Origin of the sequence: Marinobacter fuscus (assembly GCF_003007675.1) — a bacterium.
Taxonomy (GTDB): domain Bacteria; phylum Pseudomonadota; class Gammaproteobacteria; order Pseudomonadales; family Oleiphilaceae; genus Marinobacter; species Marinobacter fuscus.
The window spans coordinates 1-57671 of the sequence record NZ_PXNP01000004.1 but is presented as its reverse complement, the minus strand read 5'-3'; the positions used below and the strand labels follow the sequence as shown (position 1 = coordinate 57671).

Annotated in this window: 46 protein-coding genes (1 of these 46 running past the window's edge); 10 read left to right on the top strand and 36 right to left on the bottom strand. The window is 55.3% G+C overall.

The features are described from left to right. The 11 genes from C7H09_RS00275 to C7H09_RS00225 all read right to left on the bottom strand — a co-directional run. Positions 1-676: the 5' portion of an argininosuccinate synthase gene (locus C7H09_RS00275; RefSeq protein WP_106760689.1), read on the bottom strand. The gene continues 536 nt to the left of window position 1, outside the view; 676 of the gene's 1212 nt are visible here — the first part of the coding sequence; its start codon is at positions 674-676; its stop codon lies beyond the left edge, outside the window. Between the two features lie 318 nt (positions 677-994). Beyond that, positions 995-1396, bottom strand: a complete 402-nt coding sequence (gene fliS / locus C7H09_RS00270) for a flagellar export chaperone FliS (protein ID WP_106760688.1) — start codon at positions 1394-1396, stop codon at positions 995-997. 34 nt (positions 1397-1430) lie between these two features. Continuing rightward, positions 1431-3404, bottom strand: a complete 1974-nt coding sequence (gene fliD, locus C7H09_RS00265) for a flagellar filament capping protein FliD (RefSeq protein ID WP_106760687.1) — start codon at positions 3402-3404, stop codon at positions 1431-1433. 325 nt (positions 3405-3729) lie between these two features. Continuing rightward, a complete protein-coding gene (locus C7H09_RS00260) occupies positions 3730-4164 on the bottom strand; it encodes a flagellar protein FlaG (RefSeq protein ID WP_106760686.1) in 435 nt (144 codons plus the stop codon). Between the two features lie 71 nt (positions 4165-4235). After that, on the bottom strand, positions 4236-5717 hold the full coding sequence (locus tag C7H09_RS00255; RefSeq protein ID WP_106760685.1) for a flagellin N-terminal helical domain-containing protein: 1482 nt from the start codon (positions 5715-5717) through the stop codon (positions 4236-4238). A 151-nt stretch (positions 5718-5868) separates the two neighbouring features. Further along, positions 5869-9417, bottom strand: a complete 3549-nt coding sequence (locus C7H09_RS00250; RefSeq protein ID WP_240616460.1) for a glycosyltransferase — start codon at positions 9415-9417, stop codon at positions 5869-5871. Positions 9418-9462: 45 nt separating this feature from the next. Further along, entirely contained in the window at positions 9463-10104 is a 642-nt protein-coding gene (locus tag C7H09_RS00245) for a DegT/DnrJ/EryC1/StrS family aminotransferase (RefSeq protein WP_106760683.1), read from the bottom strand. Further along, positions 10097-11239: a DegT/DnrJ/EryC1/StrS family aminotransferase gene (locus C7H09_RS00240; protein WP_106760682.1), complete on the bottom strand. Its 1143-nt coding sequence runs from the start codon at positions 11237-11239 to the stop codon at positions 10097-10099. Before C7H09_RS00240 ends, C7H09_RS00245 begins: the two co-directional genes overlap by 8 nt. Beyond that, positions 11239-11931, bottom strand: coding sequence for a class I SAM-dependent methyltransferase (locus tag C7H09_RS00235; RefSeq protein ID WP_106760681.1), 693 nt, complete (start codon positions 11929-11931; stop codon positions 11239-11241). The genes C7H09_RS00240 and C7H09_RS00235 overlap by 1 nt, the downstream gene beginning before the upstream one ends. A 9-nt stretch (positions 11932-11940) precedes the next feature. Continuing rightward, positions 11941-12660, bottom strand: coding sequence for a WbqC family protein (locus C7H09_RS00230; protein WP_106760680.1), 720 nt, complete (start codon positions 12658-12660; stop codon positions 11941-11943). Next, complete coding sequence (locus C7H09_RS00225) at positions 12657-13823, bottom strand: DegT/DnrJ/EryC1/StrS family aminotransferase (protein ID WP_165794757.1); 1167 nt, start codon at positions 13821-13823, stop codon at positions 12657-12659. The genes C7H09_RS00230 and C7H09_RS00225 overlap by 4 nt, the downstream gene beginning before the upstream one ends. 292 nt (positions 13824-14115) lie before the next feature. On the opposite strand from C7H09_RS00225, the gene C7H09_RS00220 reads away from it, so the two are divergent. Beyond that, positions 14116-15606, top strand: a complete 1491-nt coding sequence (locus tag C7H09_RS00220) for a flagellin N-terminal helical domain-containing protein (protein ID WP_106760679.1) — start codon at positions 14116-14118, stop codon at positions 15604-15606. 42 nt (positions 15607-15648) lie between these two features. On the opposite strand, the gene rfbC is transcribed toward C7H09_RS00220, so the two are convergent. From rfbC to C7H09_RS00180, 8 genes are all read right to left on the bottom strand, one after another. Then, complete coding sequence (gene rfbC, locus C7H09_RS00215; protein ID WP_106760678.1) at positions 15649-16203, bottom strand: dTDP-4-dehydrorhamnose 3,5-epimerase; 555 nt, start codon at positions 16201-16203, stop codon at positions 15649-15651. A 13-nt stretch (positions 16204-16216) separates the two neighbouring features. Then, complete coding sequence (gene rfbA, locus C7H09_RS00210) at positions 16217-17086, bottom strand: glucose-1-phosphate thymidylyltransferase RfbA (protein WP_106760677.1); 870 nt, start codon at positions 17084-17086, stop codon at positions 16217-16219. Then, the gene (gene rfbD / locus C7H09_RS00205) at positions 17083-17994 is read right to left on the bottom strand and encodes a dTDP-4-dehydrorhamnose reductase (protein WP_106760676.1); all 912 of its coding nucleotides are present in this window, start codon (positions 17992-17994) and stop codon (positions 17083-17085) included. Before rfbD ends, rfbA begins: the two co-directional genes overlap by 4 nt. Next, positions 17994-19073, bottom strand: coding sequence for a dTDP-glucose 4,6-dehydratase (gene rfbB, locus C7H09_RS00200; protein WP_106760675.1), 1080 nt, complete (start codon positions 19071-19073; stop codon positions 17994-17996). The genes rfbD and rfbB overlap by 1 nt, the downstream gene beginning before the upstream one ends. 224 nt (positions 19074-19297) lie before the next feature. After that, positions 19298-19777 (bottom strand): hypothetical protein, encoded by a 480-nt coding sequence (locus tag C7H09_RS00195; RefSeq protein WP_106760674.1) that lies wholly within the window; start codon positions 19775-19777, stop codon positions 19298-19300. 2 nt (positions 19778-19779) lie between these two features. Beyond that, positions 19780-20718, bottom strand: a complete 939-nt coding sequence (locus tag C7H09_RS00190; protein WP_106760673.1) for an Ssp4 family T6SS effector — start codon at positions 20716-20718, stop codon at positions 19780-19782. A 292-nt stretch (positions 20719-21010) separates the two neighbouring features. Then, positions 21011-22300, bottom strand: a complete 1290-nt coding sequence (locus tag C7H09_RS00185) for an IS1380 family transposase (RefSeq protein ID WP_106760672.1) — start codon at positions 22298-22300, stop codon at positions 21011-21013. A 238-nt stretch (positions 22301-22538) separates the two neighbouring features. Then, complete coding sequence (locus tag C7H09_RS00180; RefSeq protein WP_106760671.1) at positions 22539-23936, bottom strand: plasmid pRiA4b ORF-3 family protein; 1398 nt, start codon at positions 23934-23936, stop codon at positions 22539-22541. 183 nt (positions 23937-24119) lie between these two features. Between C7H09_RS00180 and C7H09_RS00175 the strand changes: the two genes are divergently transcribed. After that, positions 24120-26123 carry a tetratricopeptide repeat protein gene (locus C7H09_RS00175; RefSeq protein ID WP_106760670.1) on the top strand — a complete coding sequence of 668 codons (2004 nt, stop codon included), beginning with the start codon at positions 24120-24122 and terminating at the stop codon, positions 26121-26123. A gap of 375 nt (positions 26124-26498) precedes the next feature. Here C7H09_RS00175 and C7H09_RS00170 read toward each other — a convergent pair whose 3' ends face one another. The 3 genes from C7H09_RS00170 to C7H09_RS00160 form a co-directional block, all read right to left on the bottom strand. Continuing rightward, the gene (locus C7H09_RS00170) at positions 26499-26837 is read right to left on the bottom strand and encodes an endonuclease domain-containing protein (protein ID WP_106760669.1); all 339 of its coding nucleotides are present in this window, start codon (positions 26835-26837) and stop codon (positions 26499-26501) included. Between the two features lie 320 nt (positions 26838-27157). Then, positions 27158-28606 carry an exodeoxyribonuclease I gene (sbcB, locus tag C7H09_RS00165; protein ID WP_106760668.1) on the bottom strand — a complete coding sequence of 483 codons (1449 nt, stop codon included), beginning with the start codon at positions 28604-28606 and terminating at the stop codon, positions 27158-27160. 48 nt (positions 28607-28654) lie between these two features. Beyond that, complete coding sequence (locus C7H09_RS00160; protein WP_106760667.1) at positions 28655-29530, bottom strand: hypothetical protein; 876 nt, start codon at positions 29528-29530, stop codon at positions 28655-28657. A 346-nt stretch (positions 29531-29876) separates the two neighbouring features. On the opposite strand from C7H09_RS00160, the gene C7H09_RS00155 reads away from it, so the two are divergent. After that, positions 29877-30905 (top strand): response regulator, encoded by a 1029-nt coding sequence (locus C7H09_RS00155; RefSeq protein ID WP_106760666.1) that lies wholly within the window; start codon positions 29877-29879, stop codon positions 30903-30905. A 2-nt stretch (positions 30906-30907) separates the two neighbouring features. Next, positions 30908-31858 (top strand): GGDEF domain-containing protein, encoded by a 951-nt coding sequence (locus tag C7H09_RS00150; RefSeq protein WP_106760665.1) that lies wholly within the window; start codon positions 30908-30910, stop codon positions 31856-31858. Between the two features lie 33 nt (positions 31859-31891). On the opposite strand, the gene C7H09_RS00145 is transcribed toward C7H09_RS00150, so the two are convergent. The 5 genes from C7H09_RS00145 to C7H09_RS00125 form a co-directional block, all read right to left on the bottom strand. Then, on the bottom strand, positions 31892-32260 hold the full coding sequence (locus C7H09_RS00145; RefSeq protein WP_106760664.1) for a histone-like nucleoid-structuring protein, MvaT/MvaU family: 369 nt from the start codon (positions 32258-32260) through the stop codon (positions 31892-31894). Between the two features lie 161 nt (positions 32261-32421). Beyond that, positions 32422-33684 carry a Vi polysaccharide biosynthesis UDP-N-acetylglucosamine C-6 dehydrogenase TviB gene (tviB, locus tag C7H09_RS00140; protein WP_106760663.1) on the bottom strand — a complete coding sequence of 421 codons (1263 nt, stop codon included), beginning with the start codon at positions 33682-33684 and terminating at the stop codon, positions 32422-32424. A gap of 42 nt (positions 33685-33726) precedes the next feature. After that, on the bottom strand, positions 33727-34845 hold the full coding sequence (locus C7H09_RS00135; protein ID WP_106760662.1) for a glycosyltransferase: 1119 nt from the start codon (positions 34843-34845) through the stop codon (positions 33727-33729). 37 nt (positions 34846-34882) lie between these two features. Then, a complete protein-coding gene (gmd, locus tag C7H09_RS00130) occupies positions 34883-35923 on the bottom strand; it encodes a GDP-mannose 4,6-dehydratase (protein ID WP_106760661.1) in 1041 nt (346 codons plus the stop codon). 173 nt (positions 35924-36096) lie between these two features. Continuing rightward, complete coding sequence (locus tag C7H09_RS00125; protein ID WP_106760660.1) at positions 36097-37230, bottom strand: glycosyltransferase family 4 protein; 1134 nt, start codon at positions 37228-37230, stop codon at positions 36097-36099. 176 nt (positions 37231-37406) lie between these two features. Between C7H09_RS00125 and C7H09_RS00120 the strand changes: the two genes are divergently transcribed. From C7H09_RS00120 to C7H09_RS00105, 4 genes are read left to right on the top strand one after another with little or no spacing between them, the layout of a single operon-like run. Next, entirely contained in the window at positions 37407-40955 is a 3549-nt protein-coding gene (locus tag C7H09_RS00120) for a glycosyltransferase (protein ID WP_106760659.1), read from the top strand. Beyond that, complete coding sequence (locus C7H09_RS00115) at positions 40952-41758, top strand: ABC transporter permease (RefSeq protein WP_106760658.1); 807 nt, start codon at positions 40952-40954, stop codon at positions 41756-41758. The genes C7H09_RS00120 and C7H09_RS00115 overlap by 4 nt, the downstream gene beginning before the upstream one ends. After that, positions 41755-43011, top strand: coding sequence for an ABC transporter ATP-binding protein (locus C7H09_RS00110; protein ID WP_106760657.1), 1257 nt, complete (start codon positions 41755-41757; stop codon positions 43009-43011). The genes C7H09_RS00115 and C7H09_RS00110 overlap by 4 nt, the downstream gene beginning before the upstream one ends. Then, positions 43008-43916: an NAD-dependent epimerase/dehydratase family protein gene (locus C7H09_RS00105; RefSeq protein WP_106760656.1), complete on the top strand. Its 909-nt coding sequence runs from the start codon at positions 43008-43010 to the stop codon at positions 43914-43916. Before C7H09_RS00110 ends, C7H09_RS00105 begins: the two co-directional genes overlap by 4 nt. Positions 43917-43965: 49 nt before the next feature. Here C7H09_RS00105 and C7H09_RS00100 read toward each other — a convergent pair whose 3' ends face one another. From C7H09_RS00100 to C7H09_RS00080, 5 genes are all read right to left on the bottom strand, one after another. Continuing rightward, complete coding sequence (locus tag C7H09_RS00100) at positions 43966-44400, bottom strand: GtrA family protein (RefSeq protein ID WP_106760655.1); 435 nt, start codon at positions 44398-44400, stop codon at positions 43966-43968. Then, complete coding sequence (locus C7H09_RS00095; protein ID WP_206074239.1) at positions 44397-45374, bottom strand: glycosyltransferase family 2 protein; 978 nt, start codon at positions 45372-45374, stop codon at positions 44397-44399. The genes C7H09_RS00100 and C7H09_RS00095 overlap by 4 nt, the downstream gene beginning before the upstream one ends. Then, positions 45367-47331: a hypothetical protein gene (locus C7H09_RS00090; RefSeq protein WP_133166191.1), complete on the bottom strand. Its 1965-nt coding sequence runs from the start codon at positions 47329-47331 to the stop codon at positions 45367-45369. The genes C7H09_RS00095 and C7H09_RS00090 overlap by 8 nt, the downstream gene beginning before the upstream one ends. A gap of 77 nt (positions 47332-47408) precedes the next feature. Beyond that, entirely contained in the window at positions 47409-48209 is an 801-nt protein-coding gene (locus tag C7H09_RS00085; protein ID WP_106760652.1) for a SapC family protein, read from the bottom strand. A 101-nt stretch (positions 48210-48310) separates the two neighbouring features. Further along, complete coding sequence (locus C7H09_RS00080; protein ID WP_106760651.1) at positions 48311-48991, bottom strand: Lcl C-terminal domain-containing protein; 681 nt, start codon at positions 48989-48991, stop codon at positions 48311-48313. A 203-nt stretch (positions 48992-49194) separates the two neighbouring features. Here C7H09_RS00080 and C7H09_RS00075 point away from each other — a divergent pair, with 203 nt between their 5' ends. Next, positions 49195-49755 (top strand): sugar transferase, encoded by a 561-nt coding sequence (locus C7H09_RS00075; RefSeq protein ID WP_106760763.1) that lies wholly within the window; start codon positions 49195-49197, stop codon positions 49753-49755. A gap of 33 nt (positions 49756-49788) precedes the next feature. Here C7H09_RS00075 and C7H09_RS00070 read toward each other — a convergent pair whose 3' ends face one another. Continuing rightward, complete coding sequence (locus C7H09_RS00070) at positions 49789-50874, bottom strand: hypothetical protein (RefSeq protein WP_240616459.1); 1086 nt, start codon at positions 50872-50874, stop codon at positions 49789-49791. A gap of 120 nt (positions 50875-50994) precedes the next feature. Then, on the bottom strand, positions 50995-51987 hold the full coding sequence (locus C7H09_RS00065) for a DctP family TRAP transporter solute-binding subunit (protein WP_106760649.1): 993 nt from the start codon (positions 51985-51987) through the stop codon (positions 50995-50997). Positions 51988-52485: 498 nt separating this feature from the next. On the opposite strand from C7H09_RS00065, the gene C7H09_RS00060 reads away from it, so the two are divergent. Continuing rightward, positions 52486-56148 carry a DUF4214 domain-containing protein gene (locus C7H09_RS00060; protein ID WP_106760648.1) on the top strand — a complete coding sequence of 1221 codons (3663 nt, stop codon included), beginning with the start codon at positions 52486-52488 and terminating at the stop codon, positions 56146-56148. Positions 56149-56342: 194 nt separating this feature from the next. On the opposite strand, the gene C7H09_RS00055 is transcribed toward C7H09_RS00060, so the two are convergent. Continuing rightward, positions 56343-56951, bottom strand: a complete 609-nt coding sequence (locus tag C7H09_RS00055; protein WP_133166190.1) for a hypothetical protein — start codon at positions 56949-56951, stop codon at positions 56343-56345. A 9-nt stretch (positions 56952-56960) separates the two neighbouring features. Further along, positions 56961-57479, bottom strand: a complete 519-nt coding sequence (locus C7H09_RS00050; protein ID WP_106760646.1) for a hypothetical protein — start codon at positions 57477-57479, stop codon at positions 56961-56963. Between the last annotated feature and the right edge of the window lie 192 nt (positions 57480-57671).

Here is a 57671-nt window from a genome sequence, read left to right as displayed (position 1 = left end):
TGTAGGTCAGCTCCACATAGGTGGGCGTATCCGGTGCTGCTTCCGGCGACACGCTCCAGCGCCACATATCCTCTTCAGCCTCCGCCCAGGGATCTTCCAGGTTCATACCTTCGTAAGAGATGTGTAGCAGGTTAGCGTCCATGGAATAGGGGCTCTTGCCCTTCTTCATTTCCACCGGGATGTTGCGGTCTTCACAGTACTTCAGCAGCTTCTCGCGGGAGTTCAGATCCCACTCACGCCAGGGGGCAATCACTTTTACACCCGGCTTCAACGCGTAGGCGCCCAGCTCGAAACGAACCTGGTCGTTGCCTTTACCCGTGGCACCATGGGAAATGGCATCGGCACCGGTTTCGTTAGCGATTTCCACCAGGCGCTTGGCAATCAGCGGGCGCGCAATGGATGTACCCAGCAGATACTCGCCTTCGTAGATGGTGTTGGCGCGGAACATCGGGAACACGTAATCGCGCACAAACTCCTCGCGCAGATCCTCAATGTAGATTTCCTTAACGCCCAGGGCCTCCGCCTTGGCACGCGCCGGCTCCACTTCCTCGCCCTGGCCAATGTCGGCGGTGAATGTAACCACTTCGCAGTTGTAGGTATCCTGCAACCACCGAACAATAACGGAAGTATCCAGGCCGCCGGAGTAGGCCAGCACCACCTTTTTGATATCAGACATCTGTGTGCTCCAGACTGAACAGAATGGATGTATTGAAAAGAAGGGCAATATTGTACGGGATGGCGGGGGGAATGGCTATGTGTGGGCGCACTACTGCCCCCCCCCTCTCCCCAACCCCTCTCCCTCCAGGGGAGAGGGGCTTTTAGGGCACCAGTCTCGAAGGGCTGCCTTTATACTCCCCTCTCCCCTTGAGGGAGAAGGGCCAGGGGAGAGGGGCTTTCAGGGCACCAGTCTCGAAGGGCTGCCTTTATACTCCCCTCTCCCCTGGAGGGAGAGGGGCCGGGGGAGAGGGGGGAGAAGTTAATAACGCCCCTGCAATCACCCCACCTGCGCAGACTGGCCTACGACTTCCTCCCGAATGCCGTCCCAGCCTTCTTTTACCGAGCGCAATAAATCCGCAACTTCATCCAGTTTGTCCGGATCGTTTTTCACGTTCGCTTCAAATAGCGTTCGTTCCATATACTCATAAAGCCCTTCAAGACGCTCAGCAAGCTCTCCTCCCTTTTCAAAATCAAGAAAGCTGCGAAGACCACCGATTATCTCAATGGCCTTGCCAATAAGGCGCCCTTTACCTTCAATATCATTGGCCTGCATTCTGGCCTTGGCCATATTGATTCGCTCCAGCGCACCATTGAACAACAGCTGGATCAGCTTATGAGGATCAGCGTCTGTAATACTGGTTTGGGTATTTACCCGCTGGTAAGCCTGTAATCCGTTCATAATTAACCTCTTCGTTGCCGGGCTGGCAGCCCTGCTATCGATTACTGTTGTTCTGTGGCGCCAACGCGGCCAGCTGCTGAGTCAGGTAGTCGCCGGTGTTGTTCAGCTGCGCAATCAGAGAGTCCGCAGCGGTAAACTGCTTTACCAGGCGCTCCCGATAGGCGGCAATCCGGTCATCAAGCCGGATGCGCTCGTCCTGAATCCGCTCAAGGTCCCGGGTCAGGCTCTCGGCCTTGGTATCAAGCACGCCACCTGCACCAACGATATCCGTTACCAGATTCACGGCCTGCTCGCCGATACCTTCAATGTAGTTAACTCGACCAAGATCACCGGAGGTGTAACCCGCTATTTGCAGCTGCATTCCCTTGGCACCGCCAGCGCCAGTCACCGTTAATACACGGCCATCGCCTGTCGCCTCCTGACCGTTCACGGTGCCAGCCACATCCTTACCCAGGGTACCGGTTTTGGCAGAAAGCCCCAGAGCAGATCCGTCTTCAACAGACAAAATACTAACGTTGGATTTACTGCCAAAAGCACCGGATGTGAACTGCAGAGCGCCACTACTGTCCAGCGCCACGCGAACCGACTGGCCCGCGGCATTCAACGCAGAATTGCTATCGATCTGGTTCTGAATCTCGGCAACAAGCTCATCCGCCGTGGCATACGTTTGCTGGGATAACTGAATCGTGAAGTTGGTAGAACCATCAACCGTAAACTCAATCTCATCATTGGTGTCGTTAATAACCACGCCAGCGGCCAGTGCAGAATCACCAACAACTCCACCCTGAGTAGCCTCCTGGGTAATATCGATGGCGTAATTACCACGGCTGGTCGCGCTTCCCGAAGACAGAAACTCCACATCTGCACTGGTGGTTCTGCCCTGCTCGGCAAACAGCGCGGTTACGTCATCCGGGTTATTCTTGAGCTGTTCTTCAAACTTGGCGCGATCAAACGCCAGGCCACCGGTCTCATAATCCGTAGTAATGCCCACATCGGCCAATGTACGGATGCTGGCGTTCTCAAGCCCGGGTACAACACGCCCAAGCACATTGCGCATTTGTGCCTGAATAGAGCGAATGGCAGTATCACCAGATAGAATGCCCCCCTGCCCGGTATCCGCGTTAAAACCTGAGAGCCCTTTTATGGTGTTCTGCAGCGCATTGAACTTCTCAACAAACGCCCCCACGCGATCTGCAACCGCACCGAAGTCCTGCTCTACCTTGATGGTAGATGTAACCCCCTCTGCCTTGGCTTCAAAGCTCAACCCGTCGATAACGTCGCTGAATGAGTTGGTGGGGCGGGATATCTCGATTCCGTTAACTTCCACCCTCGCATTCTTGGCAGCCACGGTTTCCTGAAGGTTCTGGGTTGTGTCGTTGAACACAAACTGGGACAAGCCAACCCCATCATCGTTATTGCTATCGTCATCGGTAACCGAAACCGAGATCGCGTTGGCTTCGCCGGTTTGTTCCGACGACAGAACCAGCCGAAAGCCGCTACCCGTGTCGATCACGCCTGCAGTCACACCAATTCCGGCGTCATTAATCTCGTTTGCCAGCCCTTGCAGGGTATTATTGGTTCCGTCAATCGTCAGGCTGGCCGACTTATCCCCGGCTGAAATGGTAAAGGTGCCGGTACCAACAGAGGTTGTATCCCGGTCAGCAAAAGTTCCTGAAGCCAGAGATTGGGCCTGAGCGAGTGCAAGCACGTTAACATTGTAGGTACCACGGCTCGCCTTGCCGCTATCAACCGTAACCGATACATCCTCACTGGACGATGTGGCTGAAAACGCTTTCAGGTTATCCGGCGCACTCAACTGCCGCATTGGTAAACGCAGCTCGGTGATTGCGCCCTTCAAAGTGCCGTAAGCAGAAATCAGCAGCTCGGCCCTCTGGGCCCGCGTATCCAGGCGATTTTCCGTGGGCGCGCGTTCTGCAGCCACCAACTGATCTACAAGATCCGAGTTCAGAATCCCGGAACCGATGCCTAATGAAGAAATACTAGCCATAACCATGCCTCCTTAAGGGGGCGAATCACTCACTGAAACCTTTATCGGCCGCAAGCGGCAAAACTTTGCCTTAATTGTAGCGCTGATTTGTAACGGGCGGTAAACGGGTGACTCCTACCCCCTCTCCCCAACCCCTCTCCCTCCAGGGGAGAGGGGCTCCTACTACTCCCCCTCACCAGGGTTTTCTCCCCTCTCCCCTTGCGGGAGAGGGGTCGGGGGAGAGGGGAAAACCACCGCCCATAACCACAAACACCGCCGAACCCGATGTGGGCGCGGCGGTGCTGAAATACCGTTGAGTGACATCCGCTTTAAAAGCGGCAAGTATTTACACTTTAATGTTAAACAACGTCAGCGGTTCATCCTGCTGCAATTTTTCTGCCAACCTCATTGCCACTTCATCAGGAATCTGGCGAATAACTTCCTGGGTTCTCTGATCAACCACCTTTACAATGGTTTGCCCCATCTCGTTATCTACCTCAAACTGAAGATCGCGCTGCACATTCTGCACGAAATCGTTCAACTGGCTTACCGCACCATTCAACTCTTCCCGCTGGGTATCCGAGCGCGCCTGGAGCTTATCAGCTCTGGACGCCTCAACGGCTGCCTGCGGACTCTGAACGGCTGAAGCATTCGAACCTGAAGCAGCAAGGTCAGGGGCTTTTCCGCCCTCGGCCTGAGATGACGACAGTGCCCTAGCCGGAGCCTGGGCACCAGGGCGCACAAGCTTGAGATCCGGGTTATTCAGGTTAACGTCATTCATAGCTTTACCTCGCTATTCTTCTAACGGCGTAAAGCCGGAACCCGAAGGTTCCGGCCATTACCGCCAAGCCCTTACTGCAGCAGAGACAGAACCTGCTGAGGACGGGCGTTCGCCTGAGCCAGGACGGAGATACCGGCCTGCTGCAGCACCTGGGCCTTGGACAGCTTGGCTGTCTCAGACGCGAAATCCGCGTCCAGAATCCGGCTCTGAGCGGCGCTCAGGTTAGTGCTGGTGGACTCCAGGTTGGAGATGGTGCTTTCGAAGCGGCTCTGGATTGCACCGAACTTGGCGCGCTGGGAGTTCAGGTTGTTAAGAGACGCATCAATCGTTTGCAAAGCCTGTGTCGCACTCTCAAACGAGGTGATATCAATTTCAGACAGCTTTCTCATCTCGGAAGCAGTGGCCGTAACCGCCGATGAAGCAGATTCGACTGAGAACGATTTATCAGAATCAAGCTGCAAGTAACCGCTGACACTCACACCTTCGGTATTTCCCGCACTCGTTGCCAAAGTCCGCTGGGTCCCAGTTGTTTGTAGCTCACCCGCATCGTCACGGTAATTCTTATCGATTGTCACATCGCCGTCACTCACAGTGTTGGTGTTACCAACACGGATATCGACACCCGTAGAGTTTGCCAAAACGACGCTTTTACCATCATCAGACACTTCAGCCGTAATACCCGTTTTTGCAGACTGATCATTGATCGCCGCAACGGCGCTGGATAGGGCGTCTTTACCTTCTGTCGCGCTCAGCGTAAATGAAATCTCTTGGGCCGTATCATTCTCACCCTTCAAAGAGAGTGAATAACTTCCAGCTGCGCTAAAGCCCAGAGATAGCTCGGTCTTGGCCGTTGCAGAAACGCCCGTTTCGCCAGCCACATCATTAATCTGACCCGCTATATCCTGAGCCGTGCCTGAAGCTGCTACGGTAATATCTTTCGACCCAACCGAACCATTAACTGTCAGCGTACCGCCAGTAACATTATTATTATCCGCGGCGCCCTGAACTACGATATCCGCACCTTGCGCAATGACCTGGTTATTACCGTAACTGTTCGTTCTCAGATTTGATGTTGAGGCACTAATGGTTTCATTCGCGTTCGCACCAACCTGGAACTGGGCGTTACCAAATGTTCCGTCGAACAACTTCTGTCCGTTAAAGTTAGTGGTGGTTGCAATTCGATCAAGCTCAGATACCAGCTGGTTTACTTCGTCTTGCAGCGCCTGCCGGTCAGATGAGGAGTTCGAGGCGTTTGCAGACTGGACGGCCAGTTCACGAACCCGCTGCAATATATTACTTGATTCGCCAAGAGCACCCTCAGCCGTCTGCGCCAGAGAGATGCCGTCGTTGGCATTGCGGGTTGCCTGGTTCAAACCACGGATCTGAGCTTCGAAGCGGTTGGAAATCGCCAGACCAGCCGCGTCATCTTTGGCAGAGTTGATGCGCAGACCTGAGGACAAACGCTCCAGAGCCTGGTTAGATTGGTTCTGAGACTTGTTCAGCTGGTTCTGAGCGGACAATGAGGCAACGTTGGTGTTAATACCGAGAGCCATAATGCTTCTCCTTCGACGGATGTCGTTTTCTCTTGAAACGGTCAGGCGCCCGATTCAAGTTTGGAGCGCCGCCCTGTTACTCCACTTAACGGCACTCATCCGGCTCTCTTTAGGAAAAATTCTGCCCCTTTTGTAAAAAAATGTAAGAGCTTTAAAATTTTGTCCAAACATCTAACCATTGCTGCAGATTTTCCCCTTCCAGCATCCAATCTCTGCATACCACCTTTTTAAGATCATCACCTTGCCGGACTGAAGCTCTCGGATCACTCAAATGCATTCTGATCGCATCCACCCAGTCTTTGTAACGGTTCTTGACTCTGGTAACAGGGAGATCATGCTCGCGGTAAGGCTCCACGTCACTACAAACGACCGGGAAGCCGCACGCGCCATATTCCAACAACCTGAGATTACTTTTACATCTATTGAAAAGGTTGTCTTCGAGCGGGGCAATCGCAAGATCAAGATTCATTGAGGCTAGCTTCTGCGAATAGAGAGTGATATCAACTCCTTCATGCACTTCTTTAACGTAGGGGCGAAGTACGTCTGGGCACATTCCAAAGAAAATCCAATCGATCTCGTCAGCCAAATCGCGAACAACCGCCTCCACCAACTCAAGATCGCCGGTATGCCCAATACCACCAGCCCAACCTACTCGCGGTTTCTCTGACTGGCACCTCTTAGACGTCAAGCCCTCCCACCATTCAACCGGCAAGCGGTTTTCTACAACGCGGATATCTGAATGAATCCCTTTAAAGGCTTCAGCTAACGGATGAGTAGACACTACAAATCGATCTACGTGTTTTAGAGACCGTCTCAGGGACTTGAGAATATCCCTCGGCATATTCTTACGATAGGCGCTTTTCAGAGGCAGGTTGGGCAAATAGTCATCCAGCTCATAAACTACCGGTTTTTTCAGAATATGACGGGCTCGCTTCATATTAGCTACGGCTTCATCCGTAATCTGCCGCTGGAAAACACAAGCATCAGGCTCCAACCTTGCCATCTCGGGGACGGTCAGCCATTGCCAGGCAATCATACCTCCGGCTACCCCTTGGGTCTTCATCGCCTCTATGGGCTGCATCATCCTGTAGTGTCCGCACCCCCACTGGTCCGCCGGATAAACTAAGATTGTCTTTTGATCCAACAATTTCTGAGGCTGCCAACTCAGATCGATTCGCTGTTCAACCTCAAAACCCGCTCCTGACAAAGAGAGGTTACGATTATAAGACGGATCATGAGCCATTTGAGGAAGCCAGCGGTCATAGACAATCTCTGTGGCTCGGGAATACTGAACACCTCCGGCAGAGGACTCCTCAGACTGCACCTCTTCCCCCGAGGAAACTGAAAGCCTCATCACCAAAGCTCGTGGGCTCCAGATGTTCAACCGCCCGGCTTGTGAAACACGCAAACAAAAATCGGCCTCAGCCAAGCTATCTGGCAATGAGCCATCAAAACCGCCGAGCCCCACAAACAATTCCTTTTCGAGCACCATACAATCCGCAGAAACGAGGCAGCAGCTTTGATCAATCTGCAAGCGATTCATGTAGCCTGCATCGTTCGCATTACTTTCGGCAAAGGTGGTACCTGAAACGTCAGTGAGACCAGCTACCAGCGCACCTGACTCAGTTCGACCTTCTTTCGTTAACAACTTCGCTCCAACAATGCCAACCTCCGGCCGCAGAGCATGGTTGAGAAGAAGATTCAGCCAATCTTTTTGAACGATTCCGATATCCGCACTCAAGAACAGTAGGTACTCTCCGCGCGCATCTCCGACGACCTGGTTGACGGCTACGTGCCTATCCAATGTCTTGACACTTCTAAACACTCGAATATTGGACACTCCAAGACCTTCGAGACCATTAAGCCAAGCGTTTGCCTCCGGAGTTTGACTACCGTTATCAAATATCAATAGCTCATAATTGGCGTAATCGGTTTTATCAAAAATAGACTCAACGCAAGCCTGGAGAAGAGACAACTGGTCTTTCATAACTACAATAATTGAGACAGAAGGCGAACCGACGTGACCATAGTCGATGTTATAAGTAGCCGGCGCACGACCCTGAGATATTGCTGCGGAGTGATACCCCCTACGCTTTAAATGATTGAGAACAACCTCACGCCCCTCCTCTGCGATAAACCAGCTCTCTTCAGTTTTAACGAACAACACAGGCTCTGCCACGTGGCCAAAAGCGCCAAAGCCAGACTGCTCAAGAATTCGTAAAATAAGATCGAACTCAAATGCTGTATTCAGAGATTCGTCAAAACCACCAAAAAGTGAAAACACCTCCTTTCGGAAAAACCAATGCCTTGTCATCACAGATGGGTGACTTAAGAGCATGTCAAGATTGAAGTCAGGGCGCAGTATGGCACCCCTAACGCCGTTCTCGCCGGTTATAAGCTCGTCGCCATACACTGAAAAGCAAGTATCCGGGGCAGATTGCAGCTCCAAAGCAAAGGTTAATAACCCGTGAGGGACTATAGCAATTCCTGAATCAATGATGGTAAACCAGCTCGCATCAGACTCTTCCAAGACCAATTTGACTGAGCCAGCGCTCCCTACCTCATCAAGTGAACGTATCTTGAGATCAGGGAAGTCGTAACTTTGATAAGTATTGGTTCTATCCGTAAGAACAAAACACGAAAGATTCGGCAACAAATTCTTCGTAGCAAGATAAGACTCAACAAAAGCACTTAATGATTTGCTTTCAGACTGAGTATCCATAACTATGATACAAATAGCAGAATGGCTGGCAAGCCTGGAGGTGAGCATTTGGCGCTGCACCTGTGACGGGATGCGTCCCTCTATCCAATGTTCTAGGGGACTAGTTTGCTCATGCGCCTTTTCCTCAGCGGCTCTTTGCGTAACTTCAACAAATCGTTTGAGTTGAAGATCAGACTCCTCGTCTTGCCTTAGACGATTCTCACGAAATTGGACTAGACCACGCCTTGCTTTATCAAGGCTCTCCGAGTCATCAGAAAAAGCAAACCCAAGTCCCTCGTATGCAAAGAGGCTTTGTTCGGTGAAACCATACCTATTTCCCGACTCATAACCTTTTACAACCAATGGACAACCACAAAGCATTGCCATAGTGCAGGTAGTGGAGTATTCGTACGAGTATATCACTAGAGCTTCTTGGAATTTCTTTGCCAGCTCCGGATGACTTAAGGGCTGGCTCATCGACAAAACTTCAATATCACTAGGCAGACTTTCAAATTCGACCTTATCTACAGGAAACCTATTCAGATATAGAAGCTTCCGGAATCGATTGTCATCTTCAGGCGGACAAAAAATGCTCGTATCAATTACAGGAATCTTTAGCTTCTCTCCCGAATCAGATTGTCCCTCCATAAACTGCTCACTATAGAAGAAGAATAAATCAGATTCTGAGGCAGCCATTTTTGAGCCACTTATAACACCCTCTTTATTCAACATATAACGAACACAAACATTCTCGTTCAGGGGATTACCAGAAACTATTTCCGGATAGACTGCAATCGGAAACTTCCCTTCTTTTCTATGCTTCAGAATTACATCATCTGAAATGATTGGTGCTATTTGCTGATCTATTGTGACCTTCGAACCAACTATATATGCATCTAAACCAATCTCGTTAAGACGTATACAGAGCTCGTACAAAACCTGAACTCCTGCGGAAGTAGCCGTGAAATCAGGCGCCAGAATATAATAGGGGTGATTCATAAGTCTCTCGATTATTTTTGATGCTTAAAACCAATCAACGAGCAATTATAGGCGGCGCAAAAATCCCAACACCGCTCCAGCCTGAGCCTCCGAATACCGACCGTTGCAAGTGACAAACACCGGTACCTGTTTACGAACACCGTAACTGCTACGAACGTTGCGGGCTCTCGCCGCGAGCTCGTCAGAATTAAACAGTAATACCGCGCCACCGTGCCTTGTTGGTAACTTCAGCAGGACTGGCTCAGGAAAGCCATCGGAAACCCCCTGCTCCGGGCGGGCGCTTGACCAGTCCGGATAATGGACGACAAGCTGCTGCTGGCCCTGACCAACCGCTGCACAGTTCAAGTCGCGTTCCTCCCTGAGTGTCCGAAACAGGACATCGGTGTCCTGAACAACACTGTCGGGAGTATCCAGAGGATGAACCGAAAGACCACTGAATGCCCCTACGTGTACCAGGCACGGATCGTCATCCCCGGGGTAATAGACCAGGCGTGAATGCTGCCTTGTTCGCAACGCAATCAGGGCCACCAGAAGCCCCAGCTCCAGGCTTCCGACCAACACCGCGTGCCGGGCCCCCATGTGTTCTTCCAGTGTCTGCTCCAGTGCACGGACAAGAGGCCCATGGTTCGTAAAATAGCGGTTGGCCAGAATATCGGAAACCACTTTACGGGCATTGTATTCAGCCATCACAACTCCCGGGGACATACGATAGTAGAGACTTGATCATGGCGACGACAAGCGTCACATCCGCTTCAGAGACTCTGAAGCCACAGGGTAGATTGAGCAATGCCCGGGCAGCATGTTCGGTTGCGGGAAGAGACTCCGGGCACAAAACCGGGTACTCATGGCTTTTGATATGAAGCGGCGGTGAATAGTGGGCCCGGGCCAGAACGTCAGCCTGATTCAGATTCCGCACAATGCGGTCTCTCCCTTCCCCGCTCACGCCTGGAACCTCAACAACAATATTTTTGAATGACGTTTGCTGAGCCTCATCAAACGCGAGAAGCCGGATACCAGCAACCCCTTTGAGCTCTCTTTGATACGCCCGGTAAATCTTGCGGTTGTGGCGGACGTTTTCTTCTATTTCGTCCAGTCCGGCAAGGGCAAAAGCAGCATGGATATCCGGCATGTCCGAAGCGAGCCAGTGCCCGGGTTTCAGACGTCGGGCGTTACTTTTGTCGCGGGATCTGAAATCACGAAGCCTGCCTGCATAGGCACTGTCGTTCACACACACGTAGCCGCCCTCCAATCCATTGATCAGCTTGCTCGCGTGTAACGAGAACACTTCGGGCACATCAAAAGACCCTACGCGTTTTCCCTGCCAGGTTTCGTGAACGGACTCCACGGCATCGATGACCATTGGCACGGCATATTTCGCTGCAATCTCTGTCAGTCGCGAAACATCGCAACAATTCACGATAGGATGAACCGCAAGGATGGCTGCGGTGTTTGATCCAATAGCCCGCTCAACTGACTCGGGAGAGATTGCCAGCGTGGACTCATCAATGTCCACGAAACGGGGAACCTTACCGGCCCAGAACACAACATCTGCCAGCCGGCGGTAGGTAAACGACGGGATAATAACCTCTGGAGCATCAAGGGCACTTAACCGCAAGCTCGCCACCAATGACCAGAATCCCGTGGACATGGCCACGCAGTGTTCAGCCTGATGGTACTCACAGAGACGTTTCTCAAGTAACGACACTAACCAACCCGGACTCCTTTCCCCACCGTTTTCGAGCCACTGATCTATATACCTCAGAATGCGCTCTTTCTCAGGCTCGTAAAGGTTGGATGTTGAGAGGAAGCCTGTCGAAGACATCAGACTGGCCTCGTCATAAGCACATCGAATCGGTAGCCGGCGCCGTAAAAATCATTCGGCATCGTCATGATGTCCACGTTAAAACCGCATGCTTCGCCCAGGACAACGAACTCGTCCGCGCGCCACCAGACCCCAATTGGTGACTGCGGGTCGTCCAACCGGTAATCCACAACATTGCGCCGCTGGAAGAAATCAGCAGCCTTCTTTTTATCCGGCACATTGCCGATAAAGATTCGCTCACAGGCGCCGTACTGACTCCCGATGGTCTTCAACAGCGTGCTCACTGAGTCAGCGGAAAGATAAGAGATCACGCCGTAGACGAGCACCTGCGTAATTCGGGAAGCCTCAGGAAACTCAAGGGTCGCCTCTACCGCATCCCCACAATAGAAATGCGTTTTGCCCGGTATCGAAAAGAACTCCCGGGCCACACCAACCAGGTACTCCGAAAAATCTACGCCATGATATTCTGATATCGAATCAAACAGGTAGCTGGCCAGTGCAGCGTTTCCACATCCCAGGTCGAGGAGAACGTCGCCAGGCCGAAACCGCAGCGCCCCCGATATCTGATCCACGATCATCTGAATATCCTGCTCACTGACAGGCTTGCCATTCACCGTCCGCTTGATCTGTTGCCAGAACGCGTCGCGATCAAACTGTTTCGGGTATTCCTTGTGCAGATAATCGTCACTCATCACTGACACTCAGGCTGGGTGTAGGGTGAAGTCGTTCAGCAATATGTCTCGCAGCGTCTCCTCATCACACCACATCAAGGCGTCGAGGATGGACAGGTTCGGAACATAATCGTAGCCATTCTGGCCGTACGGGCGAATAATCGATTCCATAAAGGAGAGACCAATGCCCGCCTCACGGAACTGCGCAGGCTCAAACAGAGCCTGCCCCCCCATTGGGTTAATGTAGTGCTCCGCCCCCATGGCCTTGGCGATCTTGAGCGCCCACTCCCCGGAATGGGCGACCTGATCGATCCCCAGGTCCAGCTCAGAATACACCACGATCTTTGTATTGATGCCAAGATGATCAGCCAGCACCCGGAGACTGTGGGTCAGAAATCTGGACAGGACAGCGTTGGGCGTCCCGATGGCTGATTCAAAAACCGACATGGTTTTCCGAAAGTTCGGCGCACGACGATAGTGAACCAGCTTACCTGTGAGGCTTTTACGCCAGTCACTGCTGTCGTCAATCTCAATGTCATCAATGAAATCGAAACGCCCCCTTTTGCTCAGGGGTACGGTGATGTACTGCCACCCTTTCTCCGGATTGGGGTGCAAAACACGATTGCGATTGACCCACCCCTTGTTCACAAACTGGCAATGATCAAACACAACCCAGGTGTCCGCGTGAGCCATCAGCTGAAAATAGCCCGGATACGGAAAGAAATAGGGCTGCATAACCGCCAGTTTCATTGCCCGCTTCCTGAGGCCCCATGATGGCCATTGGCGGCTTCACGAAGACAGCTCATGATTCGGCCAAAATCCTCATCATTGAGGTCGCTATAGATTGGCAGACAAAGAATTCGCTGGGCGGTATCTGCGGCATTTTCGAACACCGCCGAAGGGTCAAAGTACATTGGAAAATCGGAGACCAGTGGATAGAAATAGCGGCGTACCAGAATCCCCTGCTTTCGGAATTCGGAATAAAGGTCATCCCTGGACAGTGGGAATCTCTCATTTACCAGAACCGGACAATAGGAGTAATTCCACTCAGTGTCGACCGGCTCTTCCATCAGTTGCAGGCCTTCAATACCCATGAGTTCCTCACGATATTTCCGGTACACACTCTGCCGGGCCCGAATGTCGGAATCAATTTTCTCAAGCTGTAACAAGCCCAACGCTGCCTGGAACTCGTTCATCTTGCCGTTGATACCCGGGGCGACCACCGTGGTCTCGTTGGCAAAACCGAAGTTCTTCAGGTAATCGACCCGCTGCTTCGTTTTCTTGTCCTTGAGTATCAGCGCCCCACCCTCGAAGGTGTTAAACACCTTGGTGGCGTGAAAGCTGAGCACGGAAATATCACCTGCCTCCAGGAGGCTCCGGCCCCGGTATCTGACTGCAAACGCATGGGCCGCATCATATATAACGTGCAACCCGTACAGATCGGCGATTCGCTGGATTTCATCAATATTTGCAGGAGTCCCATAGCAATGTACAGGGAGTATGGCTGTGGTCTCCGGGGTGATCGCGGCTTCAATTTTTGAGGCGTCGAGGTTAAAGCTATCCGGCTCGATATCCACGAAAACAGGCTTGAGCTTGTTCCATAACAAAGCATGGGGCGTCGCCGCGAAGGTATAGGGCGTGGTAATCACCTCCCCGGTAACGCGCATGGCTTGCAAAGCGGTTACCAAGGCAATCGTACCATTGGTAAAAAGAGAAAGGTGCTCAACCCCGAGGTATTCGCACAAGCCAGCCTCCAGCGTCTCATGAAGCGGCCCGCCATTGGTCAACCGCCCACTCTTCCAGATGCCCTCAAGCAGAGGCTGCAGCTTTTCCAAATCAGGAAGGCTGGGCCGGGTAACAGTGATCAGGTCATCAGACACAGCGGGAACCCTCAAAAAGTCGTTATTGTTCATCTACTTCAATCCTAGCAATAAACCAAAGCTGCGCTCCACTGAGTTTCCAGAGTTCGTTAGCGGCAATTCTGTTCCCCTCGACAGGCCATTTTATTGACAGAGTGGAGTGCATGTTTGTATCGAGCAACGAATCTGATTTTCAACAAACTGTTTCATATGTATTTTTCACGCTCTGGCATGCGCCTCGCTTATATCGCGAAAACGGCAAATAAACGAATTGTGGCCGGCAAGGGTTCACCGTCAACGCATCAAATGAACCATTCACCGGCGAAGCTGAGCAGGGAGAATAGACATGCCTCAGATCATCAACACCAATATCGCTTCATTGAATGCGCAGCGGAACCTGAACGCGTCACAACGGGATGCCGACACCACCCTTCAGCGCCTTTCTTCCGGCCTCCGAATCAACTCGGCCAAAGATGACGCTGCAGGCCTGGCGATCGCTGAGCGCTTTACCTCTCAGGTTCGCGGGCTCAATCAAGCCGTTCGAAATGCCAACGACGGAGTCTCGCTGGCTCAGGTTGCTGAAGGTGCGCTGGGCGAATCGGGAAACATCGTTCAACGCATGCGGGAACTGGCGGTGCAGGCAGCGAACGCCACCAACTCGGCGTCCGACCGAAAAGCCCTGCAAGCCGAGGTAAACCAGTTAAAACAAGAGCTTGAGCGAATTGCAACAACAACCGAGTTTAACGGCCTGAGGCTGCTGGACGGCACCTTCCAGGCTCAGAAATTCCAGGCTGGGGCAAACGAAAACCAGACCATCTCTGTTTCAATCACGGGAACAAGAATTGACTCCCTTGCCAACAATACACTTGGAACAACCGCCAGCGGTACAGGAACAGGCTCAATAGCGGTATCAACAGCATCAGGCACTGCTCCTGCCGAGAACAATCTCGACCCTCAGAATCTGACAATATCGAGCTCACTGGATGAGCAAACGGTTGCGATTACCGCCTCTGGGGCAACAGCCGAATCCATCGCCGCTGAAGTCAACAAAAAAGCAGAAACCACAGGAGTGTCAGCCTCTGCCAGAACCTCTGTAGACTTTGGACCACTTTTGGCGAGCGGCACCGTTACCATGAAGCTTTCTACTGGCGATGGTAACGAAGCAACGGTATCCGCACAGATCTCCGACACAACAGACATCGAAGCTCTTGCCCGCGAAATTAACGCCAGCAGCGGCAAAACCGGCATAACGGCCGAAGTCGATGGCGGTAAAATGAAGCTCATTCAGGAGAGCGGTAAAGACATTGTTATTGAAGAGTTCACAAACAATGGCGGAGGAACCGTTGTACTAGAGAGCTCTTCCGGAGATACGGCAACGCTCACTAGTGGTGCCACTACTGACAGTGCCCGAATTGCCGGCGAAGTCACATTTGATTCGGCCTCAAGCTTCGCTGTTTCCAGTGACGTAGCCGGACCCACAGGTTTGTTCGCGGCGACAACGGCGTACGGCTCCAGCGCCGAAAAACTGGCGGACATCGATATAAGCGATTTCGAAGGCGCAAGCAGCGCCATGCGAGTGCTCGACTCCGCACTGGAAACAATCAACAGCATCAGGGCAGATCTGGGTGCCGTGCAAAACAGGTTGGAATCAACTATCGCCAACCTGAGCACCACAGCGGAAAACCTGTCTGCTGCCCGTTCACGCATACAGGATGCCGATTTTGCCGCGGAGTCTGCCAACCTGGCCAGAACCCAGGTATTACAGCAGGCTGGCCTCTCGGTACTGGCCCAGGCTAACGCCCGGCCGCAGCAGGTACTGCAGCTCTTGCAAGGCTAATTAGTCGCGCAGCGCAGTAGATCACGAGGTGAACTTCGTGATCTACTGCGACACGTCTAAAAAAAGGTCCGAAAACGACAACCCTTTTAAATCTTTCTCTGAAATGATCATGTCCCGAGGCCGCTCGACACCCCAGTCTATGGCCAGAGTCTCATCATTCCATCGTATGCAGCGTTCGTACTCCGGCGCATAAAAATCCGTACACTTGTACTGAAAGTCCGCGTGGTCACTTCGAACCAGAAAACCATGGGCGAACCCCGGGGGAATCCACATCATCTTGTGATTTGCCTCCGAGAGAACCTCGCCTACCCAGCATCCGAAGGTTGATGAACCGGGCCTGATATCAACGGCAACATCGAACACCTCACCGCGGCTCACCCACACCAGCTTCCCTTGAGGACGCTCGCATTGATAATGCAGTCCTCGCAGTGTGTTTCTGCAGGATCGACTAAAGTTGTCCTGCACAAAGGAAAGGCGCAAACCCCAGTCTTCCAGCGTTTTCTGGTTCCAGGTTTCTTTAAAGTAGCCCCGGCTGTCTCCAAACACCTGCGGGATCAAAACTTTCACATCGGGTATAGCGGTTTCAATAATATCCATGATTTCCCGGGTTTCATGTTTGCATGGCCAGTTTTCTCAGGTAAGCACCGTAACTGTTTTTGTCTAATTTCTCAGCCTGGGCCAGCAACTGCTGCCGATCGATATATCCCATCCGGAACGCCACTTCCTCAAGACAGGCAATTTTCAAACCCTGACGCTTCTCGAGAGTTTCAATAAACCCCGAAGCCTCATACAAAGAGTCAAAAGTACCTGTATCCAGCCAGGCAAAGCCCCTCCCCAGCAGCTCAACATTCAGCTTGCCAGCCTGAAGATACGCCTGATTCACAGTCGTAATTTCCAGCTCGCCCCTGGCCGAGGGTGAAATTGTCTTCGCGATCGACATGACATCGTTGTCGTAAAAATACAAGCCTGTCACCGCATAATCAGATTTCGGAACTTCCGGTTTCTCTTCGATAGACACTGCACGACCACCCTCGTCGAACTCGACCACCCCAAACCTCTCCGGATCCTTCACCTGGTACCCGAAAATCGTAGCCCCGCTTTGTTGAGATGCGGCGTGCTGGAGCTTCTGGCTTAGCCCCTGGCCGTAATAGATGTTATCGCCCAACACCAGACAAACGCTGTCGGCCCCGACAAACGGCGCACCAATAATAAACGCCTGAGCTATCCCTTCGGGCTTTGGCTGAACCGCATAATCAATTTCAATACCAAACTGACTACCGTCACCAAGCAATCTGCGGAAGGTCGGACAATCCTCAGGTGTCGTGATAACAAGAACTTCCCTGATACCGGCCAGCATCAGAACCGAAAGTGGATAGTAAATCATCGGCTTGTCGTAAACGGGAAGGAGCTGCTTGGAAACACCTTGGGTTATTGGATAAAGGCGTGTACCCGAACCACCTGCCAGAATGATGCCCTTCATTTTCGGCTCCGTATCTCACAGTCCATCCATTCATCCACAACCCTGGAAACACCTGCCTCCCACTCCGGCATGCTTAGCCCAAACGCTTGCTCCAGCCGGGACGTCTTCAGGCATGAATTCCGGGGGCGGACAACACCAGCATCATACTCCTCTGCCGTAACCGGGATGATGCTGGCAGTTTCGACAACGGTGTCCTTTTGCCTGGCCCTTAACACGTCTGCGATGAATACAGCATAGTCATACCAGGATGTACTCCCTTTAGCTGTCAGGTGGTACAACCCTAGCAGGTTTCGATTTTTCAATGCTTGTGTCAGGGCATTTGCCGTCACATCCGCGATCAGCTCAGCAGAGGTAGGCGCACCGAACTGGTCTGCGACAACGTTCAACTGATCCCGCTGGTATAAAAGCTTTACCATGGTTGTCAGGAAGTTGTTTCTGCGGGCGGAATACACCCAGCTGGTGCGGAAGATCAGGTAATCACAGCCGCTCTCGATAACAAAGCGATCACCAGCAAGCTTACTCTCGCCGTACACGTTTAAAGGCGACGGAGTCACATCCTCTGTATAGGGAGACAGAGACTTACCGTTGTACACATAGTCTGATGAGAAGTGGACCAACAACGCTCCACATCGTGCCGCCTCCCGAGCCATGACCTCTGGCGCAAGCGCGTTCACCATGAAGGCAGCATCCCGCTCATGTTCTGCGCCAGCCACATTGGTGTAGGCTGCTGCATTTACAATCACATCCGGACACAGATCCCGGACAGCCTTCCTGAGGCCGTCCAGGTTCTGCAAATCACCCGTCTTACCGGGTTTCCGCGCAAGCGCAACAACATCGCCAAGAATGGACAGCGACCGCCTGAGTTCCCAGCCAACCTGGCCATCGCCGCCAAGCAGGAGAATGCGCATCAGTGATCCTCCAAGCGATAGCTGCCGTTTTTAACTCGCTCGCACCATGCCTGATTTTCCAGATACCAGTGAACCGTTTTTCGCAGCCCACTCTCGAATGTCTCTCGCGGCACCCAGCCCAGCTCCCGACGTATTTTGCTGGCATCGATGGCATAGTGCAGATCGTGACCTGGCCGGTCTTGAACAAACGTAACAAGATCCAGAAAACGTTGAACACCTGATGGCTTGCCTCGAACAACGCCCTCTAGGACCTCACAGAGAGCATGAACCAGGTCAACATTGCGCATTTCAGCGTTCCCTCCAATGTTGTAGACCTGCCCCACCTCAGCCTGTGTCAAAACCTGATAGAGTGCTTCCGCATGATCCTCAACGTAAAGCCAGTCCCGAATCTGGCGACCGTCGCCGTAAACTGGCAAAGGCTCTCCGGCCAACGCCCGGGTAATCATCAGCGGGATTATTTTCTCAGGGAACTGGAATGGCCCGTAGTTGTTGGAACAGTTGGTCATCAGCACCGGCAAACCGTAAGTGCGGCTCCAGGCTCTCACCAGGTGATCCGAGCTTGCTTTGCTGGCACTGTAGGGGCTACTCGGGGCATAGGGGGTTGTTTCAGTAAACGCAGTTGCTGCTGAAGACATATCCGCGAGATCACCAAATACCTCGTCGGTGCTCACATGATGAAATCTGAAACACCTTCCTTCGCCCGCTGAAAGGCCAGCCCAGTACTTCCGTGCCGCCTCTAACAGAGTATAGGTACCGACGATGTTGGTCTCGATAAAGACTGCTGGCCCCTGAATGGAACGATCAACATGACTTTCCGCCGCAAGGTGCAGCACCGCACTCGGCTGATATCGCTCAAACACCCGGTCGAGCTGATCACGGTTGCAGATATCGCCTCGCTCGAAAGCAAACCGGCAATGCCCTCGGAGAGCGGACAGGTTGTCGAGGTTTCCGCAATAGGTAAGTTTATCCAACACCACAACGTAGTCATTGGTGTGCTCAACAATATAGCGGGCGACTGCTGAACCTATAAACCCCGCTCCACCTGTTACCAGTATTGTCCTGTGAGTGGTTCCCGCCATTAAAGTCCCGATCTATGCTTGATGATGAGCCTCGAGTATAAACAAAACGCGAAATAAATCTTATACATCGAAGCACAACCACCAGGAACGCCAAGGGCCACCTATTCCGAAATTCGGGAATTTGGGGTCAGACCCCAAGACAATTCACCCCATCAAATGTACCGGGGCCTGACCCCAGCTCCGGCTTTTGGCAAACAGCCGCTCAACCTTCGATAAGCCGGCTATCACTGATGCTTGTTCGAGCGGTGGTGCGCCCAAATCAGGCGATAGTAATCAACCCCTTCGAGATAACGCTTAGAACAGTACATAAGGCTAGCAAACACGGCCAAACTTAATCCAATGAGGCCTGTCAGCGCCATTCCGGTATGGCCATCGACAAACAATATGCCGGAGGCAACCGCTAGCAACAACATATAAAAGCGGTTGTGCCAGACCAGAAACCCGTGACATAAAGTCCAACCTCTGGACAAGAGAAATGTCGGGGTCGCTAGTACGAACATCATTACAGCCAAGAGTGCGAACTCTAAATATATTAGAGCCCGCTCACTCAACCAGCCGGACACAAGCTCAGAAATAGACATTAGGGAAATTGCTATACAAAACACCATTAACATGACAGCTGCAAGCATGTGCCATACCCCGACAGGGAACATCTGGTATTCAGGCATAGCTTTGTCGGAGGGTGTTTTGGTATTTCTATCCATGACTACTCCTCAGAAATAACAGCCACGGCCAGTGTGCGCAAAAAGCCACTAGCAGCACTTCCCGAGAAGCTTAAACCTGCGCCAACGGAATCTTTGATCTGACGTAGTGTGGTTGCTCTAATAGCAGCATTCGAAAAACGTCGTTCGATCTTGCCAGCACGCTCCATCGCTTTTAACGTTTTATTGGAAATACCTGGGGCATTGGATCGGGCAATCTCACGTGACAAATTCCGACGCTGCTGCCGATTCAATCCCATGAGCGCATTACGAGTAGTTATGCCTTGCGCCGTTAGCAGTTTCACACCTCTTACAGTCATCAAACCGGCTGCTGACGCCCCTCCAAGAGAAATCACATCAAGAGCCAGTGTTACGTTTTGATACCACTCCTCGCTATCTAGTTCGTCATTCAGATCTCGCGCATTCACCTCATTTCGCGTCCGGAACAGACTGTTTCCACATTGAAGCGAACTCGCGGTTGCTGCCCCATACGCCATAACAGAAAACACAGCCGACCCACCGCCACTGAACGGTATGGCAGCACTTGAAGTAAACACCACAAACCAACCAATCACAGCGGCACCACAGGAAACAGCAGCTCCTACCGCCTCAGAGACAATTCGGCTTTCTCGCGGGCTGTTCTTGACCTCTGTTATGTAATCGGCTGCAGTCAACCGAGCGGGCGGCTCACGCAGTACGACACGAACGGGTTTAAAGCGACAAATATACTCAAAATCCCGCAGGGTGACTGACGTCCCCCATTCATCCACAAACACCACACCAGCACCGATCAGCGCGGGATCACTGTCGATTGCTTTGAAAAGCTTCTCTTGGTCAAGAGTGTAAGCGAGGCGAGCTTTAAGCTGCTTCTGAGCGAAAGCATTCTGAAAAGGTAAGAGCGTAGCTTCCATTGCACCATCCTCAGCGTCTAACTGTTCATCCATGTAAGCCGCCACATATCTGCGACAAGCAAAATTGTAGACTTAACCTTTCAGTAAAAACAAGCTCCAGACTTTGAGAAGAAGTGAGCAGCTGCCTAAGGGATTCCTTCTACTAACAGCCGACGAACACTTAGCCCGGATTTCTCATAGGTCCCCGGCAAGTCTCGCAGAGTGTCCAGGTTACCGCCATTACCGCTCATTTGCGGCCGAGATTGATTAATAACTGATCAATTTCTGTTGTCCGGACACACGACCCCCTTTCCCCCATTGCGTCGGGCCGGGGGAGCCCGGGCTTCTATCCCGGAACCAGTTGACGTACCAGGTCAGAGAGTTCGTCTTTGTAAGGATAGGCATCGCTCATCAACACCCGTATGCGCCGAGTGTTACGAATGATGACCGCGCCCACCTTGATCAGTTTCAGCCGCAGGTTACCGGCGCTCATTCTCTCGAAGGGCGTCTTCTTCAAGTGGGCCCGTAATCGCTCGAACAACGTGTAGGCAAAGCTCGATAAGAGCAACCGCCACTGATTGGTCCACCACCGCGTGCTGGAGGTGCGATCTGCGAACAGACACAACTGCTGATCCTTGATCCGGTTTTCCATGTCACCCCGGGCACAGTATTGCTCGTAGTAGAGTTTAACGCCGTCGTCGTAACTGAACCTGGGGTTGGCACCGAGTTCGCCTTCCTCCAGACGCGCGATCACCCAGCGGGGGTATTTCCAGGTGTGGGCCTGGTACTGGAACCGGTAGGTGGCAGAGACTTTTTCTCCCAACTCCCCGTGAGCCCTGCGAACCAGCATCGAGGGCACGTCCACCTCCTTGAGCAGCCGGCTGTTTTTGCTGATGCCCACAAGGTAATCCACGTTGTTCCGGTCGCACCAGCTCAGCAATCGGGGACGGTAAAAGCCGCTGTCACCCCGGAACACGATGCGGGTATCCGGCCAGTACTGCCGGATGAACTTCACCAGCAGGGCCAGAATGGCCCAGCTGTGGCGGCTGTCGCTTCGGTTGCTGGTGCGCAGGTAGCTCACCAACAGGTGACGGCCGCAGAACACGTACAGCGGGAAGTAACAATGGTGATCGTAGTAGGCGTTAAAGAACTTGCCGGGCTGGTCGCCATGCACCGGAACGTCGGTGCCATCAAAATCCAGCACAATTTCCTTGGGTGGAGTCTCGTGCTGTTCAATGAAGTGATGCCACAGCAGTTCGTGGGCTTTGACCACCGCCTGCCGGTCCACGCGCTGTTCCATCCGGCACAAGGTCGATTTGCCCGCCAGAATGGCCTCTTCGCCGGTTGCGGTCTGAAGTGCCTGATCAGCGCGTAGCGCCTCGTGATCGTTGAGGTCTTCGTACCCGGCAGCCACGCCAAAGACCCGCTGCCGGACCATGGTTTGAAGCTTGTGGCGAACCAGCGCGGGATTACGGGCATCGTCCAGCACCGTAGCCAGGCGCTGAGTGAGCTGGTGTTGTTTGTCGACTTCGCGAAGCAGGAGCAATCCGGCATCGGAGGTGATGTGGCCACCGGAGAAATCGGCTTCAATTTGGCGGCGAGAGAGTGGCGAGAAGGTCAGTTTTTCAGGTACCATTTCGGATAGCGGCTGTTGGTGCTTGGTGAACGGTGTAAGGCCCTGAAACTATAGCACTTTCAGCCGCTTTCTTTTATCCCCTCATGAGAAATCCGGGTTAGGCCGCTACCCCGGCCCCGTCAGCCTGGTGTAATTCGGGGTCTGACCCCAAGACATTTCTAATTCGGGGTCTGACCCCAAGACATTTCACTTCATCAAATGTACCGGGGCCTGACCCCAGTTCAGGCTTGCCCCCAACTCAGGCCTTGGCAAACAGCCGCTCAAACAGTGCCGTTCGCCGAAGCTGCTGCGGTTCTTCATCCCGCATGCGCGTTTGCTCCGGGCTCAGCTCCAGTAAACCCAGCAAGCGGAACAGCCGAACCACCCGCGAATCCAGCACCCACCGCGCCTGCTGTTCTTCGCTTGCATAGGATTTGGGGTGCGCAGAAAGCGGCAGCATTGGGAAGGCTGCCAGCATGTCGTCCAGGTAGTCTTCAACCGGCAACCAGTCGCCGCCCTTTTCCGCCAGCAGCCATAAGAAGAAGGGGCCAACGATTTGAGCATCTTCCACCCCGTCGTAGCTGTCCATCCAGGCCCAGTTGAGCTCTTTAAAGGCTGTTGTCAGCAAGGCCTGGTAGAACACTGGCCAGCCCTTGGATTGCAGGCGCTTTGCCGCTGTCTTTTTGAGTAGCAACCGGCCTTTTTCCTTACGGGTGTAGCCGGCAAGCTCCAATAGCACGCGAGTGAGCTGCACGCCCAGAATCTGTTCTTCAGAACGCACGGAGCCGTACCCGAGAAACGGCACCACAATCTCAGCGCCTGCTGCTTCAATCATGGCCATTACCTGTTTCAGCGGCAGATTGCCTTTGCCGGTCAGGCGAATGCCCTTGTCACCCAACGCATCCACCAGTACGCGGGCCATTCGCACGATCGGCGCAGAATCCAGCTCTGCTTCAAGCACACTGGCATCCGCCAACGGCTGAAATACGGAGGGGCAGTTCAGCGGGCTTTGCAGCAGTTCATGCATCTGGTTCGGGTTCAGCCCGAGAAAATCCGCTGGCGGCAAGCCGCCAAGTCCGGCGTCGTCAAACAAGCTGTCCCGCTCAGCCAGCAGGTGATTGATCTCTTCAAGATCCACAAATTCCGGGTCAAACACACCACCCCACCACTCGCGGGCATCCTCATGCTCCGGGTGAGCCGGATTATGCATCGCCTCCAGAAACTCAAAATAACCAGGCACCCCGCCCACATCTTCCGGCGGGCACTGGCGCACGGCTTTTGTACAATGCGGCAGTGGGGCACTCTGCCCGCTGGCCGGGAGAATTTTTTCCAGCGTGATCTGGTGCTCCCAACTGTCACCGAAATCATACTCATACCGGATCGACTGGCCTTCCCGCACAAGCACTCCAGACAAAGACACTGCCGATTCATCCAGAAACCCCAGCATGCCGTCTTCGTCTTCTGCGAGATCGCCAATCAATGTGCCGTCCATCACCTGAAACAAATGCAGATGCGACGCCCGCCAGCCCATAGCTACCTGAATTATCCGGTGCAAGTCCTGAAGCGTCGTGTCCGCAGACACCAGCACCCGCCGCCAAACCGGCGGCTTGATGCCTGAAAGCGTTATCTTTACCTGGTAAACAAGGTTGTTCTGCATACAAACCACTCAACTCGGATTTTGGGGTCAGACCCCGGTACATTTCACCCCGCCAAATGTACTGGGGTCTGACCCCAAGGTAAACTGGCACAGCTTTCGCAGTATCTCTGCCAAACCCCGGCAAACCGTCAGAACACTGCAGACCTTTGCCGCTTCGGATATTGGCTGGTTACGAGGTGCTACATGCAAACACAACATCAAAACGCCCACCTTTCCCGCTCGCTTAAGGCGCAGGCTGCTCGGCTGGTTTTGCAGGCGAATCTGGCGTACGGCGAGTCCAATAGCAATGGGCTGTCTTATGTGCAGCGGCTGAAAGCCCGCAAGGAATGCCGGGAGATTCTGCAACAGGCGCTGGCTTTGGAGGCCGATAACGCAGCCGCGCTGGGGTTGCTGGGCCGGGTGGAGATGGATGATGGCCAGCTTGATAAAGCGCACGTGTTGTTCAATGCCAGCCTCACCAGCCAGCCGGGGCAGACGCAGCAGTATTCGAACCTGGGTTACTGGGCCCTGAAAAGCGAGCGCCCCGCCCTGGCAGAACAGTACTTCCTACAGGCGCTGGAGCACGACCGGCAATCCGCCGCCGCTTTTTGCGGCATCGCCCACGCCAAACGCCTGCAGGGTCAGTTCGATGTCGCCTACCTGCATTACCGAAAACTACTGCAAACCGGTTCCCGCTGGGATTCCGTGTATTCCGGAATGCTCACCTGCGCCCAGCGCCTTCAGGTACACAGGGCGGACAGGAGTCTGGCCGAAGACGCCATTGCCCTGCTCGCCAAAGACGGCCTACCGCATCAGGAAATCGGCCGGTTTGTGGGCGCCGTGATTCAGCAGCAGTACGATCTGGACAACACCAACGCGGAAGTGGTGCTGGATGCGGCCGCCGAAGACGAACTACTGTTACTGGCCCTTCGCAAAACGCTGATGCCAAACGCGGCCGTTGAAGAACTGGTCGCACTGCTTCGCCGGGCAGTGATGGCGGAAGTGGCGCAAACCGCCAGCCTGCGGGATGAACTGCAGCCACTGTGCCTGGCCCTGGCCGAATACGCCGACAGAACCGGTTACGCCCTGGCCGCCGAAGATGACGAAGAACGCCTTGCCGCCACGATCAACGACAGCATCGTAGCGCAGTTTTCACTGGGAGAGCCTCAGGACGCACTCATCGGTTCGCTGATGATCAGCGCCATGTACGGCGCCCTGTTCCACCAGAGTTTCGCCGTTCAGCTTGGCCAATGGAACCTGGTGGACTGGCCGCTGGCCATGCAGCCGATGATGGCCGCCAGCTATTACCACCGGGCCGAAGAAGAAGCCATCAAACAGAACTTCGATGAGAAAGCCGAAGAGCTCTGCCTGGCTAAAACCGACGTGCCCCAGGCCTGGCCTGCGTGGAGCCAGTTGGCGTATCGCACCGAAACCAGCCTGAAAGCGGTGATGGCACAGGAACTCGGCTTGCAGACAGAACAACTGCCCGACACCCTACGGGTTCTGGTCTGCGGCGCCCAGTCTGGCCAGCGCGCCCTCGAACTGGCCCAGTATCTGGATGATGTGGAAGTGATTGCGGTAGACGAATCCCTGGCCAACATCGCCAAAGGCACCCGCATGGCGCAGCGTCTGAACATGGACAACGTGGTGTTTTGGCCCTGGTCGATCGCCCAGCGGTTTGTGGCCGATGGCCATCAGGTGAATTGGGTGGAAGTGGGCCGCCTGCCCTCACCCGCCATGACCGAACTTTCGCTCGGCGCGCTGGTTAATGCCGCAACCGCCCGTGGTGCGATTGTGCACATGCACACCAGTATGGCGGAGCAAACCAAAGGTGACCGGCAAATCCGCCGCCTGGTGGCAGAGCATCAACTATCCCCCACACAAACGTCGCTGCGACAACTTCGACGTATGGTGCTGGCCAACCCCCAGGATGGCATCTGGGCCGAGCTGCTTCAGGATGAAAACTTCTACAGCCTTGGCGGCTGCCGAGACCGCTGGTTCCGCCCGCAGGATGACCGGCAACTGCGGGAACTGCTGGGGCTGGTAAGCAATGAAGTGGAATGGAAATTGGTAAAAGCCAGAGATGAAGACGGCCACAGCCTGGCTACCGCCCCGGTTCAGAAGCAAATTCAGGCAGAAGCGTTGGGGAGTGAAGTACAGAGTTTAATGGGGCAGAGCTTGAGTGTTTACTTTCAGCGGCGGCGGTGAGTGTTTGTTTTATCCACCTCTCCCCCTCTCCCCAACCCCTCTCCCTCCGGGGGAGAGGGGCTTTACTGATGTAGCCTGCGAGGTTGGAGGATTGCCTCCCCCTCTCCCCAACCCCTCTCCCTCCAGGGGAGAGGGGCTTTACTGATGTAGCCTGCGAGGTTGGAGGATTACCTCCCCCTCTCCCCAACCCCTCTCCCTCCAGGGGAGAGGGGCTTTACTGATGTAGCCTGCAAGGTTGGAGGATTGCCTCCCCCTCTCCCCAACCCCTCTCCCTCCGGGGGAGAGGGCTTTACTGCACCGGTTTGCGGGATTAGCTCCCCTCTCCCCTCGCGGGAGAGGGGCCGGGGGAGAGGGGGAAAGTCTTCGCTACCACCTTCACTCGCCACCCTCTTCAACCGCCTCATATATCACTGAAAGCACCACATCCAACTGCTTTAAAATATCGTGATTCCAGAATCTCAGAACCTTGTAGCCACGGGAGCGCAACCACTCATCCCGCACCTGGTCGGTTTCGGATTGATGGTGCTGGCTGCCATCCGCTTCAACGATGATTTTGGAACCGAAATGTATAAAGTCGACGATGTAGGGGCCAAGTGGTTGCTGCCTGCGAAAGCGTTTTCCGTTCAGGCGGTAGGCGCGTAAGTGGAACCAGAGGCGCTTTTCCGCCTCCGTCATGTTTTTGCGGAGTTGTTTGGCGAAGTTTGTCTGGTTCATTGCCTTCCCTGGCTGGTGGTGTGTACTCTCTCCCCCCTCTCCCCAACCCCTCTCCCTCCAGGGGAGAGGGGCTTTACTTTTGTAGCCTGCGAGGTTGGGAGGGTTGCCTCCCCCTCTCCCCAACCCCTCTACCTCCGGGGGAGAGGAGCTTTACTTATGTAGCCTGCGAGGTTGGAGGGGGCGCCTCCCCCTCTCCCTCCGGGGGAGAGGGGCTTACTGCATCGGTTTGCGGGTTTAGCTCCCCTCTCCCCTCGCGGGAGAGGGGCCGGGGGAGAGGGAGGCGGGGCAAGCAATCCATCACACCCCAAAGCCCCCTCCCCCTACATATAAGGAATCAACGACTCCCCATACAAATGCAAATCTTCCAGTATCTGCTGTCTTTTCGGCGTCAGTTCCGGATCGGCGGCCAGTCGCTGCAGTTCCAGGCCGTAGGCTTCCAGCGAGCGCCAGCCTTTTTTCGGTTGCATCAGGCGTTCGGTTCGGAACTGTTCCCAGCGTTCCATGTCTTCGCCGCTCAGGGTATTCGGGTAGTTGCGGGCGCGGTAGCGGAAGAGCATTTCGGGCAGGCGGGGGTCTTCAAAGCGCACTTCCTGTTCGCCCAGGGTCTCCACCGGTTGGGTCAGCAGCCAGTTGAGTTTCTCCCGGTCGGTTTTGCTGATGAAGCCGCCTGCGTATAGCTGTTCATCCGGGTCGGTCAGGTCGCTGCCCTGAAAATCCTGCTCGAAAGCCTCGGCAATTCGGGCAGGCAAATCCGGGGCTTTACGGAGTTTGGCGAGATTCACGCGCAGCACATCGCCATCCAGTTCCAATTCCGCCAGCCGTTCCGGGGTGAGCGTCGACAGCATGTTGGCGGGCACCAGTATTGGGCACTTGTTCAGCTGAACGCCTTTCAAGGGGAAGCGTTTTACCCCCTCCCCCAACTCCGCCTGAGAAGTAAACACCCGCTCGCGGATTTGCTCCACCGATGCATTAATCAGCTCTTCGGGGTCTTCCCGCAGGTCATACACGATTACCTGATTTTTATTGCTCAGGCTGTCAGCGATGGGTGCCACCAGGGCACAGCACCCCCGCGCAGACGAATACTTGGCAGAAACATGAAACACAGGCTTCATGGTGGCGGTATCCAGCATCTGCCGGGCGGAGTGTTTGTCTTTGTTGTTCAGCACAAAGTCGAACAGCTTCGGCTGCTTTTCCTTGATCAGTTTAGCCACGGCAATGGTGGCCAGCACATCCGACATGGCGTCGTGGGCGGCCTCGTGGGCAATGCCGTTGGCCACCGTCAGCTCTTCCAGACGAAAGCTGGGGCTGCCGTCTTCTTTTTTCGGCCAGTTGATGCCGTCCGGGCGCAGCGCGTAGGTCAGGCGCACCATGTCGATGATATCCCAGCGGGAGTTGCCGTTCTGCCATTCCCGGGCGTAAGGGTCGCGCAGGTTTCGGTACAGGGTGTGGCGGGTAACTTCATCATCAAAGCGCAGGCTGTTGTAGCCCACCGCACAGGTACCGGGCTGGCTGAAGGCTTCATTGATCTGGGCGATAAACTCCGCTTCCGGGTAGCCGTCTTCCAAGGCTTTTTGCGGGGTGATGCCGGTAATCAGGCAGGCTTCGGGCGCGGGCAGGTAATCGTCTGCCGGTTTGCAGTAGATAACCAGTGGATCCTCAATCACATTCAGGTCGGCATCGGTGCGAACACCGGCAAACTGGGAAGGCCGGTCGTGTACCGGGTCTACCCCAAAGGTTTCGTAGTCGTGCCAGTAAAAGGAACGGATCAAAGGAAGACTCCTGCTATCGCTCTTTGAAGAGACTGGAGTCTACCAAAATCAAAACAGCTTCGTCCCCATATCCACCTGATGCGTACGCAGGCGCTCGACGCCGTTGGGCCCGGTTAGCTGGCTCATATCGACTGTCATATTGGTTGGCAGGTTGATATAGACACCCTTCCCCACGGCGATGCTGTTTGCGCCGTCCAGAGTCTGCCAGGTCACGGAATCGTCCCGCTGGAACCCGACAAAGAAACCATCGGTGAAGCCAATGGTGCCGTCTGTGCTGCCGTTGTCTTCGCCCACGGTAATAGACTGCAGGCGATTAAGCGGCGCACAGCCGGTGCCGGTAGTGCAGTCGGCGCCTGCTACACCGATGTGGGTCGCCCGATAGTTGGTGGCATTAGAGGATGCATCGTAAAGCACCGCATCCTGTACGGCACCGGTCGAATCCTTGAGTTTCAGCCCGATGTTGCCGCTGAAACTACTGGTATTGGACGACATGGAACCGCGCGCCTGGGCGAACCCCATCCGGAACCCCGCCAGGCCGGTGGCATCGTTGGCAAGTTCGATGTAGGGCTTGTGGGCCTCAAAAGGAATGGCATCACCGGCGCTGTAGGTCTGGCCATTGAAGGTTTCACCATCCGCCCGGGCAATATGCCCGAGGGCGACATGGGTGGCTGAAAAGTCGCTGCCGCCGTTCAACTGGCCAAGCTCGACATTGTCAATGTTCAGCCGGGTCTCGACATCCATGGTCAGCGTCATGCGCGTGAACTCATGGTTCTGCCCGGCAATATTTTCGATATTCATGAAGCCCTGCCCCGTCACCTGCCCCAGCGCATTATCAGAAACGGGCGTCAGCTCAGCCCGGGACAGCGGTGTAACGGCCAGTGAAAATGCGGCAAGCAGAGCGCATCCGTACGCAGGCGTTGTCATAGCGTGCATCTCTTATTGTTGTCGTGAGCCAACCAGATACCCGACTTCAATCCGGCGAACACCTGGAGTCTGCCAGCAGGCCATCTGTTATTGTTTGTAACAATCTGTTTCTTTTTGACCACAACCGCACTATATCCGAACTGCCCTCGTACATTGAGTGAGGCATTTCACATTCGGGCATTACCAACACGTCATCCCATGGTCAGGTTGCCCTCTCCATATATCGCTATACTTCCGTAACAGAGAAACCGGATCTCAACAGCCAAAAATAAGTAGCCGAAATGGACACAAAAACCATTTCTGATACACTATCACTTCTTTCCAAGAGCCTGATGTACGGCACACCATGACCACCAGAATCCTCATCTGCGACGACTCTTCCCTGGCCCGAAAACAAATGGCCAGAGCTCTCCCACCCGGCCTTGCCGATGAAGTTCTGTTTGCCAACAACGGCAAAGAGGCATTGGCCATCCTCAGGGAGCAACGGGCCGAGTTGTTGTTTCTGGATCTGAACATGCCAGAGATGGACGGCTACCAGGTGCTCGAGTGCATTCGGGCCGAAGACCTGAAAGTTTTAACCGTTGTCGTCTCCGGTGATATCCAGCCGGAAGCACGGGAGCGGGTTCAAAAACTCGGGGCCATTGATTTCATCCGCAAGCCCACGGAAACAGCCCTGGTTTCCCAGTTACTCGAAGAATACGGTTTCTATCGCCCCGGCGACCTTGAACACCTGGCCCGCGAGGACAGCAAACTGCACAACCGGTTGGCGCCCGCGCCGAACATTCCGGTCAATCTGAGTGACTATCTGCAGGAGATTGCCAACGTTGCCATGGGCCGTGCCTCCGACCTGCTGGCAAGATTGCTCAAAGTCTTTGTGCAGCAGTCCATTCCGAAAGTCGCGGTGATTGCCCACTCAGAGCTTTATATGGCCATCTCGGCCGCAGATCGTTCGGAAAACTACTCGGCCGTGTGCCAGGGCTTTACCGGTGCCGGCATGTCGGGCGAAGCCTTGCTGTTGTTCGAAGACGCCAGCTTCCGGGAAATGGCCGAACTGCTGCACTACGATGAAGTGGACGGTGAACAGGTCAACGTGGAAGTCCTGATGGACATGTCCAGCATTCTGTTCGGTGCCTTCATGAACGGCATTGGCGACCAGCTGGACCTGAAACTCGGCCTTGGCCACCCAACCGTTCTCGGCCAGCATCGCCCGATCAACGAATTGCTGGAACACCACAGCACCCGGGAAGAACAACTGCTGTGCATTGAAATCAGTTACTGTATCGAGAACAGCGATATCGAATGCAACATGCTCATTCTGCTAACCGAAGATTCGGTTCCCTTTCTTGAAAAACGTCTGGCGTACCTGGTGGACTGACCATGGCTCTTAATCAGAACAGTAATGAGTTCCACTGGCTGATGGACATGCTGGAGTCCGTTGAAGTCGGCCTGGTGGTACTGGATCTGAACTTTCATGTTCAGGCGTGGAATGGCTTTATGGAACACCACAGCGGGATCACGGCCAGCCGCATTCAGGAGAAGAACCTGTTTGAAGTGTTTCCGGACATCCCCCAGGCCTGGCTTACCCGAAAGGTCGACGCCGTTGCGATGCTCAACACCCGGGCCTTCACCTCCTGGGAGCAGCGCCCTTACCTGTTTCGCTTTCGCAACACCCGGCCGATCACCGGCACTGAGGAGTTCATGTTCCAGAACCTGACCATCAGCCCTATTACCGGCAGCAATGGCCAGGTTGAAAAAGTGTGCCTGCTGATTTACGACGTCACCGAATTTGCCAGCAGCAAGCGTGCTCTGGAACGAGCCAACGAACAGCTCGCCAAGCTCAGCATGACCGACCGCCTGACCGGGCTGCTCAATCGTGGTACCTGGGAGAACCTGGTAGACGCCGAATACGAACGGTTTCGCCGCTACAGCCAGGCCACCAGCCTGGTGATGCTCGACATCGACCACTTCAAATCGGTGAACGATAGCTACGGGCACCTGGCCGGTGATGAAGCCATCCGCCAGGCGGCGGCTGTGATCAAGAACAATATCCGGCAATCCGACAGTGCCGGGCGTTATGGCGGCGAAGAGTTCGGCATTGTCCTGCCGGAGACCGATGCCGAGAACGCCCGCGTGATCTGCGAACGCATACGACAAACCGTGGAAAAACTGGTGATAGACACCCCGCCTGGAACGATACGGTTTACCGTCAGCCTGGGCGTATGCCAGCTCACCGAAGAACCGGAAAACTACATGCAGTGGATGCAAAAAGCCGATGAGGCTTTGTATCAGGCCAAAGAGAGCGGGCGAAACCGGGTGGTGGTTGGGTAACGCCCCCCGCGTGCTGGCGGGAGGCGCTTGATATCAGGCCTGCTGCCAGCTCTGGACAGCTTCCTTACCGTACTTCTCACGCCAGGCGTTCAGCGTTTTGTGGTTGCCACCCCGGGTCTTCACCTCTTCGCCGGTATGCGGGTTGGTGTAGGTTTTCATCGGGCGCTTGGCACGAGTCCCAGACGCAGATTCACCTTTAACACCGGCAACAGACGGGTCGATTGCCGCCAGAATCTGCAGCACATCTTTGGGCGACTTTTCGTAATTCTCCATCAGATTACGAACATCACGTTCAAAATCCAGCTGGCTTTTGAGTGCCTGGTCTTTTTCAAGCTGCTCCAGCTCGGAGGCCAGCTTTTCCATCAGCTGCTTTTTCTGGTAGTAATCGTTGATCTTTGCCATAAATATAAAACCTTTTGTGTACGGGTTTTAACTGCACAATGAATATGACGAATTGTCGCCGACAATATTAATCAACTTATTAACACAAGGCAAAATAATTTATCTACGTGTAATAAAAAAGCTGACGCCAGGGCCAGCTTTGAGTATCAACAACACGCATATTACAGTCTTAAATCGGCGTCTCCTAACGGAAGCACACCTTTCAGATCAAACAGCACACCCTTGTCGTGCGTAAATGTACGTAACTCAGCTGCGGTCAGGGCGGCATATTCCCGGTGTGGAACCGCAAGAAACACAGCATCATAGGAGCCAGGCGCCGGTTTATCCGTGAGGGTTATACCATATTCATGCAATGCTTCGGCACTATCTGCCCAGCAGTCTGTCACATCCACCTGGCACCCAAAATCCCTCAGCTCGTCAATAACATCTATCACCCGGGTATTGCGCAAATCCGGGCAATTCTCTTTAAAGGTTAAACCCATCACCAAAACACGGGAATCGGCAATCGTATGCCCTTTCCTGATCATGGCTTTGACCAGCTCGGCGGCTGCGTAAGGCCCCATATTATCGTTTACGCGGCGGCCCGCCAGGATAATCTCCGGATGATAACCAATGGCCTGAGCCTTATGGGTCAGATAATAAGGGTCCACACCAATACAATGGCCGCCCACCAGGCCGGGCTTGAATGGCAGGAAGTTCCACTTGGTACCGGCAGCCGCCAGCACCTCGTGGGTATCAATTCCCAGCCGCGCAAAGATCATCGACAGCTCATTCATCAAGGCAATGTTCAAGTCCCGCTGGGTATTTTCAATAACCTTGGCCGCTTCGGCCACTTTAATTGAACTGGCCTTATGGGTGCCCGCCGTAATGATACTGGCATAAAGCGCGTTTACTTCTTCCGCAACTTCAGGGGTTGAGCCCGAGGTTACTTTCATAATGGTTGTTACGCGGTGCTCTTTATCCCCCGGGTTAATTCGTTCGGGGCTGTAACCGGCATAAAAATCTTTGTTAAAGCTCAGGCCCGAGACTTTTTCCAGCACCGGCACACAAACTTCTTCCGTTGCACCCGGGAATACGGTTGATTCATAAATAACAATATCACCGGGCTTGAGCACCTTGCCCACACTTTCACTGGCTTTTATCAGAGGGGTAAGGTCGGGAGTTTTATATTCATCAATGGGAGTGGGTACGGTAACGATGTATATCTCGCTTTCAGCTACATCTTCCAGGCAATCGGTGAATGACAAATACCTGGCTGCCGCCAACTCATCACCCGACACTTCCCGGGTAACATCAATACCATTCTTAAGTTCCGCAATGCGCCGGGTATTAACATCAAAACCAATAACCTCACGGTTTTCACCAAACGCAACAGCCAGAGGCAAACCTACGTAACCGAGGCCGACGATCGTAATCCTTTTCATAATCCCTCCACAATCGTGTCGGAATCGGCCCCCTTGGATGAGTTAAGACCCGACGTCTGTAAGCTCTTTATATACACGGAAGTATTCGCTTCCGACGTTGTCGCCGGAAAACCGAGATTCCAACCGCTGGCGACCCGCACGCCCCATCCTGGAGGCGAGCTCCGGATCATCGTGAAACTTTAGCATGGCTTCGGCTAACTCAGTCGCACTCCCGGGCGAGACCACATAGCCGGTTTCACCATGTTGGTTCACAAAACTGGTGCCCGTGCCTATCTCGCAGGAAATCAACGGCCTTGAATACCACTGCCCCTCAAGCAAGGTTACGCCGAACGCTTCGGAGCGCAGCAGCGAAGGAAACGCCACCGCACGACAAAGAGTAAACAACGCGGCTTTTACTTCATCCGACACAAACCCTGCAAACGTTACGGTACTGGCACCCAGCTCTTCAGCCCTCAGCTTCAGCCGGTGCTCCTCTGGCCCGGTCCCGGCAATCACCACCGGCAAGCCTGTTTGCGCAGCGGCTTCCAGCAACACATGAAGGCCTTTGTAATAACGCAGCACGCCAACGAAAAGGAAAAAGCCCTCGCCATAGGCCGCACGTACTGCTTCAAGCGCATCCGCCGTCGCCGCCTGGTAGGTATCGAGGGTCAACCCCAGAGGGATTACCTCGCACTTTTCGCTGAATCGCTGAAGCACAGGGCTGGTTTTTTGATAACCCGGTGAGGTCGCCACCAGCCTGTCTGCCCGAGACAAAAACCAGTGCCTCAGGGGGCTATACACCACATCCAGCACACGTTGGCGAAGAATATCAGAATGATAGGTAACAACGACAGGTTTGTTCACACCTGAAAGCAGATGTACCAAGTCGGCAAACGGCCAGGGGTAGTGAATGTGTATCACATCTGCCCACTCGGCCTGCTCCCGATACACCCGAAAAGCTGCCGCCCCCATAGAACAGGAGGCGGGTTCCCACTGCAGCGGCACACGGATTACCCGCGCCTCAGGCCGCTCCAGTGTGTCCAGATTGCTTACCGGTGCCAGTGTCAGCACCCGATGCTCGGCGCCGTGCTTCCTGGTGGCTACGCAAATCTGCCGGATTGCTTCCTCTGCACCACCCTGGGTAGCAGGAAAATAGGTACGGTAAAATTGCAGAACCTTCAAAGCACGGCACCCGACTTCATCCGTTAATTCTCACTGATCAGAATGAAGTGCCCTGGGCGTTTCTGCGCAGATCAGCCTCTACCATCATCGCGCACAGGTCTTCCAGAGACGTTTTGGCCTCCCAGCCCAGCTCGTCCCGCGCCAGCGACGGATCGCCGATCAGCAGATCAACTTCTGCAGGCCGGTAGAACTCGGGGTTCACCTGTACAATCACCTTGCCGGATGCCGTATCAACCGCCTGCTCGGCCTCACCCTCGCCACGCCACTCAATACCGATATCAGCGGCTTTGCAGGCCATGGCCACAAAATCACGAACGGTTTCGGTGCGATTGGTAGCCAGTACGTAAGTGCCCGGTTCATCAACCTGCAACATACGCCACATACCCTCTACGTAATCGCGGGCGTAACCCCAGTCCCGGCGGGCGTCCAGGTTACCAAGCTCAAGCAAGTCGGCTTTCCCGAGCTTGATCCTGGCGATGGTGTCGGTGATCTTGCGAGTCACAAATTCGCGCCCACGCAGGGGGGATTCGTGATTGAACAGAATACCGCTGGTGCCGAAAATATCGTAGGACTCGCGATAGTTTACGGTCATCCAGTGAGCATACAGCTTGGCAACACCGTAGGGACTGCGCGGATAAAAAGGTGTTTGCTCAGACTGGGGAATGCTTTGAACCTTCCCGAACATCTCAGACGTCGAAGCCTGATAAAAACGGATGCGCGGGTTCACAATGCGGATAGCTTCCAGCAGGTTAACCGCCCCAAGCCCGGTAATGTTCGCCGTGGTGACGGGCTGGTTGAACGACACGCCCACAAAGCTCTGGGCGGCCAGGTTGTAGACCTCGTCAGCCTCTGTGGTTTGCATCAGGCGGATACTGTCAGACAAGTCGGTAAGATCATACTCAACCAGTTTGAGTTCCGGATGATCCTGAATGCCCAACTCCTCGATGCGCCAAAAATTGACGGAACTTGATCGACGGAACGTACCGTAAACACGGTAGCCTTTTTCAAGGAGCAACTGCGCCAAGTATGCGCCATCTTGCCCTGTAATCCCGGTAATCACCGCCTTTTTCTTAGCCATATCTCAACTCATCGTAAATATCGAAAATTCCGCACAGCTGCCGCACCAAAGCGGTTAGCCGGCCTACTCGTTTCATTGCGTGTTAAAAACCGGGCCATGAAATGGTGCCCGCAAAAAGCAATCGGCAAGTCTAGCATCGCCGCCGTGGAAAGGCATCCAAGGGAGATGACCTATCATTCACCCAAAACCCGCTGATAGACCGCACGCGTATTCCGTGCCGTGTCCCGCCAGCAAAAACGATAAGGCTCCAATCGCTCCGGCAACTGGCTCAACGCCTGCCGGAGCCCGCCCGAGAGCTCATCGGGATGTACCAGAAACGCCTGATCCCCGGCCACTTCCTTCATTGCGCCGTAGCTGGTGGTTAAAATCGGGGTACCGCAGGCCCTGGCTTCAGCAATCGGCAAACCGAAGCCTTCATAAAACGAGGGGTACACAAACAAGCGCGCACCGCTCAGCAGCCCAGACAGGTGGCTACGTGGCACGCGGCCGGTCAGAATCACACGGCCGGCCCCTTTGCGTTCTGCCAGCAGGCGTTTCAGCTCTTCATTCTTCCAGCCTGCGCCTCCCACCAATACCAGCGGCAAGTCCGACTGAACAGACTCAGGCAGGTTGCGGTAAGCCTTCACCAGTCCTGCCAGATTCTTTCTCGGCTCCAGAGTCGCCACCGAGAGCAGATAGGCGCCCGGAGACAAGCCATAGCCTGCAAGCACCGTTTGAAGCTCCGGCCCCTGCAAAGGCCCAAGGCTGTCCTCTACCCCCAGGTGCACCGGATACACTTTATCCGCAGCGAACGGAAAGAAGGCGCAAACCTCGTCTGCGGTGAAGTGGCTGTCAGCAATAATGGCCGACGCATTTTGTATCGCTTTGGGCAGGTAGCGCTCCAGAAAATTCACCCGCTCGGGCGGATGGTATTCCGGGTAACGCAGGTGCGACAGATCATGGATTGTAAGTACCGTGCTGCCAGAAAACGGAAAGGGGACAAAATTAGGCTCGTGATAAATCCGAACGCCATGGGCGGCACGCGAGGCGGCCCTGTCTCTCATTGCCTGCCGCACGCGATAGGCGCCCGGCACAGCCCGCACCAGTGGCCGCAAACGCGCCATCAGCGAGGCCGAACCGTTAGCGTCGGGTTCTGCCCGGTCATCCAGCAAATCTGCCAGCGCATCGCCTGCCAGCCGGCGGCCGCCAAACACACCCACCAGATTCATGGATGGCAGCTCAGCCAGCGCACGAACAAGGTGCTCTGTGTAATAGCCGATACCCGTTCGCGGCGCGACCAGAGAATCCAGCCGAATCAGTACATCCAACAGACAGTGCCTCCCAGGGCGAAAAAACGCGACATCATATCACAGCAACTCAACATTGAAGACGCCCCGCCCCGGCGGAGAAACCCGTAGATGTTGCCGGTGGCATTGATGTTACAATTGCCGGTTATCACGGCTAACCGCAAACGCAGACACGACATTTACACATCAGGGCACCCATGACAAAAGGATTCTATCAAAGCTTCGAGAACATCCACCGGGGAAGCGAGGAAGGGGTTACCCGCCGCCTGGGCGCCTACCAGCCTTTGCTGGATGCCCTGCATACGTCGTTACCCGACAGCCCCGTAGCAGATCTTGGGTGCGGGCGCGGAGAATGGCTGCAATTGCTGAATCAGGCCGGTTTTGCTGCAGAAGGCGTTGATACAGACCCAGACATGCTGGCCACCTGCCAGGAAAAAGGACTGGCCGTTCACGGCACTGATGCCCTCGCGTTTCTGAAACAGGCTCCGGATAACCACTATGCCATGGTTTCCGCCTTTCATCTGGTAGAACACATTCCCTTCGAGGCTCTGAATACGCTTGTGCAGGAAGCCTACCGGGCTCTCTGCCCCGGCGGTGTACTGCTTCTGGAAACACCCAACCCGGAAAACCCTCTGATCGGTGCCTGCTATTTTTACATGGATCCTACCCATGTAAAGCCGCTGCCACCCGCGTTGCTGCAATTTGTTGCAGACTTCAACGGCTTTGAACCCAGCCGCATCTGGCGGATGAATGAAGCCGACGGGTTGCGCAATCAGGCACCGTCGTTGTCAACGGTACTGAAAGCCTCCAGCCCCGACTACGCCCTGCTTGCTCAAAAGCCCGGCCACGCAGAAGCAACTGCCAACCTGCAGAGTCTTTTTCAGGAAATCCGGGGGATAACACTCGAAGAGCTGGCTACACGGTACGACAACCGGCAAACAGAAACCACGGAACATCTGGAGCGCCTGATCCAGGCCGAAGTCGCGCATGTTGCCGCACAAATGCATCAACTGCTGACACAACAGCAAGCGGAAATGCATGAACTGAGACAACAAAACCAGGCACTGACAACGCAAACAGAAGCCGACCGGCAAAAGCTGCAGCAGCAGGAATCCCTGCTGAACACAACCCGCCAACTGCAAGCCATCCACGATGAAAAACTACGCACTCTGGCCATTCTGACCGGCATTCTGCGCCCCGTCGACAAGCTGGCTCGAAACGCACGAAACTACCTGGCCAAACTGCGCCACGCCAGCCGAAACGGCACCTTCTACCAGTGGCAACTGATCAAACTGCTGAAAGCGCTGGGGCTTACCAGACAAGCCACTGCCAGAGCCGCCAGCCTTGGCCTGACCCTGGACGGCCCCCCCGTCCACACCCACTCCACCAGCCAGAACACAGGCTCAGACACCGCCACCGGGCCGCTAACGATTATCCAGCAGGCCCTTGTGCGGCGCCTGAGCCTGGCACACGGCCAAACCGTGGCTGCTGGCAGCGCACAAAACCAGACACTGTGCATCGACGGGCATTTCAGTGGTTCCTACAGCCTGGCAGCGGTAAACCGTGCACTGGTGATGGCGCTGGCTGATGCGCCGGGCCTGACGCTGGCACTGCTACCCAGAGAAGGCGAACCCACCAACCAGATTCACAGCGCACCAGAGCATCAGCTGGATCGTATGCGCCCGCTGGTCGCTACGCGGCCTGCCCGTGGCGATATCGCCATCTATCACCACTACCCGGTCATCGAAAACCCGGAGCCCGCTCAGGGCACGCCCATTCTGATGTTTTTCTGGGAAGAGTCCCAGGTACCCGAAGACACCATCCGGCAGATCAACGAACACTACGCCGGAGTACTGGTAACCAGCTGGGTCGTCAAAAAAGCCCTGATCGACTCGGGTTGCCACAAGCCGGTCTGCATCGTGCCGCTGCCTCTGGATGATGGCCTGCCTGTGCCTCCGGGGCCTGCCTCTGGCCAGCCGTTCCGTTTTCTGCATGTGTCCTCCTGCTTCCCCAGAAAAGGCGCCGATGTTTTGCTGAAGGCGTTTGCCAGGTTGCTGGAGCAGCATCAGGATCTGGAACTGGTGATCAAAACCTTTCCCAACCCCCACAACACCGTGGCAGAACAGATCAAAGCGTGGATTCCGGAAAACCGGCAGGCCAGAGTTACGCTGGTCATGGAAGATTACAGCGAGGCCGACATGGACAGGCTCTACCGGTCCGCTCACGCCGTTGTACTCCCGAGCAGAGGCGAAGGCCTGAACCTGCCCGCCATTGAAGCCTCTCGCTACGGGCTGCCGGTCATCACTACCGGGTACGGCGCGCACACCGACTTTCTTAAAGGTAAGGGTGTCCGGTTCGTTAACTACCGCTTTGCCCCCTCCGGCAGTCATTTGCAGACCCCCGGCTCCGTGTGGGTCAACCCGGACCCTGAAGACCTCCGCGAACAATGCGAAGCCATTCTTGAGCAGTTGCGCAACGGCAGCCTGAACACCCGGGATACCCATCAGGCCATTACCGATACGTTCTTCAGTGAAAACGCGAAACAACGCCTGGCCAGCAATCTGGCACGCTTTGCAGCCCCCCGCACAAAACCGGCCGAACGGCCGATCATTCTGATGACCACCTGGGGCGAAGCCTGTGGCATTGCCGAATACAGCCGCTACCTGGCCCAGGAGCTGCACGATGCGGGCGCCGAACTTGAAGTCTGGGCCCCCAAACACCTGGCCAACCCCGGGCAGGCCCCCATGGCAAATCAGCTGCGCGGCATCCAGTGTTGCTGGCAGCCCGCCAGCACGGTGTTGCCAGACGCGTTGGCAACTGCCCCTGAAACCGTGTGGATTCAGTACCATCCGGGCTTTTTCAGCCTCAGTGCGCGGCTGGAACAGATGATCGAAACCGCCACCCGGGCCGGGCACCTGCGCTTTATCACGCTGCACGCCACCCTGCCTCTGCTGCAACTTCCGGAGGCCGAGCGCGCGCAAACTGCCCGCACGCTTAACGCCTTCTACCGGGTGATTGTGCACACCCCCAACGATATGAACGTGCTCAAAACGCTTGGCGTGGTGGACAATGTGGCCCTGCTGCCCCAGGGCGTTACCCGCCCCGTCAAAGCCCCGGCACACGCTGTCGACGGCGAGTTTACTGTCGGCTGTTTCGGCTTTCTGTTCCCCCACAAAGGTGTGATGGAGCTGATCAATGCGTTCGCTCAGTTCCGCAACGCCAATCCCGAAGCCGCCTCGGCACGGCTGCTGCTGCTCAACAGCCTGCACAGCAACCCGGAGTCGGCCGAGTATGAACAACAGTGCCGGGCGAGAATCCGGGAGCTGGGGCTTGAGCAGGTGACTGAATTCTGCTCAGAGTTCCTTGAAGAACAGCAAGTAGCCGAACGCCTTGCCAGCTGTAACCTGCTGATCCTGCCTTACCGCGAAACGCCGGAATCCAGCAGCGCTGCCGTCAGAACCGCCGTAGCCTGCTGCCCTACCGTTGCTGTGACACCCGCCCGAATCTTTACCGAAGTGCGCGACGCCACGCTGACACTGCCAGGCTTCGGAATCGAGCACATCCTCCAGGTTATCGAGCAAACCTGGAGCCAGCAAAACCGGCAACAACTGGAGCAGGTTCATCAGGCCCGTGCAGACTGGCTTGCCGAACATCAGTGGCCCAGAGTCGCACAGCGCCATCATCAACTTATCAATGCCGGTATCACCGACACAGACTGGCTCTCGCACAAGGAATCAGACGCATGATCCAAAGGGCCATCCCCATCGCCCGTTACTGGTGGAGCTACCGCTACTTTGTCCGCAGCGCCATCCGCAACGACCTGCGGGCACGATACGCAAGAAGCAAACTCGGCCTGTTGTGGGCGCTGGTTCAACCGCTTGCCATGGTGCTCATCTACACCCTCATTCTCTCTCACCTGCTGTCGGCAAAACTACCGGAAACCAGCACGGTTTACGCCTACCCCATCTACCTGATGTCGGGCATGCTGGGCTGGACCCTGTTTTCAGAAGCGCTGATGCGGGGGCTGGGCATCTTTGTTGAACAGGGAGAACTGATCAAGAAAGTTGCCTTCCCCAGAGCCCTGCTGCCCGTTATTGCCTTTGGCAGCGCCACCATCAACGGCGCAGCGCTGTTATCCATGATGCTGGCCGTGTTCCTGTTTCTTGGCCACTGGCCCGATATTCACTATCTATGGCTGCCCGGTTTGATTGCCCTGGCCCTCTGGCTGGGCTTATCGATCGGGCTGCTGTTCGGCCTGATGAACGTGTTCTTCCGGGACATCCATCAGGCTGTGCCCGTTGTTCTGCAGTTTCTGTTCTGGCTGACACCCATCGTCTATGCACTCTCGATGCTGCCGCCGGAATACCACGGCTACTTTGCCTGGAACCCGGTGGCAAAACTGACCGCCGCCTTTCAGGACGTCATCCTGTACCAGCGAAACCCGGCTGAATGGCATCTGGTGTTGCTGGGCAGTATTGCCATGGTATTTACCATTCTCAGTGCAGGCCTGTACCTGCGGGTAAAACACGAACTGGCTGATCATCTATGAGCGTACTAATCAACGTAGAGAACCTCGGCAAGGCCTTCAGAACCTACCCCAGCGCCAGCCAGCGTATACGCAGCTGGCTGGGCCTGCGAACCAAAGGCGTGCAAGACGTATGGGTGCTCCGCCACCTGAACTTCCAGGTGTTCGCCGGTGAAGCCGTGGGCCTGGTCGGCGAAAACGGTGCCGGCAAAAGTACCCTGCTGAAAATGATCGCCGGCACCCTCGCCCCTACCGAAGGAAAGGTGGAACTGCTGGGTGATGTGCGCGCCATACTGGAACTCGGTATGGGCTTCAACGGCGAATTTACCGGCAGAGAGAACGCCCGCCATGGCCTGAGCATGATGGGCTTGAGTGCAGAAGAAGCCGAGGCCCTGTTGCCGGAAGTAGAAGCCTTTGCCGAAGTGGGCGACTACTTCGACCGGCCACTTCGCACCTACTCCAGTGGCATGCAAATGCGGGTAACCTTTGCGGTTGCAACCGCCCGCCGCCCGCAGGTACTGATCGTAGACGAAGCACTGGCGGTGGGCGACGCCTACTTCCAGCACAAAAGCTTTGAAAAAATCCGTGAGATGCAGCAAGCGGGCACCACCCTGTTGATCGTGTCCCACGATCGGGGCGCCATTCAACGAATCTGCGACCGGGTAATTCTGCTGGAGAACGGGCAAATCAGCAGAGAAGGCGACCCGGAAGTGATTATGGACTACTACAACGCCATGCTGGCCAACAAAGGCAACCAAAAGCACAGCGTTCAGAGCGAACAACTGGAAGACGGGCGCGTAGCCACCACCTCCGGCACCGGTGAAGCAACCATTCAGCGGGTAAGCCTGTACAGCGCTGAAACCGGCGAACCCATCGAGATCGCCACCGTTGGCCAGGCACTTGAGCTGCGCGTGGACCTGCATATACACGAGGCCATCGACCAGCTTGTGGTGGGCTACGTGATTAAAGACCGGTTGCGCCAGGATGTCTTTGGCACCAATACCCATCACCTGGACCAGGTTCTTGATAACCTGGAGCCCGGCCAGACGCTTGATTACCGATTCCGCTTCGACTGCAACCTCGGCGAAGGCAGCTACTCGTTTTCGGTGGCAGCCCATGCCGATGACACCCACGTACGCCACAACTACCACTGGAAAGACCTGGCCTGTACCTTTGAAGTGGTGAACGCCAACAAGAAGCGATTCCTCGGCGTTGCCTGGGTACCGCCCACTCTGGCCATCGAACACAGCACAACAACCACCGGAGAAGCCCCATGAGCACGCCCCCACACGTACTGGTTACCGGCGCCAGCGGCTTTACAGGCCAGCACCTCGTACCTCTGCTTGAACAACGGGGCTACCGGGTAACGGGCACCGGCCATGCCGCTGACCATGCTTTGGTTCAGGAGGCCATGGACCTGACCAACCCGGCACAGGTTGAGGCCGTGGTGGAACGCCTGCAACCCGACTATGTTATCCACCTGGCCGCACTCTCGTTTGTCGCGCACCCCACGCCGGAAGACTTTTACCGGGTAAACACCCTGGGCACAGAGTACCTCCTGAGTGCGCTGGCCAGGCAGAAGAAACCACTGAAAAAAATCATTCTGGCCAGCACCTCCAATGTGTATGGCCGCAACCCGACCCCAGTACAAAGCGAAACCCTGTGCCCTGCTCCGGTCAACCACTACGGCTGCAGCAAACTGGCGATGGAGCACATGGCCGGGAACTGGTTCGAGCAACTGCCCATCCTGATTACCCGCCCGTTCAACTACACCGGCCCCGGCCAGCTGCCACACTTTCTGGTACCGAAAATGGTTCAGCACTTTGCCGACAACGCCAGCGCCATTGAACTGGGCAACCTGGATGTGGCCCGCGACATCTCAGATGTACGCGACATCTGCCAGGCCTACGTTGCCCTGCTTGAATGCGACGGCCACAGCCAGTCGGTAAACCTGTGCTCGGGAGCCAGCATCCACCTGCGAGAGCTGATGGACACCCTGTGCGACATTGCAGGCTATCAGATGGAGATACGGGTAAACCCGGCCTTTGTCAGAGCGAGCGAGATACCCAGCCTCAGGGGCGACCGGGAACGCCTCGAAGCACTGGCGGGCGCGCTGCCCACCCGGCCGGTTCGGGAAACACTGGAGGATATGCTGGCGGTGGCCAGAACACAGAAGCGCTAAACGCCGGGCTCACCGTTCTGCAAAAGCCAGGCTTACCGGGTGTTCATTTTCAGGACTTGAAAACCCAGAGCCTGGCGCCGGCAAATACGAACAGCGGAACCAACACAACAGACAAGCAAATGGCGACAAAGCCAGACTTTATTCCCGCCATCAGGAACAACCACAGAAGGGTGTTATTGATGGCGAACCCCGACAAGGTCACCACCAGAAAGCGCACCGCACTGCCCTTCTGCCGAAAGGTGAACCGGGAATGCCCCCAGAATGACACCTGGAAGGCAATCACAAACGCCCCGAAATTCACCAGAAACGGCGAAAGAGCCGGCCACGCGTAAAGCAACCACCAGGCCACTCCCAGGTGGGTTACCGTTGCCAGGCCGCCAACCAGGCCGAAACGCATCAACTGCCCGAGCAGCTGCACAAACCGGCCCCGGGCGTTGTCCTGCCGACTGGCGACCGGCGCCGCCACATCGTTGTTACGGGTCATGACTGGCCTGCACCCTTGCCAGAATCGTCAGATGCAACCCGGGCAACCTTTTTTTCCGCAACCACATACAAAGGCCGCCCCTTGGTTTCCATAAACAGCCTGCCCAGATATTCCCCCAGCACACCGATGGAAATCAGCTGCATTCCGCCGAGGAACATAACACCCGCAGCCAGCGACGCGTACCCCGGGACATTTGCGCCCCAGATCAGCGTCTGCAACACCACCCAGGTGCCATAGACAAACGCCAGCAGCGCCACAATAACCCCAAGGTAAGACCAGACCCGAAGCGGCCAGGTGGAAAAACTGACGATGCCATCCAGCGCAAAATTCCACAGCTTCCAATAGTTGAAACTGGTCTTGCCCGCCGCACGGGCAGGCTGGTCATAAGAAACCGCACACGTGGTAAACCCAACCCAAGCATACAGGCCCTTCATAAAGCGATTGCGTTCCGGCAAGCTGCGAAGGGCATCAACCACCTTGCGATCCAACAACCGAAAGTCGCCGCCGCCCTCCGGCAAGGTGGTATGAGCCAGCATGTTGAAAAAGCGATAGAACAGCCGGGATGTCCAGCGCTTCATCGCCGTTTCCTCATTATCTGCGTTACGCACGCCATAAACCATCTCGGCGTTACCCTGCTGCCAGACTTCCACAAAGCGTGGAACGGCCTCAAACGGGTGCTGCATATCCACATCCATCAACACCACCGCATCGCCTGCTGCATGGTCCATCCCGGCGGAAAGCGCCACCTCTTTACCGAAGTTCCGCGAGAAAGAAACGTAATGGACATCATCGTGCTGCTCGGAATAATACCGCAGCAGCGCCAGCGAACTGTCTGACGAACCATCGTTCACAAAGGTGACATCCGCTGCAAAAGGCCAGGTTTCCCGTGCTTTGCGGAACGCCTCCATAAACAAAGGCAGCGACGCCTCCTCGTTATAAACGGGAACAACCAGGCTGATTGTTAAATCACTCAACGTCATCAACTCCAATTATGTGTGGCGACGGCAACAAAACCAGCGATTTCAAGCCTATGGCAAGCTCGCGAACATCGCCCCCTTCACCCGGATATCCTGGCTGCCGTAACGACTGATAAGCAAAGGATACAGTCAGTGGACTCCCCGAGCGTTGGGGTGGCAACGGTATCTCCCGCCAGCAACAATCGCCGCCTTCATAGGTACTTTGGCTGAACTCCCAGCGGGCAACGGCCTTACCATCGACAAGAACATCGATTGCCTGCTCTTTCACAGAGGGGCCGAAATAGGGGCTGAAGTGCACACGCAACGCCGTCACCTGGTCATGCACCCCTTTTACCAAAGGCAGAGACAGCGAAGACACCTGGCCGTTACTCCACACGCCCCAAGTTTCGGGGGCAGACCACCCCCCGGCAAGCAGGCCCGGAGCCTGAGAAGACCAGGAGGTAAAACCCACGTAAAAACCGTCGTTCAAGGTGTGTGGGTTGTCTACGGCGGCCCCGGCACACATACCTGAGCGGCGCACAAAATTCATATACTCAAGCCAGAACACCCGCCTGTCCACTTGTGGATGCATCGACACCCGCTCACCTGGGTCAATGGCAGACATCTGCTCGTCCGTGAGCCAGGCATTTTGGCCCGCACCACACGCCATTGCCTCGGCCCTGCCCCAGGGTGAAACCACATGGCGCATATCGGCTCCGACCACGGAATTCGCCGCATAATTTACACCGGCCACCAACCCCAGCAGAGCCGCCGAAACCCAGACCACAGGCTTTTGTTTTTGAGCCGGAGCCGCCCGCAACACCAGGCTCAACAAGGCGTAGGCCAGCGCCCCAAACCCCAGAAACGCCACCCGGCTGTCCAGATAGCCACACACACCCGCCTCGAGGCACCACTGCTGCTGACGAGCCGTGGCAGCCAGAGGGGCCACCATGTAAAACATCAGAATGCCACCAGCCAGCAACACCCCCGTGGCCGCACGAACCGACAAAAGCGGTAACTGGCGCAGCAAAAGCGATGCACACAGCAGGGTCAGCAGCGCAACAACACCCGCAACCAGCCAGGCCCCTGCCGCAACCGCCGCAAAATCAAACCCGGGCAAACGATGAAACACGGTGCCTGCATCAATGTGAAACAAGGCCGTCGCGAAGAACCGGAGTGGGTTCAGAATACCGGAAGGGTCGTTGCCCTCGTACATCGACGGATAGTGCCACCGGTATCCCAGGTACACGCCCAGGGCAACCAGCACCACAACCGAGTCTGCCAGCAACCGAAAGGGGCTGACATACAGCCCCAGAATACGCGTTCGCTGAGCACCGTTACGGGGCCAGGCGGAATGGCACAGATGATCGACCGCCATCAACGCCGTAGCGAACATAAACACGAACTCGCTCACCAGCATGGCGCCTGCGGTGAGTGCATAGATAAGGCAACGGATAAAGCCGTGCGCACCGGGCCATTGCAAAATGGCAAGCCGGGCCAGCAGAACCGCCAGAAATGGCAAAGTGTTTTGAAGGGGGTAAGCGTTCGGCGGCATGTGTTCATAGGCCAGAGGATGCACTGCCAGCAGCACCAGCACCATAAAACCGGCAGCCACCCGCCACCTGCCGGGCGCCAGCAACCGCCCCAGATACACAGACAAAAGCACCGGAGCCGCATAGTACAGCAGTAACAGGATAATCCGGCCTGCCGTAGAGCCCGCCACCAACGCCCCAAGCGCATTGAGTGGCGTCATGGCGTAGTGGCCGATTCGGCCACTGAACTCGGCAACTGCACCGGCCTCGGCCCAGACCCGCTCCCAGCCTTGCCAGATAAACTGCAAAAACATGGCGTCGTCGGCCGTTAGCCGATAGCCGAAGCGGAACTGCAAAAGCTGCAGCACCAGCAGGGTAAACAGCGCCAGCACCAAGAAGCCAGCCCGCCTGCCGGAAAGCCTCGATACCTCTACCGAAAACACGCAATCACTCCCTCGAAGCGCAACCCCGCTGCATCCGCAGCGGGGCACCGAACATAAAAACCATAAACGCGGATTGATCAGAACTTCAGGTCGTCGTCATCATCATCGGCAAACAAGGCCTCAAGATCGACATCATCCGCGGGCTTCGCCTGCTTGTTCGCCTCGGCGCGCAACTCGTACAACCGTACCAGCCCCTGCAGCCTGTGTTCAGACAATAACTGCGCGTAAGCAATCGACAGAGCACCGTTCTTCAGCAAGCGAGAGGCGGTCTCCGGTGGCAGTTCTCTCATGGCGGCCTCATCTACGTGATAAACGCCATTAACATCATGCCCACCCTCGCCCTTGGGGTTACTGGCTGAGATCTTCCAGGGAACAATCAAGCCAGCTTCATCAAGATGATTCACCAGCGCCTGGGTAACTTCACGGGACTGTTCCAGTTTTTCCAGGAACGTCATCAGGTCGCGGGTCTTCGGGGTCGGCTCACCATCCATGCCAAACAACCTGACTGCGTCCGGCCCGGCGTCTTTTTCAAACGCCTCGGACTCTTCATCCACACAGACAATGCGCCGGGTGCCGCTCTCGTCTCTGACCAGCCGGAAAGGGTGCGAACGGTACCAGGCCGGGCGGTAACCGCCTATCCAGCGGCCATTGGTGTGCACATACACGTTCACCCCCGGCTGCAGCGACTGCAGGGCGACAAGCTCATAGGGGGCGTCGTCTGACGCCCTCACAAAGGCTACAGGCATAGTGGGAAGCACCTGGAACAACTCTTCGGCAACAACAGGAACCACTGCCTGTGTCAGGGCGTGGCGGTTACTGGCGGCCACCAAACCAGAATCACGATGGTCAGATTTGCTCAAAGCAACATAACGGGCCATGGGGAAACCTCAGATTCAAAAAATGGGCGGGCAGAATAGCACACAGGGCAGCTGAAACCGACTTCGGCTGCCCCACTCCATTGCTCGCCTGGTTACATCGGTTACTCGGCTTCGACGGTTCTGGGCCGCGACCCATCTGCCGCGCGGGGGTCATCACCGTCTTCGGGGTTCCGAACCAGAATAAGCCGGTAATTGGCACCGGGGCTGTTGAAATCACTGATGACGCCGGTAGAAAAGTTGATACCCAACCGTGTTGTTTCAGAATTCGGGCTCTCATCGCTTGTCCAGACCGTCAACTGGCGCATATCCGGGAAAGCGGCTGGATCAATGGTCGGGCTCAGGGTGGGCGAACCGCAACCTTCAAAGATATCCAGGTTACCGATCTGATCCGGCGTTGCGTGCAAGTTGTTGCAATACACCAGAGATTGCAACTCGGCCAAAGACGCCAAACGGAAACCGTCTTTATCAATCAGGCTCCGGGCCACATCCCAGGCCAGGGTTTCAGCCGTTCCATCACATGCCGATAATTCCGGGTTCCAGGATTGACCGTGGTAGCAACGCTTCCACGCCAGGTTGGTTTGAGTATCCAGTACAATTGCGGCATTTTCTCCCAGTGGCTGATAGCGCTGGCTGATCGCCTCGCCTGCCGCTTCTGGCAACGGCGGAACCTTGTTCTCATCACTGGAGGACGACCCACCGCCACCACCACACGCCGAAAGCAGAGACGCTGTCGCAATCGTTATCAGAGAGACTCGCCATCCCGGCATAGCCGATACACGCATTACACTACCTCCAAAAGAAATACACCCCGGCCCTATCCAGGTAAGAACACAACAGGCAGGGGAAAAAGACGGATCAGAAAACGCTGAACACAGGTTTAATGGCCTTGCCGCGAACGCAACAAAACCCGATTATGATACCATCAGCCGCTATTCTCTGGCACTCCTCCGGTATCGACAGCAACATGCCCCGAAAACCCAGCTCTATACTCCGTGCAGCCGACATTTTATGCGCCCTCAGCGGCCTTGTACTGGCATCACCGGTACTTCTGGTACTGCTGATTGCCGGATACGTAGATACCCGCGCCCCACTGTTCCGACAGCAGAGAGTCGGTGCAGGCGAAACGCCCTTCATGCTGACCAAATTTCGTACCATGAAGCCGGATACCCGCCACGTACCCACCCACGAAGCCGATGCAGCAGCCATTACCCCGCTTGGCCGCTTCCTGCGCAAAAGCAAACTCGACGAACTGCCCCAGCTTTGGAACGTGCTGGCCGGCGACATGAGCATCGTTGGCCCCCGCCCCTGCCTGCCCAGCCAGACACAACTGATCGAAGCACGCCGGGCCCGGGGCGTATTCAACGCCCGCCCGGGTATCACCGGGCTTGGCCAGATATCCGGCGTGGACATGTCGACACCCGAAAAACTTGCGGAGCTGGATCAGCAAATGCTGGGCTCCCTTACCCTGGCCAGTTATTGCCGGTACATTCTTCTGACCATGACGGGTAAAGGGAGCGGAGACAGGGTTCGGGACAAGATGCAGTGAAGCTGCCCGAAGGCAGCTGCGAGAAGCGGTGTTTTACCGGCGATCCTTCAATTTGTAGTCCGCGGGAACTTCGAAACGACTGGCACGCTCAGGCTGCACCTGAGCACTGGCAACATCGTAGATATAGGTAAGTACCGGTTTGTCTGTACCGTACCCCATATAATCTTTCGCCTTGTCCTCGGCGGCTGTTTTAACCATTCCCTCGGCAAGTTTGCCCAGAGAGCCCACCGGGTCGCTCAGATCAAACCCGCCGGACCTGGACGCAGTCTGTTTCTCCTGCTGACAAGCCTGGTTGTTGGCAAACCACTCGAGTTTGATCGACACCGGGTAGCCCTCCAGCTGAGTCAACCCCTTGACCACTTCAGACTCTGTGTCGATTTCCGTCTTTGAAATATCTCCGGACACCATGGCAATCACGCTGTACACGCTGTCTGTGAAAAACGCCGACAACGGATTGCCCGCTTCCTGCACGTTGCTCAGGTAGTAATCCTGAAACCGGCCGTTGATATCCCACACCCCACGCATCTGGTCGTTCGCCTTGGCCATCCAGAAATCCATGGTCACCAGATGCTTGTCTTCACGCCCAAGCTCATCTCTGGCGACCATTTTCCACTGGGCCACGTATTGATCCGCATTGAACCCGTTAACCATCCGCCCGGTGTCTTTGGGGACTACCGAAAAGCTGAAATCGGAGGTCACCATTGCGCAGGAATCGCCACCGGATGGGTCGTAGAACTCCTCCTCGGTGTCTTCGCTCGCTTCTTCTGTAAACTGATCCCAGACGCTTACGTCGACACAGCCTTCAAGCGGGCACTCAATGTAACTCTCATCTTTGTGATCTACCCGCCACTGAAGGCTTTTGTCCGGGCGCATAATATCCGCCAGGTGGGACTCACCGAACAGTTGGCGAGACAGCCAGGAGTCGAATTCCACGGTACTCTCTATAGTGCGGCGATCGGCCAGGGTGTAGGTAACCTGTTCGCCCCTTGAATCAGGAAGGATGTACCCCCCGATGATATAACTCGCCTTAACAACACTGGTATCCGACAACGGTGTTGTATCAACCACTTTCGGGGTAGAACACCCCGCAAGCCCCACAGCTACAATTGCAGCAGACATCAAGGACAATGAATGTCTCACACAAAGCTCCCTTTTATGAAGGTTCAGTTAAAAACGTAACGCATTGATAGAATAACAATATTTTTAAAATTGCGTTACAAAAAAATCAACCAATCGCCTTCAGGGACGGCCCGCCTGCTGTGCAGCTTCAATAATCTTTTTGCCAATCAGCTCTTCGTAACTCGCCCACAAAGGCTGCATCGCCGCTTGCCAGGTTGCCAGCTCTTCCTGCGTGGGCTCATACACTGAAACGCTCTTCATTCTGGCCAGCTCCCGCATATCGTTCGAACTCTTGGCCTTGGCCACTGCGTTGCCGTATCTGAGCGACATATCCCGCGCATACTGAAAACTACGGCGCTCCTCGTCGGTCAGGCCACTCCAGAAATCCGCATTGGTAATCAGCATGTAGTCCAGCAGCCCGTGATTGGAAATCATCATGTAGGGCTGATGCTCGTAAAAGGCTTTGGAAAAAATATTCGACCAGGTGTTTTCCTGCCCCTCAATCCGCTGCTCGGCAAGAGCCTGATAAACCGCAGAAAAGGCCATGGGTACCGCTTTGGCGTTCAGCAATTCGAACTGCTTGATCAACACGTCGGAATTCATGGTTCGGAAACGCAGGCCTGCCAGGTCTTGCGGCTTCGTGAAAGGGCGGTCCGCCGTCAACTGCTTCAAGCCATTGTGTAAATATCCAAGCCCGACAATACCCTTATCTTGCATACTGGAAAGCAAAGCCTGCCCGGTTGAGCTCTCCTGAAAACGATCTACGGCGTCCATATCCGGAAACAGAAACGGCAGATCGAACACCTTCAGCTTTTGCGTATAGCCTTCAAACTTGGACAACGACGGCGCAGCAAAATGAATACGGCCTTCGGCAATGGCGGTTACCGCCTCATCGTCATCCATCAAATCGGCGTTGGCGTGTATAACCACTTCAAAGTGGTCACCCAACTTTTCTTCAAGAACCGATTTGAACATCTCCGCCATCTTGCCCTTGGGCGTATCGGGCGAGACAACATGAGAGAAGATCAATTGCCGGGGTGCCTCAGCCCACAGGGCCGCAGGTGATAGAAGAGTCATTAACGCAAGCAGAGAGAAGACAATACGACAGTTCATCCAAGTACTTCCTGTAAGTTGATGGTGGTCTTGTTGGTGCTCCCGGTTTTCCCGTGGGAGCTTGTTGTTTTGAGTTTTCCGGGGAACGGATGCAGTGCCGGAAAAGCGTTATATTGATGGATTAGTGCTTTGAAGTAAAAGGAAATATCTGGGGGGAGGTGTGGGGGCTTTGGGGTTGGAGATTTGAGGGCTCTGGGTTGGAGATGTGGGGTCTGACCGCGAGGGTCAGACCCCTTTAGCGAGTGTTGGAACAAGGGGTCTGACACTTGCTGTCAGACCCCATATCTCCAGGATTTAACGTGGGTGCCTTGCGAACCCTCGCCGCCAAACCCGACATTCTGAATTCTGCAAGCCCCGCACCACCCGCCGCGCACGATTTAACAACTTTTTACACAAACAATGCGAAATATTGAAAAAAACAAGTATAAAAAAAGCCTACAAAACGTTCATAATTGACAAAAATCATCTCCCCCACCCGCACCAACGTAAGGACACGGCATGGCAGTCTTCAATACTCATCCCGGTAGCACCTACAGCGAATCATCATCGTCAATCGGCGATTTTGACTCCCACGCTGGCCCTTCAGGCACATACGACAGCTGGCTGTTTGACTCTACGGGCACCTATTCCTTTCAAGGACACATTGCGTCTGGAGGCCCAGGCGACGCCACCGACCAACTGCACGTTACTTTCGGAACAGGCTATTACATTTCAGGTTATGGCATTAGTGTGAATACCAATATCGCAGATGGTGTTGCTGGAGGAGAGTTCATCCTAGAACCAAAGTCCTTTCAACCCGGCGATTTTTACATTCGAGAGAGTTTAACTGACAAGCCACTGACCAGCATTGAAGCACCTTCCGAAGCGCTCACCCTTTATATAGGAGGAGGCGTCAATGTCCTCGACTACACACTTACCCTGAATATCGGCTACCGCTCCCCCAATCAGGCGCCCACGAACATCGGCCTGAGCGACCAGTCGGTCCAGTACAGCGAAGGCAACAACAATGTCACCGTGGGAACGCTGTCTACCACAGATGCCAATGCCGGCGACAGCCACACCTACTCGCTGGTTTCCGGCGCTGGCAGCACCCACAACAGCCTGTTCGCAATCTCCGGCAACAGCCTTCAGGCGAACAACCCCCAGACTATGGCCCCGGGTAACTACTCCGTACGCATCCGCACCGAAGACTCCGGCGGCCTGATCTACGAAGAAGCCGTGTCCATTACCGTAATTGATGACCTGGCGCCGGAAATTCAGTCCATTACCGCCAGCGCCGGTGCGCCGGGAACCATCGAATACACAGTCACCTTCAATGAAAGCGCCAACAACGTCAGCACAGACGACTTCAAGTTAACCACGCCAGGCAGTGCCGCAGGCAACATTTCAGCGGTATCCGGCAGTGGCACCAGCTACACCGTCACTGTCAATAATCTGAGCGGAGACGGCAATCTTCGGCTCGACTTGAAAGCCGGCACGAATATCAGCGACAGCTGGGGTAACCTGGCGAACGCCTATTCCGGCGGTGACAGTTTCTATGTGGATGGCACTCCGCCGAACATCACTTCAACCAATATCAGCCTGAGTGGCGCCAGCGGCATCAACAGTGAATTCATCATTGGCGACACCGTAACCGCTACCTGGAACGCCACCGCCGACGGCAACAGTGACGTAGACACCGTTACCATCGACTTCTCGGCCTTTGGCGGCGGAACGGCGGTCGTTGCTACCGAATCCGGCGGCAAATATACCGCCAGCTACACCATCATTGCGGGCACTACCGATGTCACCAACGCCCATGTGGTCATTAACGCAACCGATGGCGCCGGCAACCCTGGCACAGGCCAAAGCAACGATGTTTCACTGGACAACCAGGCGCCTGGCATACCGTCGGCTGCCAGCCCGCTCGAGCTGCCCGAAAATGCCGCCGATAATACGAGCGTTGGCACCGCCACCGCAGCCCCCGGCGACGGCCTCAGTTACAGCCTTACCAACGATGCTGGCGGCCGGTTCAGCATCGACACCGCAACCGGTGAAATTACATACCTCGGCGGCGGTCTGGATTATGAAACCAGCCCGACCCTGAACATTGAAGTCACCACCACGGACAACGCTGGCAACAAGGCATCCCAAAGCCTGAATATCGCCATTACGAATGCCAACGAAGCGCCTTCTGTTGCCCCCGTGGCCGATACCGGTGACTATCGTGAAGGCGACGCCAGCACCAGCCTGTGGGCAAACCACGGCATCGACCCGGTTGACTCAGGCCAAAGCCTGAAATCAATCGTTTTAAAAGTAACCGGCGCCACCGATGGCAGCGCCGAGCAACTGGTCTCAACCAACCTGTCCGCGCCCATTGAACTGGCCAATGGCAACCAGAGCCTGACCGCGAACAGCCACGCCCTCTCCGCTTCAGTTGCCGCCAGCGGCCCGGACCTTCTGATTACGCTGGAATCGGGCTCAATGCCCCTTACAGACTGGCAGAATCTTCTGCAAACCCTCGGCTACCATCACACGTCCGAGGCCCCCACTCCGGGCGCCCGCCAGGTGAGCATCGTGTCAGTGGAAGATACCGGCGCCAGTGGTGAGACCACCACCACGGGCACTTTTGGCACCCGCACGATCAACGTACAGCCGGTGAACGACAGCCCGGACATTGCGGTGAACACCGGCGTTGACACGTTCGCCGGGCGAACCGTCACCCTCACAAACACTCACCTGAATGAAGGCGACCCGGACGATGATGGCGACCAGGTAACCTACACCCTAAAGACGTTACCCACACTCGGCAGTCTCTTTCTGAATGGGGTCGAGTTGGCCACAGACGACGTCTTTACCCAGCAGGATATCAACGATGGCCTGGTCACCTTCCGTGCAGCCAGAGTGGCCGGCGACACCAGCTTCGACCTGACGCTTTCAGACGGAGGCGAAGACAGCTCAACCCCGGCGACCGCGCAAGTCAATGTGAGTGTCCGAGCCACCCCCGTAGTGACACCCCCTGCTCCCGACCTTGCGCCGGGCGAAGTGCCCCTGCACTTCACCGGAGGCAATGCCATACCGGTTACCACCATCACCCTGCCCTCCGGTGTTGCGCTGGAAGCCTGGGACAATGCGAGCGCTCAGGGTAGCCACCAGGAACGCGACCTGCTTGGCCTGGTTCGTAGCTATGCCGGAGACCAGCTGGACTCTGCCCTTGATGCCGCCAGAGATCTGTTTACCGGCGTTGGCGACAACCTGTGGGTAAACGCCATCACCCTCACCCGCGAGCCCGGCTCTGACCCCGGCGACCCGATTCGCCTGAACGGGCAAACCAGCACCGGTAACTACCGCGAAGCCCTGGTCATCGATGCCCGGGAGCTGGGGGGCGGCACCATAGACCTCAGCAACATCGAGTTCGCCATCGTGATCGGCGATGATCTCCGGTTTATCGGCGGCGCGGGCAACAACACCTTCTTTGCTGTTTCCGGCTCCCAGAACATCGTACTGGGAGAAGGCGATGATGAGCTTTACGGCGGCGATGGCGACGATGTGGTCGGCTCGCGGGGCGGCAACGACCGGCTTTTCGGTAACAGCGGAAACGACACCCTCTTCGGCGGAGACGGCAACGACCTGATGCACGGTGGCATTGGCCAGGACATCATTACCGTGAGCGGCAACCGTGATGACTATGTCATCAGCCAGGAACACAGCATCGTTACTCTGCAGAGGAACGGAAACGATGACATCGACACCATCCTCAATGCCGAAATTCTGCGGTTTAACGACCAGGATGTCGCCCTGAGCTACAGCAATGAACTGAGTTGGATTGCTACCCTCTACGACCGCTTTCTGCAACGCCAGGGCGACCTGGATGGCGTGCAATACTGGGCGGAACAGCTTGAAGAAAAGGGCGACTTTGCCGACATCGTCTGGGGCTTCATGCATTCACAGGAATTCACGGAGAGTCAAAGCACCGTCATTGGACAACTCTCACTCACCGAGCAAGTGGAACTGATGTACCAGACCCTTCTTCAACGGACTGCAGACTCAGAAGGCCTCGACTACTGGGTGACCAAGCTGGAAAGTGGCACGTCACTCGCCGATGTGGCCGCTTCAATTGCCCACTCAGCAGAAGCGACCGGGCAATACCTGGACAGTGAAGCCTGGGAGTTTCTGATGTAACCACCCACAAGTTGGGTACCTGTGGGGTTGGAGATGTGGGCGGAGGGCCTTGGCGTTGGAGATGTGGGGTCTGACAGCAAGTGTCAGACCCCGGGGGCCGAGGTTGGTGGTGTGGGGTCTGACACTCGCTGTCAGACCCCATATCTCCGAGGTTTAACGTGGGAGCCTTATGGGGGCAGCCCCCATATTAGGCATCAAAGGCCAGCCCCGGGGTTGTGCACGGCCTCGCGGCTCTGAAGAAACTCATGCTTTTTCTCCAGATAGCGGGCACCTTTTTCAAACCCTCTCTTGCCATGATCCTCGTGGAGAATTTGCTTTAAGCCCCGGTCGTAGCAGTCGGCAGGCTCCAACACCCAGGCATCGTTGAAGAACTGCTTGTTGGCTCGTACGATAACCGTGTTACAGCGTGAATAGCCTGCTTCTTTGAAGGTCTCTGACCAAGCCGGATTGATCAGTTGATTACCGAACACAGCAAGCGCCACCCCAAGAAACATCACCCAAGTTGCCACTTTCTGAAGTTTTGCCATCAAGGGAGGCACACGCTTTTTCATCAGCCGCACATAAAAAACTTCTATATTGATGGTGATCAGAGCGCTCATCATAGGCACCCAAACAAAAAAGAGAGCACTTTGTTGCTTGTGGAAGACCAGCAATGGCTTTTGTAAATTAACGATGTTCCGCAAATAAGCAGAGTAGTCTTGATAAGACCACCACATCACCAGCGCAAAACCGATGAAAAGGACATTCATGATGAGCATCCCACGCAGTATTTTCGTGCGTGAGTGGCCGGGTGTCGCCGTCATTGGTAGCCTCTACCTGATATTCAGAGGGGACAGGCGTCGCAAGAAGCCCGAAACCCGGCTCTCAAGCTCGCGCTCCAAAGCCTCAACCACAATTGAACCTGCAGCATCCAAGGCACAATACGCAAAGTCGCCCACTTTTCGCGTTTGCGCAGCCAAAAACTCTGGAGGATTCATGATGGCTTCGACAGCCTCCTTGTACGCGCGCACAGTCTCTTCAGCAAATTGAGTCACGTCTGACCAAGTAACTTTCGAAACAGCGACACCCACAGACAACCCAACGACAAATCCGATCATGTTTCCAACGACAACCATTCCGGAAAATGCGGCGACCTTCTTGGCAGCAAAATAGCCAAAAGCCAAAGAAATAGCCGCCTTAACCAAATCCGCGGAGACATTTAACAAAAAGTCCTGCCACCCGAAGGATTCATCAAATATCCACGCATAGGAGTTAACACTCATCGACACCACCAGTGTCACATATACCCCACCTTTGGCAGCACCTTTCAAACCATCAGTGCCAATGCCCATTTTGATAATGGTCGGGTTAGATAACCTGTAACGTGTACCGCGAATTACCTGTCGAAGCCGATATCAGCCTGATTGTCAGACCACTCTTTGGAGAGCCGGGAGGAAAGCTGTCTTTCACGCGCAGTGCGGCGTGCACGATCATTCATGCAGGAAGCAATCATCACATAATCCTTGTGTTGTGGAATCCATTAA

Coding starts and splice junctions, on each gene's coding strand:
- C7H09_RS00195 (WP_106760674.1), bottom strand. CDS start 19,777: ATGGATAGAAATACCAAAACACCCTCCGACAAAGCTATGCCTGAATAC.
- fliD (WP_106760687.1), bottom strand. CDS start 3,404: ATGGCTAGTATTTCTTCATTAGGCATCGGTTCCGGGATTCTGAACTCG.
- rfbD (WP_106760676.1), bottom strand. CDS start 17,994: ATGCGCATTCTCCTGCTTGGCGGCGATGGCCAGGTTGGCTGGGAACTC.
- C7H09_RS00220 (WP_106760679.1), top strand. CDS start 14,116: ATGCCTCAGATCATCAACACCAATATCGCTTCATTGAATGCGCAGCGG.
- C7H09_RS00245 (WP_106760683.1), bottom strand. CDS start 10,104: ATGGCTGAATACAATGCCCGTAAAGTGGTTTCCGATATTCTGGCCAAC.
- C7H09_RS00065 (WP_106760649.1), bottom strand. CDS start 51,987: ATGAACTGTCGTATTGTCTTCTCTCTGCTTGCGTTAATGACTCTTCTA.
- rfbA (WP_106760677.1), bottom strand. CDS start 17,086: ATGAAGGGCATCATTCTGGCAGGTGGTTCGGGTACACGCCTTTATCCA.
- C7H09_RS00055 (WP_133166190.1), bottom strand. CDS start 56,951: ATGACGGCGACACCCGGCCACTCACGCACGAAAATACTGCGTGGGATG.
- C7H09_RS00050 (WP_106760646.1), bottom strand. CDS start 57,479: ATGGGCATTGGCACTGATGGTTTGAAAGGTGCTGCCAAAGGTGGGGTA.
- C7H09_RS00060 (WP_106760648.1), top strand. CDS start 52,486: ATGGCAGTCTTCAATACTCATCCCGGTAGCACCTACAGCGAATCATCA.
- C7H09_RS00185 (WP_106760672.1), bottom strand. CDS start 22,300: ATGGTACCTGAAAAACTGACCTTCTCGCCACTCTCTCGCCGCCAAATT.
- C7H09_RS00155 (WP_106760666.1), top strand. CDS start 29,877: ATGACCACCAGAATCCTCATCTGCGACGACTCTTCCCTGGCCCGAAAA.
- C7H09_RS00175 (WP_106760670.1), top strand. CDS start 24,120: ATGCAAACACAACATCAAAACGCCCACCTTTCCCGCTCGCTTAAGGCG.
- C7H09_RS00115 (WP_106760658.1), top strand. CDS start 40,952: ATGATCCAAAGGGCCATCCCCATCGCCCGTTACTGGTGGAGCTACCGC.
- C7H09_RS00170 (WP_106760669.1), bottom strand. CDS start 26,837: ATGAACCAGACAAACTTCGCCAAACAACTCCGCAAAAACATGACGGAG.
- C7H09_RS00230 (WP_106760680.1), bottom strand. CDS start 12,660: ATGAAACTGGCGGTTATGCAGCCCTATTTCTTTCCGTATCCGGGCTAT.
- C7H09_RS00105 (WP_106760656.1), top strand. CDS start 43,008: ATGAGCACGCCCCCACACGTACTGGTTACCGGCGCCAGCGGCTTTACA.
- C7H09_RS00225 (WP_165794757.1), bottom strand. CDS start 13,823: ATGAACAATAACGACTTTTTGAGGGTTCCCGCTGTGTCTGATGACCTG.
- C7H09_RS00190 (WP_106760673.1), bottom strand. CDS start 20,718: ATGGATGAACAGTTAGACGCTGAGGATGGTGCAATGGAAGCTACGCTC.
- fliS (WP_106760688.1), bottom strand. CDS start 1,396: ATGAACGGATTACAGGCTTACCAGCGGGTAAATACCCAAACCAGTATT.
- C7H09_RS00110 (WP_106760657.1), top strand. CDS start 41,755: ATGAGCGTACTAATCAACGTAGAGAACCTCGGCAAGGCCTTCAGAACC.
- tviB (WP_106760663.1), bottom strand. CDS start 33,684: ATGAAAAGGATTACGATCGTCGGCCTCGGTTACGTAGGTTTGCCTCTG.
- C7H09_RS00180 (WP_106760671.1), bottom strand. CDS start 23,936: ATGCAGAACAACCTTGTTTACCAGGTAAAGATAACGCTTTCAGGCATC.
- gmd (WP_106760661.1), bottom strand. CDS start 35,923: ATGGCTAAGAAAAAGGCGGTGATTACCGGGATTACAGGGCAAGATGGC.
- C7H09_RS00240 (WP_106760682.1), bottom strand. CDS start 11,239: ATGTCTTCGACAGGCTTCCTCTCAACATCCAACCTTTACGAGCCTGAG.
- C7H09_RS00255 (WP_106760685.1), bottom strand. CDS start 5,717: ATGGCTCTCGGTATTAACACCAACGTTGCCTCATTGTCCGCTCAGAAC.
- C7H09_RS00250 (WP_240616460.1), bottom strand. CDS start 9,417: ATGAATCACCCCTATTATATTCTGGCGCCTGATTTCACGGCTACTTCC.
- C7H09_RS00235 (WP_106760681.1), bottom strand. CDS start 11,931: ATGAGTGACGATTATCTGCACAAGGAATACCCGAAACAGTTTGATCGC.
- C7H09_RS00080 (WP_106760651.1), bottom strand. CDS start 48,991: ATGCGTGTATCGGCTATGCCGGGATGGCGAGTCTCTCTGATAACGATT.
- C7H09_RS00070 (WP_240616459.1), bottom strand. CDS start 50,874: ATGTCTGCTGCAATTGTAGCTGTGGGGCTTGCGGGGTGTTCTACCCCG.
- C7H09_RS00260 (WP_106760686.1), bottom strand. CDS start 4,164: ATGAATGACGTTAACCTGAATAACCCGGATCTCAAGCTTGTGCGCCCT.
- rfbB (WP_106760675.1), bottom strand. CDS start 19,073: ATGGCGGGAACCACTCACAGGACAATACTGGTAACAGGTGGAGCGGGG.
- C7H09_RS00160 (WP_106760667.1), bottom strand. CDS start 29,530: ATGACAACGCCTGCGTACGGATGCGCTCTGCTTGCCGCATTTTCACTG.
- C7H09_RS00120 (WP_106760659.1), top strand. CDS start 37,407: ATGACAAAAGGATTCTATCAAAGCTTCGAGAACATCCACCGGGGAAGC.
- C7H09_RS00145 (WP_106760664.1), bottom strand. CDS start 32,260: ATGGCAAAGATCAACGATTACTACCAGAAAAAGCAGCTGATGGAAAAG.
- C7H09_RS00100 (WP_106760655.1), bottom strand. CDS start 44,400: ATGACCCGTAACAACGATGTGGCGGCGCCGGTCGCCAGTCGGCAGGAC.
- C7H09_RS00150 (WP_106760665.1), top strand. CDS start 30,908: ATGGCTCTTAATCAGAACAGTAATGAGTTCCACTGGCTGATGGACATG.
- rfbC (WP_106760678.1), bottom strand. CDS start 16,203: ATGGATATTATTGAAACCGCTATACCCGATGTGAAAGTTTTGATCCCG.
- C7H09_RS00085 (WP_106760652.1), bottom strand. CDS start 48,209: ATGGCCCGTTATGTTGCTTTGAGCAAATCTGACCATCGTGATTCTGGT.